General features: G+C 65.2%; 48 protein-coding genes (1 of these 48 running past the window's edge). 25 read left to right on the top strand and 23 right to left on the bottom strand.

Translation table 11 applies throughout. From position 1 onward, the window contains the following. Positions 1–2,811, top strand: the 3' portion of a protein-coding gene (locus QU44_RS04075) for a TonB-dependent receptor domain-containing protein (RefSeq protein ID WP_156140923.1). The gene continues 177 nt to the left of window position 1, outside the view; 2,811 of the gene's 2,988 nt are visible here — the last part of the coding sequence; the start codon falls outside the window, past its left edge; the stop codon is at positions 2,809–2,811. 64 nt (positions 2,812–2,875) lie between these two features. Here QU44_RS04075 and clpB read toward each other — a convergent pair whose 3' ends face one another. From clpB to panC, 3 genes are all read right to left on the bottom strand, one after another. After that, a complete protein-coding gene (gene clpB, locus QU44_RS04070) occupies positions 2,876–5,455 on the bottom strand; it encodes an ATP-dependent chaperone ClpB (protein ID WP_033920279.1) in 2,580 nt (859 codons plus the stop codon). 64 nt (positions 5,456–5,519) lie between these two features. Continuing rightward, positions 5,520–5,816: a hypothetical protein gene (locus QU44_RS04065; protein WP_033920278.1), complete on the bottom strand. Its 297-nt coding sequence runs from the start codon at positions 5,814–5,816 to the stop codon at positions 5,520–5,522. Positions 5,817–5,897: 81 nt separating this feature from the next. Beyond that, positions 5,898–6,746: a pantoate--beta-alanine ligase gene (gene panC, locus QU44_RS04060; RefSeq protein ID WP_033920276.1), complete on the bottom strand. Its 849-nt coding sequence runs from the start codon at positions 6,744–6,746 to the stop codon at positions 5,898–5,900. Between the two features lie 85 nt (positions 6,747–6,831). On the opposite strand from panC, the gene QU44_RS04055 reads away from it, so the two are divergent. The 7 genes from QU44_RS04055 (at position 6,832) to QU44_RS04025 (ending at position 15,127) form a co-directional block, all read left to right on the top strand. Then, positions 6,832–7,656 (top strand): division plane positioning ATPase MipZ, encoded by an 825-nt coding sequence (locus tag QU44_RS04055; RefSeq protein ID WP_033920274.1) that lies wholly within the window; start codon positions 6,832–6,834, stop codon positions 7,654–7,656. Further along, positions 7,656–7,910: a J domain-containing protein gene (locus QU44_RS04050; RefSeq protein WP_033920272.1), complete on the top strand. Its 255-nt coding sequence runs from the start codon at positions 7,656–7,658 to the stop codon at positions 7,908–7,910. Before QU44_RS04055 ends, QU44_RS04050 begins: the two co-directional genes overlap by 1 nt. 114 nt (positions 7,911–8,024) lie before the next feature. Further along, the gene (gene pgmG / locus QU44_RS04045; protein ID WP_033920270.1) at positions 8,025–9,407 is read left to right on the top strand and encodes a phosphoglucomutase/phosphomannomutase PgmG; all 1,383 of its coding nucleotides are present in this window, start codon (positions 8,025–8,027) and stop codon (positions 9,405–9,407) included. 381 nt (positions 9,408–9,788) lie between these two features. Continuing rightward, positions 9,789–10,562, top strand: a complete 774-nt coding sequence (locus tag QU44_RS04040; RefSeq protein WP_033920268.1) for a bacteriorhodopsin-like — start codon at positions 9,789–9,791, stop codon at positions 10,560–10,562. A 51-nt stretch (positions 10,563–10,613) separates the two neighbouring features. Beyond that, positions 10,614–11,540: a Brp/Blh family beta-carotene 15,15'-dioxygenase gene (locus QU44_RS17380; RefSeq protein WP_052134314.1), complete on the top strand. Its 927-nt coding sequence runs from the start codon at positions 10,614–10,616 to the stop codon at positions 11,538–11,540. A gap of 163 nt (positions 11,541–11,703) precedes the next feature. Beyond that, complete coding sequence (acnA, locus tag QU44_RS04030) at positions 11,704–14,382, top strand: aconitate hydratase AcnA (protein ID WP_033920265.1); 2,679 nt, start codon at positions 11,704–11,706, stop codon at positions 14,380–14,382. A gap of 133 nt (positions 14,383–14,515) precedes the next feature. Then, the gene (locus QU44_RS04025; protein WP_033920264.1) at positions 14,516–15,127 is read left to right on the top strand and encodes a hypothetical protein; all 612 of its coding nucleotides are present in this window, start codon (positions 14,516–14,518) and stop codon (positions 15,125–15,127) included. Between the two features lie 210 nt (positions 15,128–15,337). On the opposite strand, the gene QU44_RS04020 is transcribed toward QU44_RS04025, so the two are convergent. Further along, positions 15,338–16,336, bottom strand: a complete 999-nt coding sequence (locus QU44_RS04020; protein WP_033920262.1) for an LLM class flavin-dependent oxidoreductase — start codon at positions 16,334–16,336, stop codon at positions 15,338–15,340. Between the two features lie 220 nt (positions 16,337–16,556). Here QU44_RS04020 and QU44_RS04015 point away from each other — a divergent pair, with 220 nt between their 5' ends. Beyond that, on the top strand, positions 16,557–17,237 hold the full coding sequence (locus QU44_RS04015; RefSeq protein WP_033920261.1) for a pyrimidine 5'-nucleotidase: 681 nt from the start codon (positions 16,557–16,559) through the stop codon (positions 17,235–17,237). After that, positions 17,222–18,031, top strand: a complete 810-nt coding sequence (gene dapD, locus QU44_RS04010; RefSeq protein WP_033920259.1) for a 2,3,4,5-tetrahydropyridine-2,6-dicarboxylate N-succinyltransferase — start codon at positions 17,222–17,224, stop codon at positions 18,029–18,031. The genes QU44_RS04015 and dapD overlap by 16 nt, the downstream gene beginning before the upstream one ends. Before the next feature lie 15 nt (positions 18,032–18,046). Here dapD and QU44_RS04005 read toward each other — a convergent pair whose 3' ends face one another. After that, entirely contained in the window at positions 18,047–18,475 is a 429-nt protein-coding gene (locus tag QU44_RS04005) for a CoA-binding protein (RefSeq protein WP_033920257.1), read from the bottom strand. Between the two features lie 4 nt (positions 18,476–18,479). Continuing rightward, positions 18,480–19,439, bottom strand: coding sequence for an Mrp/NBP35 family ATP-binding protein (locus QU44_RS04000; RefSeq protein WP_033920256.1), 960 nt, complete (start codon positions 19,437–19,439; stop codon positions 18,480–18,482). A 70-nt stretch (positions 19,440–19,509) separates the two neighbouring features. On the opposite strand from QU44_RS04000, the gene hflK reads away from it, so the two are divergent. The 4 genes from hflK to QU44_RS03980 all read left to right on the top strand — a co-directional run bounded on the left by hflK (position 19,510) and on the right by QU44_RS03980 (position 24,871). Beyond that, a complete protein-coding gene (hflK, locus tag QU44_RS03995; RefSeq protein ID WP_033920254.1) occupies positions 19,510–20,652 on the top strand; it encodes a protease modulator HflK in 1,143 nt (380 codons plus the stop codon). A 23-nt stretch (positions 20,653–20,675) separates the two neighbouring features. Then, entirely contained in the window at positions 20,676–21,509 is an 834-nt protein-coding gene (hflC, locus tag QU44_RS03990) for a protease modulator HflC (protein ID WP_081987856.1), read from the top strand. Positions 21,510–21,645: 136 nt separating this feature from the next. After that, positions 21,646–23,178 carry a Do family serine endopeptidase gene (locus QU44_RS03985; RefSeq protein ID WP_033920251.1) on the top strand — a complete coding sequence of 511 codons (1,533 nt, stop codon included), beginning with the start codon at positions 21,646–21,648 and terminating at the stop codon, positions 23,176–23,178. A 67-nt stretch (positions 23,179–23,245) separates the two neighbouring features. Continuing rightward, positions 23,246–24,871 (top strand): helicase HerA-like domain-containing protein, encoded by a 1,626-nt coding sequence (locus QU44_RS03980; protein ID WP_033920250.1) that lies wholly within the window; start codon positions 23,246–23,248, stop codon positions 24,869–24,871. 2 nt (positions 24,872–24,873) lie between these two features. Here the strand turns inward: QU44_RS03980 and QU44_RS03975 are convergent, their stop codons facing one another. Continuing rightward, positions 24,874–25,437 carry a helix-turn-helix domain-containing protein gene (locus QU44_RS03975; protein WP_033920248.1) on the bottom strand — a complete coding sequence of 188 codons (564 nt, stop codon included), beginning with the start codon at positions 25,435–25,437 and terminating at the stop codon, positions 24,874–24,876. A 95-nt stretch (positions 25,438–25,532) separates the two neighbouring features. Here QU44_RS03975 and QU44_RS17695 point away from each other — a divergent pair, with 95 nt between their 5' ends. Then, entirely contained in the window at positions 25,533–26,066 is a 534-nt protein-coding gene (locus QU44_RS17695) for a DUF6456 domain-containing protein (RefSeq protein ID WP_443018070.1), read from the top strand. Here the strand turns inward: QU44_RS17695 and QU44_RS03965 are convergent. Further along, a complete protein-coding gene (locus QU44_RS03965; RefSeq protein ID WP_156140921.1) occupies positions 25,963–28,386 on the bottom strand; it encodes a DUF2339 domain-containing protein in 2,424 nt (807 codons plus the stop codon). The two genes, QU44_RS17695 and QU44_RS03965, sit on opposite strands and share 104 nt — an antisense overlap. 116 nt (positions 28,387–28,502) lie before the next feature. On the opposite strand from QU44_RS03965, the gene dapF reads away from it, so the two are divergent. Together dapF and QU44_RS17375 are read left to right on the top strand one after the other, a co-directional pair. After that, a complete protein-coding gene (gene dapF, locus QU44_RS03960) occupies positions 28,503–29,438 on the top strand; it encodes a diaminopimelate epimerase (protein ID WP_033920328.1) in 936 nt (311 codons plus the stop codon). Between the two features lie 62 nt (positions 29,439–29,500). After that, positions 29,501–31,294, top strand: a complete 1,794-nt coding sequence (locus QU44_RS17375; RefSeq protein WP_081987855.1) for a sensor domain-containing diguanylate cyclase — start codon at positions 29,501–29,503, stop codon at positions 31,292–31,294. On the opposite strand, the gene QU44_RS03950 is transcribed toward QU44_RS17375, so the two are convergent. From QU44_RS03950 to QU44_RS03935, 4 genes are all read right to left on the bottom strand, one after another. Continuing rightward, positions 31,295–31,693: an acyl-CoA thioesterase gene (locus tag QU44_RS03950; RefSeq protein WP_033920244.1), complete on the bottom strand. Its 399-nt coding sequence runs from the start codon at positions 31,691–31,693 to the stop codon at positions 31,295–31,297. Beyond that, a complete protein-coding gene (locus QU44_RS17370) occupies positions 31,690–32,571 on the bottom strand; it encodes an MliC family protein (protein ID WP_197054235.1) in 882 nt (293 codons plus the stop codon). Before QU44_RS17370 ends, QU44_RS03950 begins: the two co-directional genes overlap by 4 nt. Before the next feature lie 72 nt (positions 32,572–32,643). Next, positions 32,644–32,976 carry a hypothetical protein gene (locus QU44_RS03940; protein ID WP_033920242.1) on the bottom strand — a complete coding sequence of 111 codons (333 nt, stop codon included), beginning with the start codon at positions 32,974–32,976 and terminating at the stop codon, positions 32,644–32,646. Positions 32,977–33,074: 98 nt separating this feature from the next. After that, positions 33,075–34,304, bottom strand: coding sequence for a multidrug effflux MFS transporter (locus tag QU44_RS03935; RefSeq protein WP_052134310.1), 1,230 nt, complete (start codon positions 34,302–34,304; stop codon positions 33,075–33,077). A 185-nt stretch (positions 34,305–34,489) separates the two neighbouring features. Between QU44_RS03935 and QU44_RS03930 the strand changes: the two genes are divergently transcribed. Both QU44_RS03930 and QU44_RS03925 read left to right on the top strand, forming a co-directional pair. After that, the gene (locus tag QU44_RS03930) at positions 34,490–35,443 is read left to right on the top strand and encodes an isopenicillin N synthase family dioxygenase (protein WP_033920238.1); all 954 of its coding nucleotides are present in this window, start codon (positions 34,490–34,492) and stop codon (positions 35,441–35,443) included. A gap of 162 nt (positions 35,444–35,605) precedes the next feature. Then, on the top strand, positions 35,606–36,895 hold the full coding sequence (locus QU44_RS03925; RefSeq protein ID WP_033920237.1) for a homoserine dehydrogenase: 1,290 nt from the start codon (positions 35,606–35,608) through the stop codon (positions 36,893–36,895). A gap of 37 nt (positions 36,896–36,932) precedes the next feature. Here the strand turns inward: QU44_RS03925 and QU44_RS03920 are convergent, their stop codons facing one another. Next, positions 36,933–37,289 carry a hypothetical protein gene (locus QU44_RS03920; RefSeq protein ID WP_052134309.1) on the bottom strand — a complete coding sequence of 119 codons (357 nt, stop codon included), beginning with the start codon at positions 37,287–37,289 and terminating at the stop codon, positions 36,933–36,935. A 132-nt stretch (positions 37,290–37,421) separates the two neighbouring features. Between QU44_RS03920 and glpX the strand changes: the two genes are divergently transcribed. Beyond that, positions 37,422–38,390 carry a class II fructose-bisphosphatase gene (gene glpX, locus QU44_RS03915; protein WP_033920323.1) on the top strand — a complete coding sequence of 323 codons (969 nt, stop codon included), beginning with the start codon at positions 37,422–37,424 and terminating at the stop codon, positions 38,388–38,390. A gap of 48 nt (positions 38,391–38,438) precedes the next feature. On the opposite strand, the gene QU44_RS03910 is transcribed toward glpX, so the two are convergent. The 6 genes from QU44_RS03910 to QU44_RS03885 all read right to left on the bottom strand — a co-directional run bounded on the left by QU44_RS03910 (position 38,439) and on the right by QU44_RS03885 (position 44,881). Beyond that, on the bottom strand, positions 38,439–38,867 hold the full coding sequence (locus QU44_RS03910; RefSeq protein ID WP_033920235.1) for a DUF3035 domain-containing protein: 429 nt from the start codon (positions 38,865–38,867) through the stop codon (positions 38,439–38,441). After that, positions 38,860–39,402, bottom strand: coding sequence for a signal peptidase II (lspA, locus tag QU44_RS03905; protein WP_033920233.1), 543 nt, complete (start codon positions 39,400–39,402; stop codon positions 38,860–38,862). The genes QU44_RS03910 and lspA overlap by 8 nt, the downstream gene beginning before the upstream one ends. Further along, positions 39,395–42,427, bottom strand: a complete 3,033-nt coding sequence (gene ileS, locus QU44_RS03900) for an isoleucine--tRNA ligase (protein ID WP_033920231.1) — start codon at positions 42,425–42,427, stop codon at positions 39,395–39,397. The genes lspA and ileS overlap by 8 nt, the downstream gene beginning before the upstream one ends. Before the next feature lie 178 nt (positions 42,428–42,605). Next, positions 42,606–43,535 carry a bifunctional riboflavin kinase/FAD synthetase gene (locus QU44_RS03895; protein WP_033920229.1) on the bottom strand — a complete coding sequence of 310 codons (930 nt, stop codon included), beginning with the start codon at positions 43,533–43,535 and terminating at the stop codon, positions 42,606–42,608. 7 nt (positions 43,536–43,542) lie between these two features. Further along, complete coding sequence (locus tag QU44_RS03890) at positions 43,543–44,076, bottom strand: dihydrofolate reductase (protein WP_052134308.1); 534 nt, start codon at positions 44,074–44,076, stop codon at positions 43,543–43,545. Positions 44,077–44,086: 10 nt separating this feature from the next. After that, positions 44,087–44,881 (bottom strand): thymidylate synthase, encoded by a 795-nt coding sequence (locus QU44_RS03885; RefSeq protein WP_033920228.1) that lies wholly within the window; start codon positions 44,879–44,881, stop codon positions 44,087–44,089. A gap of 105 nt (positions 44,882–44,986) precedes the next feature. On the opposite strand from QU44_RS03885, the gene QU44_RS03880 reads away from it, so the two are divergent. After that, a complete protein-coding gene (locus QU44_RS03880; protein ID WP_033920226.1) occupies positions 44,987–45,373 on the top strand; it encodes a JAB domain-containing protein in 387 nt (128 codons plus the stop codon). Positions 45,374–45,380: 7 nt separating this feature from the next. On the opposite strand, the gene QU44_RS03875 is transcribed toward QU44_RS03880, so the two are convergent. The 4 genes from QU44_RS03875 to QU44_RS03860 form a co-directional block, all read right to left on the bottom strand. Further along, the gene (locus QU44_RS03875) at positions 45,381–46,145 is read right to left on the bottom strand and encodes a class I SAM-dependent methyltransferase (protein WP_033920224.1); all 765 of its coding nucleotides are present in this window, start codon (positions 46,143–46,145) and stop codon (positions 45,381–45,383) included. A gap of 17 nt (positions 46,146–46,162) precedes the next feature. Further along, a complete protein-coding gene (gene prfB / locus QU44_RS03870; protein WP_033920222.1) occupies positions 46,163–47,290 on the bottom strand; it encodes a peptide chain release factor 2 in 1,128 nt (375 codons plus the stop codon). A 117-nt stretch (positions 47,291–47,407) separates the two neighbouring features. Next, entirely contained in the window at positions 47,408–49,942 is a 2,535-nt protein-coding gene (locus tag QU44_RS03865) for a penicillin-binding protein 1A (RefSeq protein ID WP_033920220.1), read from the bottom strand. Between the two features lie 92 nt (positions 49,943–50,034). Next, the gene (locus QU44_RS03860; protein ID WP_081987854.1) at positions 50,035–51,009 is read right to left on the bottom strand and encodes an N-acetylmuramoyl-L-alanine amidase family protein; all 975 of its coding nucleotides are present in this window, start codon (positions 51,007–51,009) and stop codon (positions 50,035–50,037) included. Between the two features lie 480 nt (positions 51,010–51,489). Between QU44_RS03860 and QU44_RS03855 the strand changes: the two genes are divergently transcribed. The 4 genes from QU44_RS03855 to QU44_RS17365 all read left to right on the top strand — a co-directional run bounded on the left by QU44_RS03855 (position 51,490) and on the right by QU44_RS17365 (position 57,340). Next, positions 51,490–54,297 (top strand): Rne/Rng family ribonuclease, encoded by a 2,808-nt coding sequence (locus QU44_RS03855; protein WP_443018069.1) that lies wholly within the window; start codon positions 51,490–51,492, stop codon positions 54,295–54,297. A 95-nt stretch (positions 54,298–54,392) separates the two neighbouring features. Continuing rightward, positions 54,393–55,739: a M48 family metalloprotease gene (locus QU44_RS03850; RefSeq protein ID WP_033920217.1), complete on the top strand. Its 1,347-nt coding sequence runs from the start codon at positions 54,393–54,395 to the stop codon at positions 55,737–55,739. Continuing rightward, positions 55,736–56,476 carry a DsbA family protein gene (locus QU44_RS03845; RefSeq protein WP_052134307.1) on the top strand — a complete coding sequence of 247 codons (741 nt, stop codon included), beginning with the start codon at positions 55,736–55,738 and terminating at the stop codon, positions 56,474–56,476. The genes QU44_RS03850 and QU44_RS03845 overlap by 4 nt, the downstream gene beginning before the upstream one ends. A gap of 147 nt (positions 56,477–56,623) precedes the next feature. Beyond that, positions 56,624–57,340 (top strand): hypothetical protein, encoded by a 717-nt coding sequence (locus QU44_RS17365; protein WP_052134306.1) that lies wholly within the window; start codon positions 56,624–56,626, stop codon positions 57,338–57,340. The last annotated feature ends 331 nt before the right edge of the window (positions 57,341–57,671 follow it).

Genomic DNA, 57,671 nt, shown 5'->3' with positions numbered 1-57,671 from the left:
GTCGTAACCGGTTCGCGCATTTCGTCGCCGAACATCACCTCGATCGCACCGATTCAGTCGGTCACGTCGGCGCAGATTACCGATTCGGGCGTCATCAACGTTCAGGAGCTGTTGCAGGAAAACCCCGTGTTCGGATCGCCGACGCTGTCGCGCACCAACACCGCGTTCCTGACCTCGGGTACCGGTGTCGCCTCGATCGAGTTGCGTAACCTTGGCACCGCGCGGACGCTGGTCCTGATCAACGGTCGGCGCGTCGTGTCGGGTGTTCCCGGTGCGGCCACGGTCGACACCAATGTCATTCCGACCCAGTTCTTGCAGAGCGTCGATACGCTGACCGGCGGTTCGTCGTCGCTCTACGGTTCGGACGCGGTCGCGGGCGTCGTGAACTTCATTTACAAGGACAATTTCGAGGGCGTCGAGGCGAACGCGCAATACGGCATCACCGAGCGCGGCGATGATCCCCGCTATCAGGCCAACATCACCGCCGGCGGCAATTTTGCCGAAGGCCGCGGGAACATGATGGTCCATTTCGGCTATTCGAAGGAAGAGGGCCTGTTGTCGCGCCAGCGTGCGAACACGCGGGTCGACGATGTCGACAGCTTCTTCTTCGAGACCTTCGACCCGGCCGATTACGGCATCCCCTCGGAGCCCGCATTGTCGGGCTTCGCGCCGCAGGGTCGGTTTACCGCAGGCGGCCGCACCTTCACGTACAGCCCGACGGGCGCGTTGCAGGAGGGCTTCTCCAGCGCGGTCAACGGTTTCAACCGCCAGCAATTCCGCACCATCGCGGTGCCGGTCGAGCGTTACCTGTTCGCGACCCGTGGCCATTTCGATATGACGGACAACGTCCGCCTGATTACCGAAGGCACCTATGCCAGCACCCGTTCATCGCGTGAGATCGAGCCGTTCGCGCTTCAGTCGAATGAAACCGGCGGCGTATTCCCGGGCGTCGGTGGTGCAATGCCGCTGCAAACCAATGTCAACGGCGTGCTTGTCCGCAATCCGTTCGTTCCCGATGCGATCTTCAACGCGGCGACCGACACCAATGGCGACGGCATCCGCGACATCCAGTTCGCCCGCCGCATCAGCGAATTCGGCACGCGCAACGGCTCGACCAACCGCGATTTCTATCGCTTTGTGGTCGGTCTGGAAGGCAAGATCGCCCAGAATCTGAACTGGGACGTCAGCTATAATTTCGGCCGGACGTCGGAATCGCAGCAGTCGAACGGTCAGGTCAACGTCCTCAATTTCCGCAACGCGCTGAACGCGGTTACCGACAGCAGCGGCGCGATTGTCTGCGCCGATTCCAGTGCGCGGGCACAGGGCTGCGTCCCGGTCAACATCTATGGCGCGGGCAGCATCTCGCCGGCAGCGGTCAGCTACATCGCCGCCGACCAGACGTTGCAGACTCGCATCACCCAGCAGCAGGTTCAGGCCAATCTGTCGGGATCGTTCATCGAGCTGCCGGCAGGCCCGCTGGGCTTCGCGGTGGGCGGCGAATATCGTCGTGAATCGAGCAGCGAGAATAACGACGCGCTGACCAATGCCGGCCTGAATGGCGGCAACGCGCTGCCCGATACGTCGGGGTCGTTCGACGTTCGCGAGGTCTATGGCGAAGTCAATATTCCGCTGCTGTCGGACACGCCGTTCTTCGAATCGCTGAACGCGCGTGCTTCGGGTCGTATCTCGGACTATTCGACCGTCGGCACGATCTACACCTGGAATGCAGGCGGTGACTGGGCTCCGGTCAACGGTCTGCGCTTTCGCGGGTCATATTCGCGGTCGGTGCGTGCGCCGAACATCGGCGAATTGTTCCAGGGGCCGGCACAGACCTTCCCCACGGGCATTTCCGATCCGTGCGTCGGCGTGACGCTGACCAGCACGACTGCGGTATCGGCTGCGTGCCGCGCGGCACCGGGCGTGTTGACGAATATCGCTGCCAATAATGGTGCGTTCGCGGCGACGCAGCTCGACATTCAGGGGATCAGCGGCTTCAACAGCGGCAACCCGAACCTGAACGAGGAAAAGTCTGCTTCGTGGACGATCGGCGGCGTGTTGACCGCCGGCGATTTCGGCGTAACCGGCCTGTTCTCGCGGCTCAGCCTGTCGGTCGATTATTTCAACATCGACGTCGACAACACGATCACCGATCAGCCGCGCGCGTTCACGCTGAACCAGTGCTACCAGTTGGCAAACCAGGCATCGTGCGCGCTGATTCAGCGTCGTTCGGTCGCAACGTCGGTCAACAGTGCGGGTTCGCTCGAGTTCATCGACGCCCCGCAAGTCAACGGCGGCACGCTGATGACCGACGGTATCGATGCGGTGCTGACGCTGAATGCGCCGGTGAATTTCGCAGGCGGCGGCAATGTCGGCATGCGCGTTGCCTACACGCACACCTTCCGTGGCTATGAAGTGCCGCTGCCGGGTGCGGCTCGCGACAATTTCGCGGGTGAAATCGGTACGCCCAAGGATCGGTTCACTTCGTCGGTGTTCTTCACGAACGATGATTTCCGCTTCAACCTGACGGGTACGTGGCTGGGCAAGTCATATGAGGACGATCTGTCGCTGGCGGCATATGAAGTCGACCGGTTCAGCGTTTCGGTGCCGTCGCGTTTCTACATGGACACGCAGTTGACGTTCCGTGCGGCGCGCGAGTTCGAAATGTTCGTTGGTGCAGACAATCTGCTCGACACCAAGGCACCGAACATCCTGACCGGTTCGCCGTTCAACACGACCGGCACCGATACGGCCGCCAATGTGTACGACGTGTTCGGACGCCGCTTCTATTCGGGTGCGCGCCTGCGCTTCTGATCCAAGCTGGTCCTTCAAGGAACGGGAAAGGGGATGGCCAACAGCCATCCCCTTTTTTGTGGGTTCATCCCACCGTCAACGCCAGCGCGCCATCACCCTCATCGACCGCGACCGTCGACCCTTCGCGCACGTCGCCGCGCAGGATCAGGTCGGCCAGCGGGTCTTGTAGATAGCGCTGCACCGCGCGTTTGAGCGGCCGTGCGCCATAGACCGGGTCATAGCCCACCCGGCCCAGCCAAGCGCGCGCGGCGTCGGTCAGCGTGATCGTGATCTTGCGATCGGCCAGCAGCTTGCCCACCCGCGCCACCTGGATGTCGACGATCGGCCCCATGTGATCGGCGCCAAGCCGGTGGAACAGGATGATCTCGTCGAGCCGGTTGAGGAATTCGGGCCGGAAATGCGCGCGCACCACGTCCATCACCTGCGGCTCGACATCCTCGACCGACTGGCCATCGGCCAGATTGGTCAGATGCTGGCTGCCAAGGTTCGACGTCAGGATGATGATCGTGTTCGAAAAATCGACGGTGCGGCCCTGGCCGTCGGTCAGCCTGCCGTCGTCGAGCACTTGCAGCAGGATGTTGAAGACATCGCCATGTGCCTTTTCGACCTCGTCGAACAGGATCACCTGATAGGGCCTGCGCCGCACCGCCTCGGTCAACACGCCGCCTTCCTCATAGCCGACATAGCCCGGGGGGGCGCCGATCAGCCGCGCGACCGAATGTTTCTCCATGAATTCGCTCATGTCGATCCGCACCATCGCGTTTGAATCGTCGAACAGGAATTCGGCGAGCGTCTTGGTCAGTTCGGTCTTGCCGACGCCGGTCGGTCCCAGGAACAGGAAGCTGCCCAGCGGCCGGTTGGGGTCTTGCAGCCCGGCGCGGCTGCGGCGGACGGCGGTTGCCACCGCGCGCACCGCCTGTGGCTGGCCGATCACGCGCTTGCCCAGCGCCTCTTCCATGTTGAGCAGTTTCGCGCGCTCGCCCTCCAGCATCCGGTCGACCGGGATTCCGGTCCAGCGGCTGACGATCGCGGCGATGTCGTCGGCGGTGACTTCCTCGCGCAGCATCGCGCCCTCGGTCGCGCCCTGCGCTGCCACCACCTGTTTTTCGAGCGTGGGGATGGTGCCATAGGTCAGCTCGGACATGCGCGCGAGATCGCCCTCGCGCTGCGCCTGTTCGAGCAGCGTCCGCGCGGCATCGAGCTGTTCCTTCAGCTTGGCCTCAGAATTAATCTTCACCTTTTCGGCCTGCCAGCGCTCGGTCAGCACCGCCGATTGCGCCTCCAGATCGGCAAGCTCGGCGGTCAGCCGTTCGAGCCGGTCGCGCGATCCGGCGTCGCTTTCCTTCTTGAGCGCTTCGGCCTCGATCTTGAGCTGGATGATCCGGCGGTCGAGCCCCTCAATCTCCTCGGGCTTGCTCTCGACCTCCATCCGCAGCCGACTGGCGGCTTCGTCCATCAGGTCGATCGCCTTGTCGGGCAGAAAGCGGTCGGTGATGTAGCGGTTTGCCAGCGTGGCGGCGGCGACGATCGCGGCGTCGGTGATCCGCACGCCGTGATGCAGTTCGTAGCGGTCCTTCAGCCCGCGCAGGATCGACACCGAATCCTCGACCGTGGGTTCGCCGACGAACACCGGCTGGAAGCGGCGTTGCAGCGCGGGGTCTTTCTCGACATGTTTGCGATATTCATCGAGCGTGGTCGCGCCGATGCAGTGGAGTTCGCCGCGCGCCAATGCGGGTTTCAGCAGGTTCGACGCATCCATCGCGCCTTCGGATTTGCCCGCGCCGATCAGCGTGTGCATCTCGTCGATGAACAGCACGACTTCGCCCTCGGCGTCTTTTACCTCGTCGAGCACGCCCTTAAGCCGTTCCTCGAACTCGCCGCGATATTTCGCGCCGGCGATCAGGCTGCCCATGTCGAGCGCCATCAGCCGGCGATCCTTGAGCGTATCGGGCACGTCGCCATTGGCGATTCGCAGCGCGAGGCCTTCGGCGATCGCGGTCTTGCCGACGCCGGGTTCGCCGATCAGGACGGGGTTGTTCTTGGTCCGGCGGGCGAGGATCTGGATGGTGCGGCGGATTTCCTCGTCGCGGCCGATCACCGGATCGAGCTTGCCGTCGCGCGCCGCCTGGGTCAGGTCGCGCGCGAATTTCTTGAGCGCGTCATAACGGCCCTCGGCCCCGGCGGTATCGGCGGCGCGTCCGCTGCGCAATTGGTTGATCGCGGCGTTCAGCGGCTCGGCCTTCACCCCTGCGGCAGCTAGCGCCTTGCCCGCCGCGGTGGTGGGCGACAGCACCAATGCCAGCAGCAGCCGCTCGACGGTGACGAAGCTGTCGCCCGCCTTGATCGCGACCTGTTCGGCCTGGTCGAGCACGCGCACCGCATCGTTATCGAGGCCCGGCGTCGTTTGCGCGCCCGATCCCGATACTGCGGGCAGCTTGGCCAGCGCCGCGTCGGTCTCGGTCAGCGCACGCTTGGATTCACCCCCCGCCGCCCCAATCAACCCGGCGGCCATGCCTTGCTCGTCGTCGAGCAGACTTTTGAGCAGATGCTCTGGCGTGATCCGCTGGTGGTTCAGCCGGATCGCGATCGTCTGCGCCGCCTGCAAAAAGCCCTTGGCGCGGTCAGTGAATTTTTCGAGGTTCATGTTCGCCACCCATCTGTGATGGAACGAACATAGTGTTGCCCGATTGCAACACAAGCGCCCTTGATCAGGCTGCCTGTGCGATGCTCGCGGCACGCCAGGCGCGCGCCGCCTTTTGCGCGGTCGCGATTTCGCGCGCGGTCATTTCACCGGCGATTTCGGCACGCGAACGCTGCGCCTGTTCGCTGCCCGACTGGGCGGCGATGTTGAACCATTTATGCGCCTCGATCAGGTCGACGATCGCGTCCAGCGCGCCGCTGGCATAGATCATGCCCAATTCATAACAGGCATCGGCATCGCCACGCGCCGCTTGCGTCAGCCGCCGCTCGACCAGATTCCCTACATTCTTCAGACTGCTGCCCATCGGTCCAAACCCCGGTTTGTCGTGCCTCCCCCGGCACTGGAGGGAGACTGACGCAAGGTTTTCAACAATTGGTTAACGCGGTTAACCTTCGTCGACGGGGGCGACGGCGATGTTATCGATCAACCGCGTCGTGCCGAGCTTCGCCGCTGCCAGCAGCCGCATCGGCCGGGCGGGGGAGGGCACGCCCAGCGTTTCGGCATCGACGAGTTCGACATAGTCGACGACGAATCCGGCGTTGGTCAATGTCGTGCGCGCCTGGGCCAGCGCCGCTGCGGCATCGCCGCCGCGCTCGATCGTCGCCGCTGCCACCCCCAACGCGCGCGGAAGGGCAACCGCCGCCTGCCGCTCTTCAGGGAGGAGGTAGATGTTGCGCGATGACAGTGCCAGACCATCATCGTCGCGCTGGGTGCCGATGCCGACAATCTCGATGTCGAGGTTGAGATCGCTGGTCAGCCGCCGGATCACCGCCAATTGCTGATAATCCTTTTCCCCGAACAGCGCGACGTCGGGCGCGACCTGGTGAAATAGCTTGGCGACCACCGTCGCCACCCCATCGAAATGGCCGGGACGTGCCGCGCCATCCAGCCCTTCGCTCACCCCGGCCACCGAAATCGTGGTGGCGAAGCCCGCCGGGTACATCGTCTCGACATCGGGCAGCCACAGCGCATCGACCCCGGCGGCGGTCAGCATCCGTGTATCGGCGGCCTCGCGCCGGGGATAGCGCGCCAGATCCTCGCCCGCGCCGAACTGCATGGGGTTGACGAAGATCGACACCATCACCCGTGCCGCCTGCCGCCGCGCCGCTTCGACCAGTGCCATATGCCCGTCATGCAGCGCGCCCATTGTCGGCACCAACGCGATTCGTTCGCCCGCGCCGCGCCAGCTTGCGATGGTCTCGCGCAGCATGCTTAATTCTCTGATGGTTTGCACGATGGACGCCTTGCGATAGAGAACGGGAGTGAGCGCAGCCTCCTATGGAAGCGTGCAGGGGCAATCAACATGGGAAAATCGCGTTTTGGGTAGTGGTGCCAACGGGCTGCACGTCATCGTCTTCGCCAATGAAAAGGGCGGGACCGGCAAATCGACGACGGCGGTGCATACCGCGATCGCGCTGGCGGCGCGTGGCGCGCGAGTCGCCGCGTTCGACCTGGACCATCGCCAGCGCACGCTGGGCCGCTATCTCGACAATCGCGCCGCGACGATCAAGCGCACCGGGCGCAGCTTGCCGATGCCGCGCCACGAGACGCATGACGGCACCACGATCGCGCATTTTCAGCAAGCGCTCGAGCGGTTGAGCGAAGGCAGTGACTATCTGGTGATCGACACGCCGGGCCGCGATGATAAATTCGCCCGGATCGCGGTGACCAATGCCGACACGCTGGTCACGCCGATGAACGACAGCTTCGTCGATTTCGACCTGATCGGGCAGGTCGATCCCGATACGTTTCAGGTGACCCGGCCAAGCTTTTATTCCGAACTGATCTGGGAATCGCGCAAAAGCCGCGCCAAGGCCGATGGATCGACGATCGATTGGGTGGTGCTGCGAAACCGGCTTCAGCATATCGAGGCGCGCAACATGCGCCGCGTGTCCGAGGCCATCACCCAATTGTCGCGCCGCGTCGGCTTTCGCGTCATTTCGGGGCTGTCGGAGCGCGTGATCTATCGCGAGTTGTTCCCGCAAGGGCTGACGATGCTCGATTCTCGCGAATTTGGTGAAATGGGCCTGGGGCATGTCGCCGCGCGCCAGGAATTGCGCGAGATGATGGCCGGGCTGGCGCTGCCCGATCACGCGGCGGCACCCAAGCAGGTACAGCCCGATCCGACGACGGCCACCGCCTGATGGGCAAATTGCTGTTCGCCGCTGCCTTGATGGCGGTGATCTGGTGGCTGTTCTTCGCCCGCAAGGGCCGCCCCCGGCTGCGCGAGGACGAAGCGCGGCAAGTGCTGGGGGTCAGCGCCGATGCCGATGCCGGCGCCATTCGCGCCGCGCATCGCCGGCTGGTGACCGCTGTTCATCCCGACAAGGGCGGCTCGGTCGATCTGACCAAGCGGATCAACGCGGCCCGCGATGTTTTGCTGAAACGGCTGCAATGATCGATCTGCCGGGTGGTGCGTTGCGGTAAAGTATCGCTTTGCCGCGTCGAGTGTCATTGCACTTTCGCGCAATCGCGCCAAAGAACGCCCGCAGACTTTCAGGAGGCCAATTGCATGACGCACCGTTTCGACCCCACGTCGCTTCGCGAATATGACATTCGCGGTATCGTCGGCAAGACGCTCGGCACCGCCGACGCCGACGCGATCGGGCGCGGCTTTGGCACGTTGGTGCGGCGCGCCGGCGGCACCCGCGTGGCGGTTGGCCGCGATGGCCGCCATTCCTCGCCCGAGATGGAGGCGGCACTGGTCGCCGGTCTCACCGGCGCGGGGGTCGATGTGGTGCGGGTTGGCCTCGGCCCCACGCCGATGCTGTATTATGCCGAAGCCACGCTAGAGGTCGATGGCGGCATTCAGATAACCGGCAGCCATAATCCCGCCGAGTATAATGGCTTCAAGATGGTGCTTCAGCATCGTCCGTTCTTTGGTGCCGACATCCAGACGCTGGGCGTCATGGCTGCCGAGGGGGACTGGGAAATCGGTGAAGGCGTCGTCACCGATGTCGATATCATGGACGACTATGTCGGGCGGTTGATGGCCGGCTATAGCGGCGGCACCTATCGCATCGGTTGGGATGCCGGCAACGGCGTCTCTGGCCCGGTCATCGAGAAGCTGGTCAAGCTCCTGCCAGGTGAGCATCATTTGCTCTTTACCGATGTAGACGGCGATTTTCCCAACCATCATCCTGACCCCACTGACGAAGCCAACCTCACCGCGCTCAAGGCACTTGTCGCGGAGAAGAACCTCGATTTCGGACTGGCGTTCGATGGCGATGGCGACCGGATCGGCGCGATTGACGGGGAAGGCCGCGTAATCTGGGGCGATCAGCTTTTGTCCATTTTGGCTGAACCTGTGCTGCGGGAGCTGCCCGGCGCGACGATCATCGCCGATGTGAAGGCAAGCCAGGCGCTGTACGACCGGATCGAAGAGCTGGGCGGCAAGCCGTTGATGTGGAAGACCGGCCACAGCCTGATCAAGATGAAGATGAAGGAAACCGGTTCGCCGCTGGCAGGCGAAATGAGCGGCCACGTCTTCTTCGCGCATGAATATTATGGTTTCGACGACGCGCAATATGCCGCCGTCCGGCTGATCCGCGCCGCGCACCTGATCGGCAAGTCGATCACCCAGTTGCGCAGCGAAATGCCCGCGATGATCAACACCCCCGAAATGCGCTTCCAGGTCGATGAAAGCCGCAAATTCGCGGTGATCGACGAAGTGCTTGAACGGCTGAAGGCCGAGGGCGCCGACATCAACAACACCGATGGTGCCCGCGTGAACACCCCCGATGGCTGGTGGCTGTTGCGCGCCTCGAACACCCAGGACGTGCTGGTCGCGCGCGCCGAGGCAAAGGATCAGGCGGGTCTCGACCGTTTGATGGCGATGCTCGACGCGCAACTCGCCGCCAGCGGCCTCCAGCGCGGCCCGCAAGCCGCGCATTAAGACGATCTACTATCGGCAATCTCCTCTGCCTGCACGGGAAGGGGAGATTGCCGTACCTTATGGGCAGCATCTGGTGATGATGGCTGCCGGCCAGGATCCGCTTCGGCGTTTGTATCCGCGCGCCCCCTCCGCTCCGCAACCGCGTCGAGCCTGATCCGCAAGAGTCCGCAGGCATCTTTGCTGCACCTTGGTTGCTGCGCCGTTGGCGGCTGCCGACGCTTGCCTGCTGCGATGGCAACCCCTTCGGCTACCAACTTTATACCTACGATAGAAAGTCTAGCTATAATCGCCAAAGACTGTGGTAGATACGCTCCGCACACTGATAATAAACTCAGCCGCCACCGGTTGGGTGTTGTATTCGTTGCACAAAAGGATTTGCAAATGGAGACGGTTACTGTTGGTCAGTACTTCCTGATATATAATGCGTTTTCATTGACATTTGCGACAATGTCGGCCGCTGCACTTTTCCTTTGGTTTGGGCGTAGTCAAGTAACTGCACCTTATAAGACCGCATTGGTGATCTCTGGGTTGGTCTGCGCCATCGCCGCCTATCACTACCTGCGGATTTTCGAGAGCTGGGCCGGTGCCTATGAAGTGCGCGGCGCGGTGATTACGTCGACCGGCTACGCCTTCAATGATGCCTATCGTTACGTCGACTGGTTGTTGACCGTGCCATTGTTGCTGATCGAGCTGGTATTGGTGATGCGTCTGTCCGAGTCGGAGACCGTGTCGAAGTCTGTTCGTCTCGGCTTCGCCGCTGCACTGATGATCGCTCTGGGCTATCCGGGCGAGATCGCTGCCGATAACGGCACACGCGCGCTGTGGGGTACGCTGTCGACGATCCCGTTCTTGTACATCGTATGGGAACTGTTCCGCGGCCTGGGCGACTCGATCAATCGCCAGCCTGAGTCGGTGCGTCCGCTGATCCGCAAGGCGCGGCTGCTGACGTTCGCATCATGGGGCTTCTATCCGATCGTCTACATGGCGCCTTTCGCCAACATCTCGGGCGCAGCCGCCGAAACGACGATCCAGATCGGCTACACGCTGGCCGACATCCTTGCCAAGGCAGGCGTCGGCGTGATGATCTACATGATCGCGGTCCGCAAGTCGGCGATCGAGCGCGAAACCGCCGGTCACGGCGCGACGGTAGCGTAATGCGAAGCGGCGATTTCTCAAGATGGATGCTCCGTTGACCGGGGCAGCCACATGACGATCGCCGCACAGGGCCGGGAGCGCATTGCGCCCCCGGCCGATCTGCATTCGCATCGAATGGGTTTGGCCGATGCCCCGTTCGCCATCATGGCGAGCCTGTTGATCGCCGCGAAGCTTGCCGGCGTTCCGCTTAACGGCCCAATCGCCTCGCTTGGCGCAGCGCTTGTTTTCCTGCTCGGCGGCCTGCCGCATGGCGCTTTCGATCTCGCCGTCGCGCGGCGGTTTGCCCGAAGCGGGCTTGCCTCTTACGCGCATTCGGCGGCGCTCTATGCGCTGGTGCTCGGCATCGCCGCGACCGCGTGGACGCTGGCACCGCACATCGCTTTGCCGATTTTCCTGGTGCTCGCCGCGCTGCATTTTGCCGCCGACTGGTCGATGATCGGCGAACGCTTCATCGAAACCGGGGTAGGGGTGGCGCTGGTTGCGCTGCCGATCGCCGCGCATCCGGCGGCGGTTTTGGATATTTTTACCGCGATGGGCGGTGCCGATATGGCCGCGACGATCGGTCGCGGCGGCATGGTGGTCGCGCCGGTCGCCTCGCTGGTCGCGCTGATCGGCGCGACGATCCTGGTCGAGCGTGGCCGGTCGGTGGAGGCGGCGCAGCTTGTCGGATCGCTCCTTGCGATGCTGGTGCTGCCGCCGCTCTGGGGCTTTGCGCTGTACTTCACCTGCGTCCATTCGGTCCGCCATTTCCGTGAGATAGGTGAGGCGATGCCAGGGCTTGGGCGGGCGGCCTGGCTGCGTACCGGTGCCGGCCTGACGCTCGCGGCGCTGGCGCTTGGCTATGCGCTGTTGCCCGCGATGCGGCATCTCGATGCGCCGGGCTTCGTGCCGGCCGCCTTCGTACTGCTCGCGATCCTGTTCATGCCGCATCTGGTGTTGTCGGCGCGGATCGATTCGTTGCGGCGCGCTGCCCGCTGACGGCGAGCGGCGGCGTGCATCTTCAACTTTCGTCCACCCTTCCCCCGGGCGCACCCCCTTGCTACAGCCGCCGAGAAAACTTGAATCCATCAGCTCGCCGGCAAGCGTGCGCGCGGCTTCCCGCCGCCTCCCCGCCGCTTCCCCGCATTCGGAAAGGCACGCCATGACTGCCATCGGCAACGATACCCTGGGCACCCGCGACACGCTCGACGTGGGCGGCACCACCTATCATTATTACAGCCTGGTCAAGGCCGCCGCGAAGCTGGGCGATGTCAGCCGTCTGCCTTTCTCGATGAAGGTGCTGCTCGAAAACATGCTGCGCTTCGAGGACGGCACCACCGTCACCACCGAAGACGCGCAGGCGATCGTCGATTGGCAGAAGGATGCCTGCTCGAACCGCGAGATCCAGTATCGCCCCGCGCGCGTGCTGATGCAGGATTTCACCGGCGTGCCTTGCGTCGTCGACCTCGCTGCGATGCGCGACGCGATCACCGGGCTGGGCGGCGATCCTGCCAAGATCAACCCGCAGGTGCCGGTGCATCTGGTCATCGATCACTCAGTGATGGTCGATGAATTCGGCACGCCCAAGGCGTTCGAGAACAATGTCGCGCTGGAATATGAGCGTAATTCGGAGCGCTATGAGTTCCTGAAATGGGGATCCAAGGCGCTCGACAATTTCAAGGTGGTGCCGCCGGGCACCGGCATCTGCCACCAGGTGAACCTTGAATATGTCAGCCAGGCGGTGTGGTCGTCAAAGGTGACGGGCAGCAACGGCGGCGACATGATCGCCTATCCCGACACGTTGGTCGGCACCGATAGCCACACCACGATGGTCAACGGCCTGGGCGTGCTCGGCTGGGGCGTCGGCGGGATCGAGGCTGAGGCGGCGATGCTCGGCCAGCCCGTCTCGATGCTGATCCCCGAAGTCGTCGGCTTCAAGCTGATCGGCGCGCTGAAGGAGGGCATCACCGCCACCGATCTGGTGCTCACCGTCACGCAGATGCTGCGCGCCAAGGGCGTGGTGGGTCGCTTCGTCGAATTCTATGGCCCTGGCCTTGCCAGCATGAGCCTGGCCGATCGCGCGACGATCGCCAACATGGCCCCCGAATATGGCGCGACCTGCGGCTTCTTCCCGATCGACGACAAGACGCTCGATTACATGCGCCTCACCGGGCGTGACGACGCGACCGTCGCGCTGGTCGAGGCCTATGCCAAGGCGCAGGGCATGTGGCGGTTGGACGACGTCGCCGATCCGATCTTCACCGACACGCTCGAACTCGACATGGCCAGCGTCGAGCCCAGCCTTGCCGGCCCCAAGCGCCCGCAGGACCGCGTTTCGCTCGGGCATGTCGACGACACCTTCAACAGCGATCTCGCGACGGTGTATAAGAAGGCGGGCGCAGTGCGCGTGCCGGTCGAGGGCGCGGCGCATGACATCGGCGATGGCGACGTCGTGATTGCCGCGATCACTTCGTGCACCAACACGTCGAACCCCAGCGTGTTGATCGCCGCCGGCCTGGTCGCGCGCAAGGCACGCGCCGCTGGCCTTACCCCGAAGCCCTGGGTGAAGACCTCGCTCGCGCCGGGCAGCCAGGTGGTGACCGATTATCTCGACAAGGCGGGCCTGACCGAAGACCTCAACGCGATGGGCTTCAACCTGGTCGGCTATGGCTGCACCACCTGCATCGGCAATTCAGGGCCGCTCGCCGAGCCGATTTCGGCGGCGATCAACGGCAACGACATCGTCGCTGCATCGGTGCTGTCGGGCAACCGCAACTTCGAAGGCCGGGTATCGGCCGATGTGCGGGCCAATTTCCTCGCCTCGCCGCCGCTGGTGGTCGCCTATGCGCTCAAGGGCACGGTGACCGAGGATATGTACGACACCCCGCTGGGCGAGGGCACCAATGGTCCGGTGTTCCTGAAGGACATCTGGCCGACCAACGAAGAGGTCGCCTCGACGATGGCGGCCAATATCGACGACGGCATGTTCCGCGCGCGCTATGGCAACGTCTATGCCGGTGACCAGCATTGGGCTGGCATTCAGGTCGAAGGGTCGGACACCTATCGCTGGCCCGCGGCATCGACCTACATCGCCAACCCGCCCTATTTCGAAGGGCTGACGATGACCCCCGCGCCGGTCGCCGACATTATCGAAGCCAAGCCGCTGGCGATCCTGGGCGATTCGATCACCACCGATCACATCTCGCCTGCCGGCAGCATCAAGGCCGATTCGCCCGCCGGCAGCTTCCTGCAAGAGCATCAGGTCAACAAGAAGGACTTCAACAGCTACGGCGCGCGCCGCGGCAATCATGACGTGATGATGCGCGGCACCTTTGCCAACATCCGCATCAAGAACGAGATGGTCCCCGGCGTCGAGGGCGGCATGAGCCGGTATGAAGGCGAGACGATGCCGATCTATGACGCAGCGATGCGCCACAAGGCCGACGGCACGCCGCTGGTGGTGATCGCGGGCAAGGAATATGGCACCGGATCATCGCGCGATTGGGCGGCCAAGGGCACCAATCTGCTCGGCGTTCGCGCGGTGATCACCGAAAGCTTCGAGCGTATCCACCGTTCGAACCTGGTTGGCATGGGCGTGTTGCCGCTTCAGTTCGCCGAAGGCGTCACGCGCCAGACGCTGGGGCTGACCGGCGACGAGACCTTCACGATCACCGGCGTCGCCGGTCTTCGCCCGCGTCAGGAAGTCGAAGTGCAACTGGTCCGTGCCGATGGCTCGACCGAAAGCTTCATGACCAAGTGCCGGATCGATACCGTCAACGAACTGGAATATTTCCTGAACGGCGGCATCCTGCACTACGTCCTGCGCAAGCTGGCGGCATAAGGCTTGTGCCCTCCCCCCTGGCGGGGGAGGGCCGGCTACCCCGTTCGGGCGGGGGGCACGAATAGTGGATGCACGGTTAACTATCTGACGGTACAGCGCTCCTTTCGTCGGTCGACGAGCGGGAGGGCAAGCGTTGAAGAAACCGATGACGGTGGCGCAGTTGACCGAACTGGGTCGGGTGCAGCTATCGCCGCATTTTTACCTGCGCGATTTCCTGTATTCGGACATCGCGGCGATCCACGGGCTGTCGAACATTCCCGACCATCCCGACTTGGCAATCGAAGCCGGGTCGCGGCTGTGCAACGAATTGCTCGAACCGTTGCAGGACGCCTTTGGCCGAATCGCGATCCGATCGGCCTATCGCTCGGCCGAAGTGAACGCGCTCGGCAACGCCAAAAGCTATAATTGCGCGTCGAACGACCGCAACGCCGCCCGCCACATCTGGGACATGCGCGATAGCGCCGGCCGGATGGGCGCGACCGCGTGCATCGTCGTGCCGGGCTTTGCCAACCGCTTCGACCAGCCGGGCGACTGGAAGCGGCTGGCATGGTGGATCCACGATCACCTCCCCTATGCGATGATCGAGGCATTCCCGGTGCGCTGGGCGATGAACCTGTCTTGGCATGAGGTGCCGTCGCGGATGATCTTCAGCCACGTCCCCGATGCGCGGGGGTATCTGACCAAGCCGGGCATGGCGAACCATGAGGGCGGGCACGAGAGCGAGTGGTCGGGGATTTTGCCGTAATATGTTCCCTCTCCCGCGAGCGGGAGAGGGTTGCGCAGACTTGGTCGTGCTCCTTCAGCACGGCCTAGTCGTAGCTGGGTGAGGGTGCTGCGCTTGCGCTCGCAAGCGCGCGGCGCGAGAGCGCCGCACCACCCTCATCCAACCTGCGCTAGGCCGCTTCGCGACCAAGCTTCGGTATCCTTCTCCCGCCGGCGGGAGAAGGTTTGGGCGTTAGGCCGCGAGCCGCAATCCCTGCACTGCTTCGGCCGTCAGCGCGATGCTGCGTAGCCGCGCCTCGGGGTCATAGGTCGCCCCCGCGATCATCAGTTCATCGACGCCGGTGCGCTCGACGAATGCCGCGATCTGCCGCGCCACCGTGGCGGGCGAGCCGATCGCCGAGCAGGACAGCACCTGTTCGAGCATTGCCGCCCCCTGCGGCCCAAGGCTTGCGCGATAATCGCGCACCGGCGGCTGCATCTTGCCCGGATTGCCGGTGCGAAGCGCGACGAAGGATTGCTCCATCGAACTCGCCAGATAGCGCGCCTCCTCATCGGTATCGGCGGCGAACACGTTGAATCCGGCCATCACATGCGGCCGCTCAAGCGCTGCCGAGGGGCGGAAGTCGCGGCGGTAGATCGCGATTGCCTGGTCTAGCGCATCGGGCGCGAAGTGCGAGGCAAAGGCATAGGGTAGCCCCAGCATCGCAGCGAGCTGCGCGCCGAACAGGCTCGACCCCAAAATCCAGATCGCGACATCGGCTCCGGCCCCCGGCGTCGCGCGGATGCCCGTCTGCCCGTCATCGGCGAAGTAGCTTTGCAGCTCCATCACATCGTTGGGAAAGCCATTGGGATCGCTTTCGAGCGACCGGCGAAGCGCGCGGGCGGTGCGCTGGTCCGATCCGGGCGCGCGGCCAAGGCCAAGGTCGATCCGGCCCGGAAATAAGGCATCGAGCGTGCCGAACTGTTCGGCCACCACCAATGGCGCATGATTGGGCAGCATGATGCCGCCGGCGCCGACGCGGATGCTGCTGGTCGCGGCGGCGACATGGCCGATGACGACCGAGGTAGCGCCGCCGGCAATGCCCGGCATGCCGTGATGCTCGGCGATCCAGTAGCGCGAATAGCCATAGGCTTCGGCCTGGCGCGCATAAGTGGCGGTATCGGCGAGCGCGGTGGCAACGGTGCCGCCTTCGCGGACGGGGACGAGATCGTGGATCGAATATTGGGTCATGTGAGGGACATGGGGTGTGGGAGCGCAATCTGCCATCATAGGTTCGCTTTGCGGCGGGTAAGCTGCGCTGTGCTCTCCATCGTCATTCCCGCGCAGGCGGGAATCCATAGCCGTGTCGATCATCTATATGCCGAACGTTAGCCGTTATGGATCCCCGCCTGCGCGGGGATGACGAAAGGGTGGTTTGAACTCCCCCAAAATCCATCCTACACGATCGCCCATGCTCGCTTCGCTATCGCACGTCCGCACCTGGGTCTTTGACCTCGACAATACGCTGTATCCGGCAAGCGCCGGGCTGTTTCCGCAGATCGACGCGCGGATGACGCAATACATCTGCGACATGGATGGTTGTGACCGCGACACCGCGCTCGAAATCCAGAAGCGCCATTTCCACGCGCACGGCACGACCCTGTCGGGGCTGCTCGCCGATCGCGACATCGACCCGCACCATTTCCTCGATTATGTCCACGACGTCGACATGAGCGTGCTCGATGCCGACCATGCGCTGGCGGCGGCGATCGAACGGCTGCCGGGGCGCAAGCTGATCTTTACCAACGGCGATGCCCCCTATGCCCGGCGGGTGCTCGACGCGATCGGGCTGGCCGATTGTTTCGAGGGTATTCACGACATCCACGCCACCGGCTATCTGCCAAAGCCGCACGCCGCCGCTTATGCCGGGCTGTGCGATGCCTTTGCCATCGACCCCACTACTGCGTTGTTCGCCGAAGACATGGCGCGCAACCTGGCGCCCGCCAAGGTGATCGGCATGGCGACGTTGTGGGTCGACAATGGCTCCGAACAACATGGCTGCGGAAGCCGCGATTACGTTGATTTCACCACGCCGGACCTTAGCGCGTGGCTGCACGATATTCTGGAGGGAACACCATGCGCGACCAACTGAGCACGATCATCGACACCGCATGGGATGATCGCACGAGCATTTCCACCGCCACCACCGGCGAGGTCCGCGACGCGGTCGATCAGGCGCTGGCACTGCTCGATTCGGGCGAGGCGCGCGTTGCCGAGCCTGATGGCGCTGGCGGCTGGCAGGTGAATCAGTGGCTCAAGAAAGCGGTGCTGCTGTCGTTCCGGCTAAACGACAATGCGGTGATGCCCGGCGGTTTCGACAAGGTGCCGTCGAAATTCGCCAATTGGGACGACGCCCGTTTCCGCGCCGCCGGCTTTCGCGCGGTGCCCGGCAGCGTGGTGCGGCAGGGCGCGTTCATCGGCAAAGGCGCGGTGCTGATGCCGAGCTTCGTCAACATCGGTGCCTATGTCGGCGAAGGCACGATGGTCGATACCTGGGCGACGGTGGGAAGCTGCGCGCAGATCGGCCGCAATGTGCATCTGTCGGGCGGCGCGGGGATCGGCGGCGTGCTCGAACCGCTGCAGGCTAACCCGGTGGTGATCGAGGACGGTGCGTTCATCGGTGCGCGTGCTGAGGTGGCCGAGGGCGTGATCGTGCGCGAGGGCGCGGTGCTGTCGATGGGGGTGTATCTGGGCGCATCGACCAAGATCATCGACCGCGCGACCGGCGAAGTCCGCACCGGCGAAGTCCCGCCCTATGCAGTGGTGGTCCCCGGCACGATCGGCGGCGGCGAGGGTAAGCCGGCGCTGTATTGCGCGGTGATCATCAAGCAGGTCGACGAGCGCACGCGGAGCAAGACCAGCATCAACGAGTTGCTGCGCGACTGAGGCCGGGGAGGGGGCTCAGGCGACCGGCGCCACCCCCAACCGGGCAATTTCGATCTTGGGGCAGCGGTCCATCACCACTTGCAGCCCCGCCGCCTCCGCCCGCGCGGCGGCGGCGTCATCGACCACGCCAAGCTGCATCCACACCGCCTTCGCGCCGATCGCGATCGCCTGATCGACCGCCGCGCCGGCATCGGCCGATCGGCGGAAAATGTCGACGATGTCGATCGGGTCGCCCAATTGGCTAAGCTCGCGGAACACGAATTCGCCGTGGATATGCTCGCCGGTGATCTGCGGATTGACCGGGATCACGCGATAGCCATGACCTTGCAGCGCCGCCATCACCTGATTCGACGCCCGATCGGGGCGGTCGGACGCGCCGACCAGCGCGATGGTCCGCGCGCCTTCTAGCAGCGCCTTGATGTCCTCGTCGCGGTCCAGCGGCATCGGGTCAGCCCTTTCGGTCGAGCCACGCATCGATTCGCGCGGCAAGATCATGGAACGCCGCTGCTTCGGCCCCGTTCCCAGCCGCCGGCGGCACCCCTGCGTCCGATGCGGTGCGAATCGCGATCGCCAGCGGGATGCGCCCCAGGAAGGGAACGCCGAGCGCCGCCGCCGCCGCCTCCGCGCCGCCCGATCCGAACGGGTCGGACACTTCGCCGCAATGCGGGCAGGCATAGCCCGCCATATTCTCGACGATGCCGATCACCGGCACCCCGGTCTGGCCGAACAGGTCGATCGCGCGCCGTGCGTCGATCAGCGCCAGATCCTGCGGGGTCGATACGATCACCACCCCTTCGGGCTTATGCTTCTGGATCATCGTCAACTGAACGTCGCCGGTGCCCGGCGGCATGTCGACCACCAGAATATCGGCCTGCCACGCGCCATCGACCAACTGGGTGAGCGCGTTGGTCGCCATCGGGCCGCGCCAGGCGAGCGCTTTTTCGGGGCCGACCAACTGGCCGACCGACAGCACCGGCACGCCATAAGCGGTGGGCACCGGCACCAGTTTCTTGTCGCGCGCCTCGGGCTTGGTTCCGACGACGCCGAGCAAGGTCGGTTGCGACGGGCCATAAATATCGGCGTCGATCATCCCCACCGTGCGCCCCCGCGCCGCCAGTGCGATCGCCAGATTGGCCGACACGGTCGATTTGCCGACCCCGCCCTTGCCGCTGGCCACCGCGATCAGCCGGCGGCGGGTGCGCTGGCTGGTCTGCCCGATGCGTACCGATTCGACGCCCGGAACCGACGCGGTCGCTGCCTCTACCTCTGCCGCCAGCGCATCGCGGGTGGTTTCGGCCAAGCCGCTGACGTCGAGAATCACGCTGGCGCGCGCGCCATCGGTGCGGACAGTGGCGCGCCCGGCGGCGAGCGGGGCGAGGATTGCTTCAATAGCTGCCTGTAGGGTCATGGACGCGATCTATACCTGCAAAGGGAACACGGCACTGTAATTCGCCGCGCGCGGCCTTATAAAGAAGGACATGTGGAACCTAAACGGGTGGATCGCACGCGCTGGCGTGCTTCGTAGCGACAATCCGAAAGGCCCTTGGGGCGGCGGTGGAGCGGGTGGTAATGGATCGGGCGGCGGCGATAGCGGCGGCCCGCGCAACCCCTGGGCATTCCCCCCGGAAGGACGGCGGGCCAAGCCCGGCACCGCGACCTCGCTCGACGAATTCCTGAAACGCGCCAAGCGTGGCGGCGGCGGCGGCGGCTTCGGCGGCGGCAATTTCCAGATGCCCGGCGGCCGATCGATCTGGTTCCTGGGGCTCGGGCTGCTCGCCCTGCTGTGGATCGCGTTTACGTCTGTTCACCCCATCGGCCCGCAGGAGCGCGGCGTGGTGTCGCTGTTCGGCAAATATTCGACGACCCTGTCACCGGGAATCAACTTCACCTTGCCCGCGCCGATCGCGAAGGTCGACGTGGTCGATGTGCAGGAAATCCGCACCGACGATTTCCCGCAGGGCAGCACCGAAAACCTGGTGCTGACCGGCGACCAGAACATCATCGATCTTGCCTATTCGGTCCGCTGGGACATCAAGAACGCCGAAGATTTCGTGTTTGAGTTCGCCAATCCACGCGACACCGTTCGCGCGGTTGCCGAAAGCGCGATGCGCGAAGCGGTGGCGGGCACGACGCTCGACCAGGCGATCGGCGCTGGCCGTACTGCCGTCGAGGGCGATGTGGCGATCCGCATGCAGAATATTCTCGATCAATATGGTTCGGGTGTGCGGGTACAGGGTGTTGCGATCAAGCAGGCGGTCGCCCCGCAAGCGGTCGACGAGGATTTCAAGGCGGTGAGCGCCGCGCAGCAAAAGGCGCAGGCCGACATCAACCAAGCACGCGCCTATGCCCAGCAGATACTGGCGCGCGCGCAGGGTGAAGCCGCCAGCTTCGACAAGATTTACGAGCAATATCGCCAGGCTCCCGAAGTGACCCGCCGCCGTCTGTATTACGAGACGATGGAGGCGGTGCTGGCCAATTCGAACAAGACGATCGTCGAAGCGCCGGGCGTCACCCCGTATCTGCCGCTGCCCGATGCTGCCGGTCGCCGCTCGCCGCCAGCACAAGTCGCGCCGCAGACCCCCGATGCGCCTGCCGCAGCAACCCAGGGAAATCAGCCGTGAACGCCAGCCTTTTCCGCAATCCGATGGCGATCGGCATCCTGTTGCTGGCGCTGGTGGTGCTGCTCGCCAACACGTTGGTGATCGTTCCCGAAACCCGGCAGGCGGTGATCCTGCGGTTCCAGCAGCCGATCGGCACCGTCAACGCCTGGCGTCCAAACCAGGCATTCGGCAACACCGGGGCGGGCATGATCGCCAAGCTCCCGTTCGTCGATCGCGTGGTATGGGTCGACAAGCGGGTGCTCGACATCGAGCTGGATAACCAGCCGGTGCTTTCGACCGACCAGCTTCGGTTGCAGGTCGATGCCTTTGCGCGTTTCCGCGTCGTCAATCCGCTGCAAATGGTGGTAACCGCCGGTTCCGAAGCGCGCGTGGCCGATCAGCTTCGGCCGATCCTCGGCTCGGCGCTTCGCAACGAGCTTGGCAAGCGCGAGTTCGCCGCCTTGCTCAGCCCCGAGCGCGGGCAGGTGATGGACAATATCCAGATCGGCCTCGATCGCGTCGCGCGTCAATATGGCGTCGAGATCGTCGATGTCCGTATTCGCCAGGCCGACCTGCCCACCGGCACGCCGCTCGATTCGGCACTTCGCCGGATGGGCACCGCGCGCCGCCAGGAAGCGTTGACGATCGAGGCGCAGGGCATGCGCCAGGCGCAGATCATCCGCGCCGATGCCGATGCCCAGGCAGCGCGCGTCTATGCCGAAAGCTTCAACAAGGACGCGCAATTCTACGATTTCTATCGTGCGATGCAGTCTTATCGCTACAGCTTCGGCGCCGATGGCGACGAGAAGCGCGGCGGTACGTCGATCATCATGTCGCCACAAACGAATGATTATCTGCGCGAGTTCAAGGGGCGATAAGCTCGGGTAAGAAAACAGGGTAGGGACGACGATAAGGGAACGAGCGACCGTCGCTGGCGGTTCGTTCACATTCAATCGCAGTTCAGCATCGGTGTAGCATCTGTGCGCCACACCGGATATTGAGAGGAAACGACGAGTGCGTTACGCCTACGCCATTACTTCCGCCCTGTTGCTGGGCGGTACCGCAGTTACTCTGGCGAGCCAGCCGAGCATCATGGCGGCGCAGACCGCGCAGAATGAACCCGGCGCGATCAACGCTGATGCCGCCCCGCGCATCGGCGCGCCGATGAGTTTTGCCGACATGGTCGCAAAGCTTCAGCCGGCGGTGGTCAATATCTCGACCAAGCAGCGGATCGCCGCCGCCAATGCCCCCAATCCGTTCGCGGGCACGCCATTCGAGCAGTTCTTCAACAATCAGCAAGGCGGCGGTGGGCGTCCGCGTGAGGGATCGTCGCTCGGGTCAGGCTTCCTGATTTCGGCGGACGGCTATGTCGTCACCAACAACCACGTGATCGCCGCCGGCGCACCCAACGCCACCGTCGAATCGGTGACGGTGACCTTGGCCGATCAAAAGGAATATGTGGCTCGCGTCGTCGGCCGCGATGCCGCGTCGGACCTTGCGGTGCTCAAGATCGAAGGGCGCAACCTGCCCTTCGTGCGCTTCGGCGATTCGCGGCAGGCACGGGTCGGCGACTGGGTCGTCGCGATCGGCAATCCCTTCGGGCTGGGCGGATCGGTCACTGCGGGGATCATCTCCGCGGTCAACCGCGTGACAGGTAATCCTGGCCAGCAGGCGGCGTTCGATCGCTTCATCCAGACCGATGCCTCGATCAATCGCGGCAATTCGGGTGGCCCGATGTTCGACATGCAGGGCAATGTCATCGGCATCAATTCGCAGATATTGTCGCCCACCGGCGGCAATGTCGGCATTGGCCTGGCCATCCCCGCCGAACAGGCAAAGCCGATCGTCGAAACCTTGATGAAGGGCCAGACGCCGCAGCGCGGCTATCTGGGCGTCGGCCTCCAGCCAATCGACGAGGATCTGGCCACCGCGCTTGGTGTCGAGCGCAACCAGGGCGAATTGATCCGGTCGGTCGAACCCGGCAAGCCCGCTGCGGCTGCCGGTATCCGGCAGGGCGATGTGGTGATGCGAGTCAACAATCAGGACGTGACGCCGCAGAATAACCTGAGCTTCATCGTCTCGAACACGCCGCCGGGCACGCGAATCCCGGTCGAAGTGCTGCGCGATGGCCGTCGTCAAACGCTTCAGGTCACCGTCGGCACTCGCCCTAGCGATGAAGAGCTTGCCGGTTTCCAGATGGATGAAGAGGGGCAGACTGACCCCGACGCGATGGTGAAGCCGCAGGAAAATGCGCCTGCTGGCGTCACCGTGCAGCCGCTGACCCCGGTGATTGCGCGGACGTTGGGCTTCGAGGCCGCGACTCGCGGTGTCGTCGTGGCGGCGACCGATCCCAATAGCGATGCCGCGACCAAGGGGCTTCGCCGCGGAGTGGTGATCGTTTCGGTCAATCGCCAGCCGGTGACGACCGCCGCGGAATTCGCCGCGCAGATCGCCGCCGCGCGCAAGGCGGGTCGCCCGTCGGTGCTGCTCTATGTGATGGTCCCGCGCCAGCCCGTTGGCACGTACATCGCGATCAACCTAGACTGACCTGCGGCCTGCTGACGCGGGCTGCACACTCGCCTATGCCTGTTCCCCGGTAACGGGGAGCAGGCGGATGGCGGAACTATTCATCGGTTCGGGCGGCGGGCAGCGGCAATCGCTGGTCCTCAAGCGCGCCAATCGCCACGGGCTGATCGCGGGCGCCACCGGCACCGGCAAGACCGTGACGCTGCAGGGCCTTGCCGAGGGCTTCTCCGCCGCTGGGGTGCCGGTGTTCGTCTCCGACGTGAAGGGCGACCTGGCGGGGCTCGCAATGGCGGGATCGCCCAACGCCAAGACGCATGCGATCTTCGCCGCACGCGCTACCGAAATCGGTGATACCGACTGGGCCTATGCCGAAACCCCGGTGCAATTCTGGGATTTGTTCGGGCAGCAGGGACATCCCGTCCGCACGACCATCTCCGAAATGGGGCCGCTGCTGCTTGCGCGGCTGATGGGGCTGAACGAAACGCAGGAGGGGGTGCTCGCCATCGCCTTCCACCTGGCCGATGAGGAAGGGCTGTTGCTGCTCGACCTCGACGATCTCCAGGCGATGCTGGCCGACATCGCCGATCGCGCCGCCGACATTTCAGTCACCTATGGCAATGTCAGCAAGGCGAGCGTGGGGGCGATCCAGCGCCAGTTGCTGCAATTGCGCGGGCAGGGGGCTGAGCAGTTCTTCGGCGAGCCGGCGCTCGACATCGCCGATTTCATGGGGGTCGACGATCGCGGGCGTGGGATCGTCAATATCCTCGCCGCCGACAAGCTGATGGCCTCGCCGCGCCTCTACGCCACCTTTCTGCTGTGGCTGCTGTCCGAACTGTTCGAAACATTGCCCGAAGTCGGCGATCCCGACCGGCCCAAGCTCGTCTTCTTCTTCGACGAGGCGCATTTGCTGTTCGACGAAGCTCCCGCCGCCTTGCTCGACAAGGTTGAACAGGTCGTGCGGCTGATCCGGTCGAAGGGCGTCGGCGTCTATTTCGTCACGCAAAACCCGATCGACATTCCCGAGGGGGTCGCCGGGCAGCTCGGCAACCGGGTGCAGCATGCGCTGCGCGCCTTCACCCCGCGCGACCAGCGCGGCGTGCGCGCCGCCGCCGAAACCTTCCGCAGCAATCCCGCGGTCGATGTCGAAACCGCGATCACCGAATTGAAGGTCGGCGAGGCGCTGGTGTCGATGTTGCAGCCCGATGGTGCCCCCGCGCCGGTCGAGCGCACATTGGTGCGTCCGCCGCGCTCGCGGGTGGGGCCGGTGACCCCGGTCGAGCGCGGGGTGCTGATCGCGACCGATGCGATCGGCGACCGTTACGACACCCCGATCGACCGCGAATCGGCGCATGAGTTGCTCACCGCCAAACGCGCCGAGGCGCAGGCCGCCGCCGCCGAAGCACAGGCCGATGCGGCGCAGGCCCGGGCCGACGCGCACGCCGCCAAGGAACAGGCACGCGCCGCCAAGCAAGCCGAACGCGACCGGATCGCCGCGCAGCGCGAGGCCGACCGCACCGCGCGCGAACAGGCGCGCGCCGAAGCGGCTTCGCCCTGGAACCGTGCCGTCACCTCGGCAACGCGCTCGGCTTCGTCGAGTGTCGGCCGCACCGTCGCCAACGAAGTCACCAAGGCGGTGTTCGGATCGAAGCGCGGCGCGGGCGGCATCGGCGCGAAGATACTGCGCGGCGTGCTGGGCGGGATGTTTCGCGGCTGAGCCTATAGCGTCCGCACCAATTGCACCGCCATCGCCATCCAGGGCGGATCGGTGACCACCTGCTGACGGCTGTTCGCGCCCAGCGGCAGCAGGTGCAGCCTGCCGCCGTCGCGGTCGATCAGCCGTCCGAACACGAACCGACCCGCCGGGCGCGGGACCAGCACGTCGCGATTGACCCCGCGCACAAATGCTTCGGGGGCGAGGCGACGGCACCACACCACATCGCCCGCGCGATAGTCGCCGATGCTCGCGGCAACGGTGACCGCAACCAGATCGGGCTCCGCGCGCGGCGGCACCACCGTTGCGGGCCGGCCGGGGGCATGAGCGCCGCCCGCGTCGAGCAGCGCGGCAACCGCGATGTCGGGGCGATCGGGCAGGGTCACCAGGTCCGATGCCTCTACGCCCAGCGCGGTGGCGATCCGGTTTAGCCAGGTCACCGATACCGTGCGGGTGCCGGTTTCGAGCCGCCCGATCGTTTGCGCGGTGGTCGGCGGCTGGCAGCGGCGGGCGACGTCGTCGAGCGTCATCTGCTTGGCGCGGCGGACCTCGCGGATCGCGGTGATCATGGCATTGCTCCGTGTGGCGAACCGTATGGGTTTCTTCTGTGTCCTACAACCATGCAGTTATGGCAAGCCTCCGCCGCATCGATAGTGGAGGGATTATGCGCGAACTGGTCGAACGGGGATTTGAAGACGGCATGCCGACCAATGGCAAGGCGCGGGCGGGGCGGCGATCGGTACAGGTCAACATCGCCGAATCGCCCTTGTCGTGGCTGCGCGCGCGCGGGCTGATCGACGAGCGGCACTATGCGGCGGGTGAGCGGCTGCGCGGCGATTACGAAACCGCGTCGCTGGGGCCGCGGGTCACCATGCGATGGGGCGAGTCACCCACGGGCAGTGGCCGGCGCGCGGCACCGCAAGCGATCGACCCGACATTGGCGCAGATCGCCGCCAAGCGCCGGTTCGAGGCGGCGGTGGCGGCGGCGGGGCCGGGGTTGAGCGACATATTGTGGCGGGTGATCTGCGCCGATGAGCGCCTGCCCGATGCCGAAAAGGCGCTGGGCTGGCCCGCGCGCGCCGGGCGGCTGGTGCTCACGCTGGCGCTGGATCGGCTGGCAGTTCATTATCGGTTGGCGCGACCGGCGCACCCCGAGCGAGGAAGCGGGTGTAGATCCAGCCGATCGCGATCAGCGTAACGCCGATGCCCAGGAACGACACGACGCGAAGCAGCCCTTCGAGTGCGATGTCAATCGTGAATACTTTCAGCGATACGATCAGCACCAGCCCCAGGCCGGCAAAGCGCAGGTCACGCGCACCGCCGACAATTCCGCGCCACAGCCAGACGATCGACACCAGCAGCATGGCGGCCGAATAGCCCCAGTTTTCGGGCGTGCCGACCGGGCCGGGGAGCAGGCTGCCATGCGCGATCTGCCGTACTGCCACCAATGCGGCGGCCAAGGTCATCGCCAGCGCGGCGATACGGATCGCCGGGCGCGGCGCGGGCCAGTACCATAGCAATGCCGCGCCGAACGCTGCGTGCAGCGTGGCGGCGTTGAGCAGTGGAACCGCGCCGACCGCCTGGGGGACCGCGACCGGGTTCAACAGGATCAGGTCGAACCACGCGATCCGAAACAGCGCGAGCAACAGCAACGCATCGGCCAGGCGCGGTACCCGGCGGCTGCGCGCGATCAGCCAGCCGGCGACCAGCATCGCCTGCGTGATGCAGGCGCGCTCGACAAAGCCGAAGGATGCGAACGTCATCTCCTGCGCGATCGCCAGCGGCTGCTTGGCGAGCACGTAGAGGATCGCGACGATCCCTGCTGCCGCCAGCCCCGCCACTGGCCGCCGAGCGCGGGCAAATGCGGCGGGATCGACCAGCAGCGCGGCGGCGGCCAGCATCGGCGGCGCAAGATCGCGGAGCATCACGCCGATCGCGGGCAGCCAGCGATAGGGCAGGGGATCGGCGCTGATGCTGCTGGTGGCGGCGATCAGCAACTCGCCGATGGGGCCAAGGGCAGCCAGGATTGCGATGGCAAAGGGCAGGGCAGGGGTGACCGCCAGCGTGCGCGCGCCGGTGCGCCGCGCCCAGAAATACAGCCCCGCCATCGCGGCGGCGAGCAAAGCCGCCAGCGCCTCGCCGCCGATCAGCGTGGCCAGCGCGACGACTGTGGCCAGCGCCGCGCCCAGCGCTCCGCCGACCAGCCCGATGTCGCGGTGATCGGTGCGGTCGCGGTGGTGCCAGCTCAACCAGCCGGCACCGGCGGCGGCGACCAGCTCGGCGATCGCCCACCCGGCAGCGGGCAACAGCGCGGGGTTTGCCGCGTGGAGCATCAGCACCGGGCCGATCAGCCCCAGCAGCGCGGTGAGCGCCCAGGCGGTGTGGGTGCGCGACTTGGCAAGCCCGGCACCCGCCAACAGCGCCGTGGCGACGATCGCGGCCAGCCCAGCGGCCCGGTCAGCCTCGATGCCCAGCAGGAACAACGTCAGCCCCGCCGCTACTACTGGTGCCGGCAATAGCCGCGAATCGCGCCACGCCAAGATCAGCGCGGCACCGACCAGCACCAAATGACAGCTCCAGGCGAACGGCCCGAAATCGAGCTTGGGCGCGAACACCAGCAATTGCAGCAGCCCCGCCGCCAACGGCGCGACGCGAAGCCAGGTGGCGGTGGCCACCGGCAACGCCAGCGTAGCGGCAATCGCGAGGGCCACCACGAACAGGATGACGCTGACGACCTCGCCGTCGCCCAGCACCACGCCCAGGAAATTGGCCCAGCCAAACCCCGCTACCGCCGCCGCGACGGTGAGCCAGGTCCAGCCGCGATGGATGCCCAAACCAAACAATGCGCCGACGAACAGCCCCAGATAGACCAGCAAGGCGCCAAGCCCCGCCGCGTCATACCCTGCGACCAGCGGCGCAGCGAACCCGCCCGCCAGCGCCATGATCGCGGTCGGCGGCCCGTGGCGGATCGCCAGCGCCAGCCCGATGCCGGTGATCGCCACCATGATCGCAAAGGCGGGCAGCGGCGCGATCAGATGATAGGATGCCGCCGCCAGATATAAGGTGCCATAGGCGCTGGCGATCCCGGCGCCGCTCAGCACCTGCGCGATCCGCTGATCGTCGCGCGTCGCGGGCAGCCGCCGCGCCACTTCGCTTGCCACCAGCAACAGCGCGGCAAACACCGCCGCCATCGCGGCGCGAACGCCGGGGCCGAGCAGCCCGGTGTCGATCGCGGCGCGCACCAGGAAAAACCCTGCCAGCACCAGCGCGATCCCGCCGATCCACACCGGCAATTTGCCGCCGATCAGCGTTTCGACATCGGGAATCGCGATCCGCGGTGCCGTGATCGTCGGCCTGCGCCATTTCGGCGCGGTGGGCGTGGCCCAGCGTACCGGCTCGACGCTTGCCGCGATCGGTGCGTCGGTTTGCAACGCGCGTTCGAGCACGCCGATGCGCCGCCGGGCGTCGAACAGCAGTCCGCCCAGAATCAGTACCGCAATCAGAAAGATGCCGTTCATCACGCGGCCGCTGCCCCCGCCGGCGCGGGTGCGGCGGCATATCGGCTCGGTGATAGCCGCGTGCCGGCGTGCCGACAAATCTCGCCAATCCGCGCGCCCCGTCCTATGTGCCGCGCATGCAGATCGATTTCATCAAATGCCAGGGTTCGGGCAACGACTTCCCGCTGATCGACGGTCGCGCACTCGCGCTCGACGATTCGGCATGGGCGAATATCGCCATCGCGCTTGCCGACCGTTCAGGGCCGGTCGGCGGCGACGGGTTGCTGGTGCTGGTCGAGGGCACCGGCGGGGCGGCGTTCGGCCAGCGGATGTGGAACCCCGATGGCAGCGAATCCGAAACCTGTCTCAACGGGCTTCGCTGCGTCGCGCGGCTTGGGTTCGAGGTTACCGGGCTGGCAGCGGCGCAGGTGTCGCTGCCCACCAGCATCGCCGACGCAGCGATCGCCGACCCGATCGCGCCCGGCGTGAGCACGGTCCGCACACTGGTGGGGCCGGTATCGATCCGCACCGCCGATGTCGGGTTGCGGATCGACGTGCCCGAACTGATCGACGCGCCGATCCCCGGCCTGCCCAGTGATCGCCGCTTTACCGCGGTCGCGATGCCCAACCCGCATCTGGTGAGCTTTGTCGATGCGATCGACGAAGCCGAATTGGTGGCGCTGGGCGATTGGTGCGAAGCCGTGCCGGCACTGATCCCCGGCCGCGCCAACGTCAGCTTCGTCACGATCGATGACGGCGCGCTGTTCGTCCGCACCTATGAACGCGGCGTCGGCCTTACCGACAGTTGCGGCAGCGCAATGGGTGCGTCGGTCTATGCCGCCTGCCTGACCGGGCGGGTGCCGTTCGACCAGCGGCTGACTGTTCGCAATCGCGGCGGGCTGGTGCATGCAAGTGCTTCGCAAGAAGCGCGTATTGCCATCGCCGGCAACGCGACTTTTGAGTATGATGCTACGGTATCGATCGATGTTGACCGTGCGCTGGCCGGGCCGGTTGCCATGCATCGCCGCCGCGAAGACGAGGTCGCGGCGTGGCAGACCGCGATCAATACGTAATTCTACGCGATTCGCCGCGGACAGATCAGCGAGGCTTAACTTCGCTGCTATAAACAATAGTCATGTCACGGCTGCGCGTAAGATCCAGTTGCTTTGCCCGTAAGGAGGCCGTCTGGGTCGGCTTGGCCTTCTTGCTCGCTACCGCTGGGCCGATCGCTTTCACCCGCTATGGCGGCGGTGTTGCGTGCCTTTGGCTGGCCACCGCTGTTTTGGGGACGTATCTGTCCCGCCTGCCACTTCGCCGCTGGCCCCTGGTCATGGTGCTGGCTGCGTTGCTCAATGCGGTTATTACCGGCACCTTGGGCATCGGGCCGTGGGCGGCGGTGCCGATGGGTATCATCGGAGCGATCGAGTCGGCGTTGCTGGGGCTGTGCCTTAGAATGTCCAACGCCGATGGCGAAACCACGCTCGCATCGCATAAACAGGTCGTCACCTTGCTGGCTGCCGCGACTGGCGTATCGGTGATCAGCGCCTTTCCGGGAGCATGGGTCGCCGCCTGGGCGTCGGACACGCCTTATTGGGAGGATTGGTTCAACTGGGCGGCGGGCCATATGCTTGGCACGATCACGCTGGCACCAATCATGCTGCTGCTGTTGCGCGGCGATGCCGCCCAATGGCTGCGCGATGCCAATCATGCCGAGCGGATCGAAGCAGGATTTCTGGGCATCGTGATTTGCGCCACGGCTATCACGGCATTTTCACAGCACGCCGCGCCGCTGCTGTATTTGCCGATCTTGCCGGTGATGACCGCAACGGTGCGGGTGGGGCGGATCGGCGCGGCGCTCTCGATCGGCGTGGTGGCGCTGATAGCCACGATTCAGACGTTGCGCGGCGAAGGCCCGATCGCGATGATCGATGCGACCCCCGCGTTCCGCATCCAGTTCCTGCAATTCTATCTGGCGGTGGTCGTGCTGACGGTACTGCCCGCCGCCGCCGATCTGCGCCGTCGCAAGGAAATCCTTGATCGGCTGGCGATCAGCGAGACGCGCTATCGATTGGTTTCCGAAAACACCACCGATGTGGTGATCAGCATCGATTCGGACGGCTTGATCCGACATATTTCGTCGTCTGCCGTTGGATTGGGGGCCGGCTATGAGGCCGAGTATTTGACGGGCACCGATGCGATAGAGCTGATTATCCCCGAAGACCGCGCGCATGTGGAAACGGCCTATCAGGAGGCGACCTCCAGCCCCGGCGTCACGCGCATCGTCGAATATCGCGGGACCGCGCCTGACGGGTCGAACGAGAAATGGTTCGAATCGCGCTTTCGCACCGTCGAAACCCAACAGGGGGTCGAAACGGTCTGCGCGATCCGCGATATTTCAGCGCGCAAGGCGGCTGAGGCCGAATTGATGCTCGCCGCGTCGACCGATCCGCTGACCGGCCTCAACAACCGGCGAATTTTCAACGATGCGCTCGATTCGATCATCGATGCCGCATCGATTCAGGGCAAAACGGCGGCCTGTGTCGCAATTTTCGACATCGATCATTTCAAGGCGATCAACGATGGCTTTGGCCATGACGCCGGCGATCGGATGCTTCAGCGCTTTGCCGAGGTCGCGATGCGGGTCACCCGCGCGCATGACCTGGTCGCCCGAATGGGCGGCGAAGAATTTGCGGTGCTGTTACCCGATACCACCCCGGCACAGGCTGAAATCGTCTGCAACCGGCTGCGGATGGAGTTTGCCCGCAGCGAGGTGGAAGAGGAGGGCGGCGCGGTCATTCGCGCGACCGTGAGCGCCGGGATCGCCTGCGTCACCGCCGATGAAGACCGCGAAACCTCGATGCGCGCAGCCGATGGCGCGTTGTATGAGGCCAAGCGCTCGGGTCGCAACCGGCTGGTGCTGGCCGACTGATCACCCCTGCGCCAGAAACGGTGCCGCCACTTCAGGGGGCACGCGCAGCAGCCTGCCGGTTGCGCGTTCCAGCAACGCCCAGCTGGTCTTTGCCTCCACCTTCACCCGGCCATCGGCACCGGTAAAGCGCATATGCCGATCGAACCGCGCGCCGCGCGGCGGTTCGGCGACCCAGGTTTCGGCGGTCACCGTCTCGCCTGGGGCGACATTGCCGCGATAGTCGATTTCGTGGCGGGTCACGACCCAGATATAGGCGGCGACATGATCGGGCGACGCCACCGCCGCCCAATGCGCGACCGCAACGTCCTGAATCCAGCGGACCCACACCGTATTGTTGACATGCCCCAGTTCGTCGATGTCGCCCGGCATGGCGACGATCGTGCGTGTGAAATTGGTCATGGGCCGGCGGTACACTCCAGGGGTGGGCGATCGGCGAACGTAATTGTCGCGGCGTCGCCCTTGCCGCGCAATGCGATGCCGCCGCCGGCATAATGAATGCCCGAACCGGTGGGTTGCCGGGCAAGCGTGCCGAGCGTCCGTCCACCCCGGCGCAGCGTCAGCGCGCTCGCGACATGATCGAAGCTGGCGACGAAGCTCGATCCGTCAGTGCAGGCGTAACGTGCGGTGATGACCGCATTGGCGTCCGCCAGCGTGGCGGCTGGAGCCTCGGCCCCCGTGGGCAGCAGGTCGGGGCGCGGTTGCATGTCGGTGTTGCTGATCCGCCATTGGCGCTGCGCTGCGGTGGCCCCATCGATCACGCCGGTGCGGTGCAATGTCACCGAACCCGCCATCGCGAACGGCGTCCCGTCGCGCATGGCCCCGCTGATTTCCACCGGTATCGTGACGTGCCGCCCTCCGGCGTCGGCTTCCATCGGGCCGGGGGTGCCGATGGTCGCGCGATAGGCGGCATATTGCTTGAAACCCTGGGTAAAGTCGCGCTGGCTCATCCCCGATGCATCGCCGTCTTCATCCCATAGCTCCCATGCGGCATCGGCCCTGCCGGCGGCGATCCGATCGAAATAGCGGCGAACGACGACTGCCGCGACGGCGGGGCCGGGTTCCTCGGCCATCGTCTGCGCAGGCGTCACCGGATGCTCATGCGGATCGGCCGAAATGCCGGCAATCGCAGCGTCGGGCTGTGGTCCCGGCATCGGCTGTTCCGGCGGCATGTCGGGCAGCACCGCTTCGGCGATATTGGCCACCCCCCCGGTTTCGGGCTCCGGCTGCCCGCCACATGCCGCAACCAATGCCAGCAGCAGATACAGGATCGCGCGCATCATCCACCTCCGTGAGGGTCGGGGGGCAAGTGTTGCAAGCTCCCCGATCACCGTCAACGTCGGGCATCGATGTCAGGGCTCCAGCGCGTCCTTGTCGGCATCGGCCAGGTCATCGTCTTCGCTCAGGTCATCCTCGTCAAAATCGGCCTGAAGCTCGTCTTCTTCCTGATCGTCGGCGTCGGTTTCGGCGTCATCGTCTTCCTCGCCCACTTCGTCGGCGGTCATCGCGAGTTCGTCGTCATCGGCATCGTCGCCAAGATCGGGGGCGATGTCGGTCAGCAGATTGCCGTCGCTGGGTCCGTCGCGGGTAACCTCGAGGATCTCCGCGCGCTGGCTCTCATCATAGCCTTCTTCGTCATACCCGTCGTCATTCGGGCCTTGCTCTGGAATCTGACGGCCGCCCATGCTGCACCTCTTCATCGGGCGGGGCGCGATTGCCCCGGTCCATCATGCGCGAACGGATAGCGGGCGCGCGCGTTCCACGCGATTGCGGCAAGCTGCGTTCAGCGCGCGCGGAACAGCCGCCCGCGCTCGGCCAGAAACACCACGCCCAGCGACGCCAGACCGCACACGAAGAAGCCGCCGTACAGCGGCACCGTGGTGCCATCGAATGCCTGACCGATGAACGCACCGATCAGCGCGCCGACCAGGGTGGAGACGAAACCCTGCAAGCTGGAGGCAAGCCCGGCGATCCGGCCCATATTCTCCATCGCCATCGCCGAGAAGTTCGACGCCGCCAGCCCGAAACAGCCCATCAACAGCGCCTGCAACACCGCGAACACGATCAGGTTTTCCAGCCCGGCCCAGGCGACGCCCAGATGGATCGCGGCGATCACGATCAGCCCCAGCAGCGCCGAATGCGACAGCACCCGCGTGCCGAACCGCATCACCACGCGCGAATTCATGAAATTGGCGACCGCCATCGTGCCGGCGACTGCGGCAAAGACGATCGTCAGCAATTCGGGGCGGCCGAAAATGTCCGCCATGATCTGTTGGATCGAATTGATGAAGCCGAACAGCCCGCCTTGCAGCAATGCCGCCGCGATGGTGTAGCCCACGGCATAGCGGTCCCGCCCGACGATCTGGTATCCCGACCAAAGCTGGGCCGGGTTCAGCGGGCTTTGATCGGCCACCGCCAGCGTCTCGGGCATCCGCAGCCAATACCAGGCCAGGATCACGGCGGCGACCGTGGCGATACCGACGAAGATCCAGCGCCACGGCGCGAACAACAGCACGATCTGGCCAAAGGCCGGGGCAAGCACCGGCGCGGCCATGAACACCACGAACACCAGGCTCATCACCCGCGCCATCGCCCGCCCGGCGAAACAGTCGCGCACCATCGCCACGGTCACCACCCGCGCGCCCGCAACCGCCATGCCCGATGCGAAACGCGCGGCGAGCAGCAATTCGTAATTGCCCGCGACCGCGGCCAGCAGATTGGTGGCGACCGCGATCAGCAGCGCGACGCCGAGCACCGGTCGGCGTCCGAAGCGATCGGCCAGCGGCCCATGCGCCAGCTGCGCCACCGCAAAGCCGATCAGGAACGAGGTGATGACGAACTGGCGGTCATTGGGGTTGGTGACGCCCAGCGAATCGCCGATCGCCGGCAGCGCGGGGAGCATCGAATCGATGCCGAGCGCGGTCAGCGCCATCAGTGCCGCCGCCATCGCCACGAATTCGCCGAAGGGGATGGGTGCGCGGTCGAGCGACACGGGTGGGTTCGACTGGTGCATACTGGTCCCTTGGACGATGAAAAAGCTCCCGTCACCCCGGGATCGGGTTGCGTAGAATGCACCAAGGGCAAACATTGTTGCACTGCAACACAATTCAAGCGGGTCAGCACCACTGGCCCAGCCCCAAGGCAGCGCCTATGTCGGGTCCACTTTGTCTGTTTCCAAGCTCAGTTAGGCTGTTCCCGATGCTCGATACCCCGCTGGACGCCATTCAGGTCGTCTCGCTCGCCGATCAGGCAACTGATCCCGAAGCCTTTGCGCAAAGCTTCGGCGGCTCGTTCCAACGCTATGGCTTTGCCATCGTCCGCGACCACGGCATCGACGAGGCGCTGATCGAGCGCTGCTGGACCGCGACCCGCGAATTATTCGCCCGGGACGAAGCCGCCAAACGGCGTGGCCATATCCCCGGCGGCGGCGGCGCGCGCGGCTATACCCCCTTCGGGATCGAGATCGCCAAGGACGCCAGCGAGAATGATCTGAAAGAGTTTTGGCACATCGGCCGCGACCTGCCCGCCGGGCATCGCTTTGCCGCGATGATGGGGGCCAATGTCTGGCCCGAAGCCCCCGCCGGCTTCCGCGAGACCTTCCTCGAATTATTCGCCGCGTTCGACGCGGCGGGGGAAAAGCTGCTGTCGGCGATCGCGCGCTATCTCGACCTGACACCCGAATGGTTCGTGCCAGCGGTCGCGGACGGCAATTCGGTGCTGCGGCTGCTGCATTATCCCCCGGTATCGGCTGATGCACCGGGCGTTCGCGCCGGGGCGCATGAAGACATCAACCTGATCACGCTGTTGCTGGGGGCTGAGGAGGCCGGGCTCGAGCTGCTCGATCGCGACGGCAACTGGCTGCCGGTGAAGCCGCCTGCCGGCGCGATGGTGGTCAATGTCGGTGACATGCTGCAGCGGCTGACCAATCATGTTCTGCCATCGACCACCCACCGCGTCGTCAACCCGCCGCCCGAGCGGCGCGGTCATTCGCGCTATTCGATGCCGTTCTTCCTGCATCCCGCGCCCGATTTCCTGATCCAGACGCTGCCCGGCTGCATCAGCGACGCACGCCCGAATCAGTATCCCGAACCGATCAGCGCGCATGATTATCTCCACCAGCGGCTGGTCGAGATCGGGCTGATCAAGGTGTAAATCTTCTCCCCTCCCGCTTGCGGGAGGGGTCGGGGGAGGGCGGTATCTACCGAGCGCTTCCTTCGTCGACAGCCCCACCCCTAACCCCTCCCGCAAGCGGGAGGGGGACTTGCCGTCTTCCCCCCGGTTGGTCTAGCGCCCCGCTTCAAAGGGGATTTATCGATGACCGAACCGCTCCGCGTTGCGATCGCAGGCCTTGGTACCGTTGGCGGGGGCGTTATTCGCCTGATCGACGCCAATGGCGACCTGATCGCGCGGCGTGCCGGTCGCCGGATCGAAATCGTCGCGGTATCGGCGCGCGATCGGGTCAAGGATCGCGGCGTCGATATTTCGCGCTTCGAATGGGTCGATGATTCGACCGCGCTCGCCAATCATCCCACCGCCGATGTCGTGGTCGAACTGGTCGGCGGCAGCGACGGGCCGGCGCTGGCGCTGGCGCGCTCGACGCTCAAGGCAGGCAAGAGCTTCGTCACCGCGAACAAGGCGATGATCGCCTATCACGGCCTTGAGCTCGCGCACGCTGCCGAAGCGGCAGGGGTGGCGCTGAAGTTTGAAGCTGCGGTTGCGGGCGGCATCCCGGTCATCAAGGGCCTGCGCGAAGGGGCTGCGGCGAACGAAATCGCGCGCGTCTATGGCATCCTCAACGGCACCTGCAATTTCATCCTGTCACGGATGGAAGCCGAACAGCGCGACTTCGCCGAAGTGCTCGCCGAAGCACAGGCCAAGGGCTTCGCCGAAAGCGATCCCAGCTTCGACATCGACGGCGTCGACGCCGCGCACAAGCTGTCGATCCTTGCCAGCCTCGCCTTCGGCACGCAGCCGGCGTTCGAGGATGTCGCGGTATCGGGCATCCGCCACGTGATCGCCGCCGACATCGCTGAGGCGGCTTCGCTCGGCTATCGCGTGCGGCTGGTCGGCATTGCCGAATCGGACAGCCACGGGCTGTTCCAGCGGGTTCACCCGCACCTGGTGCCGCTCGATCACCCGCTGGCGCACGTCACCGGCGCGACCAACGCGGTGGTGGCCGAAGGCAATTTCGTCGGGCGACTGTTCTTTCAGGGCGCAGGCGCGGGCGACGGCCCCACCGCGAGTGCGGTGGTCGCCGACCTGATCGACATTGCGCGCGGCGAGTTCGGCCCGCCTTATGCGATGCCGGCGAAATCGCTGGCCGACCAGGGCGCAGCCGACACCGGCGAGCGGCGAGGGCGCGCCTATCTTCGCTTCACCGTGGCCGACAAGGTGGGCGTGCTCGCCGAGATTGCGGCGGCGATGCGCGATGCGGGGGTTTCGATCGAAAGCCTGATGCAGCGCGGCGCGATGGCCGATGGCAGCGTGCTGGTGGCGATCGTGACGCATGAAGGCCCCGAACGCTGCGTCGCGCAGGCGCTGGAGAAGCTACGCGGCTCGTCGAGCCTGATCGGCCAGCCGATGTGGATGCATATCTTGCAGTAACTATTCCCTCTCCCCTGCGGGGAGAGGGTTTTCCCGCTTAAGGTGCCGGCGGTCGGGGCTTCTCTACCCCGACGCCGCGCCCATTGCCCGCGGTCATCGACACCCCCGTCATGCCACAGCCGGTCATATTGTAGCGCATTTCCTGGCAGTTATTGGTCTGCGCGATCAGCCGTGACCGCTCGCCGGGGACATCGACGATGTTGGGATCGCCCTCGGTCGGGGTGATATAGGGCACGCGGAAACGATCGGCGTCGCGCGCGGTGCACACCACGATCTCGCGATCATCGGCAGTGGCGTGGCAGGGCACTTCGGCCTGGGTCAGCCGCGCATGGGTGGCCAGCAATTGCTGTGGATCGGCACTGGCCTGAAGCAGCGATAAGAGCAGAACCAACATGACCAGCGCCTCCGTTTCGAGAAAACAACAATAACATCATGCGCCGTCTGCGAAAACATTGCTTTCGGTTGCTCGCGCAATAGCCCTCGCCTATCGCCCCCGAAACGACCTCTTCCCGCAAAGGTGGCTTTCATGCAGGCGCGCAGCCAGGTTCTCGATCGAGTGCTCGTGCTCGAAATGGTCCGCGTGACCGAAGCGGCGGCGATCGCGGCATCGGCCCTGGTGGGGCGCGGCGATGAAAAGGCAGCCGATGCCGCCGCGGTCGAAGCGATGCGCGCCGCGCTCAACGAACTCTATATGGACGGCACGGTCGTCATCGGTGAGGGCGAGCGCGACGAGGCACCGATGCTGTTCATCGGCGAAAAAGTGGGATCGGCCCCCGGCAAAGGCCCGCGAATCGACATCGCGCTCGATCCGCTGGAGGGCACGACGATCACCGCCAAGGCAGGCCCTAACGCATTGGCGGTGCTGGCGATTGCCGAGGAAGGCTGTCTGCTGAACGCGCCCGATGTGTATATGGACAAGATCGCGGTCGGGCCGGGCTATCCGCCGGGGGTGATCGACCTCGAAAAATCACCCACCGAAAATGTCGCGGCGGTGGCGGCGGCCAAGGGGGTGAAGCCTTCGGACATCATCGCCTGTGTGCTCGATCGCCCGCGCCACGAAAAGCTGATCGCCGAATTGCGCGCTTGCGGCTGCGGCATCATGCTGATCGACGATGGCGATGTCGCCGGGGTGATCGCGACCACCGATCCCGACACGACGATCGACATTTATCTGGGCCAGGGCGGCGCACCCGAAGGCGTGCTGGCGGCAGCGGCGCTTCGCTGTGCCGGCGGGCAGTTTCAGGGGCGGCTGTTGTTTCGCAACGAAGATGAACGCTCGCGCGCGCGCAAATGGGGGATCACCGACCTCGACAAAATCTATGACCTGAGCGAGCTGGCGCGCGGTGATTGCATCTTTGCGGCTACCGGCGTGACCGATGGGTCGCTGCTGGAAGGCGTCAAGCGCCGGGGCAAGGTGATGACCACCGAAAGCGTGGTGATGCGCGCCAGTTCGGGCACGGTGCGCTGGGTGAAGGGCGAACACCGCATCGATTGATGCGGTGTCGCCTTCGCCCGATCACCTCCGCGCCGGGTAACCGACAGCTTATTGCTTCGGCGGAGTCGGCGTGCCGGTGACTGCGCGCGCGTCCTGACCGTCACCCTGGGGTGCAGCGACGATGTCGCGCGTCGTCGATCCTTTGTCGATGACGTTGGTCTGCGGATCGCCGGCTTCCGAGCGGACGCCGGGCGTCGCGGTGGTGCTGCCGGCTTCGCGCAGTGCGACGGTCTCGCTGGCGCTGCGTGCTGCCGCGCCGCCGAACAGCGCCTCGAGCCCCTGATTGGCCGCGCCGGTATCCTGCGGGCGCGGTGCGCCAGGCTGCGGCGGGACCAGCGAGAAATCGGGCGGGATTACCAGCGGTGCCTGGCGCGCGACCGCAAATTCGTCGGGACGGTTGCGATCGAGGCCGCTTTTGCCGCAACCGGCCAGCAACAGGGCAGTGCCCAGGGCACCGAAGACGAACAGATTACGCATTCATTTTCTCCACAGGTGCAGGCTTGTCCGCCCCGTTTGACGGATCGTTAGTCGAAGGTTTGTCGCGCACGAACAACGCGCGCAGCAGCAGGATCACCACCCCGATCGTGATCGCGGCATCGGCGATGTTGAACACCAGAAACGGCCGCCATTCGCCGAAATGCAGGTCGGCGAAGTCGACGACATAGCCAAAGCGGATGCGATCGAGGATGTTGCCCAGCGCACCGCCCAGCACCAGCGCCAGCGCCAGCCGATCGTTGCGGTTGGGTTCGCGCGTCATCCACACCCCCACCGCCACCGCGATGCCGCCGGTCAGCACCACCAACGCCCAGCGCATCATCGGGCTTTCGGCGGGCAACAGCCCAAGCGATACGCCGACATTGGGCACGAATCGCAGATCGAAGAACGGCAGCAGTTCGAGCAGCGCCCCCATGTGCGCGATGCCCAGCACATCGGTGACCAGCCATTTGGAAAGCTGATCGATCAGGAAGATCGCCGCCGCCACCACATAGCCGAAATTACGCCCGTCACGCATGCTGCACCACCTCGGCACAGCGGTTGCACAAGCCGCTTCCGCCTGCAACCTCGTCCACCACTTCGGGCAGGTGCCGCCAGCAGCGCCCGCACTTATGCTTTTCGGTGCGGGTGATCGCCAGCGACTCGCCGGGGTGCACTTGGCCTGAGATAAAGATCTCGGCCAGCGCATCGGGCGACAGCGGCAGATCGGGCAGCGTGACTTCGGCCTCGAGGCTCGACCGCACCGTCTTTTCGCGGCGCAGCGGCTCGATCGCTTCGGTCACCTGTTCGCGAAGCGCGCGCACGCCATCCCAATCGGTGCCAAGCTTCAGGTCGGCAGGGATTGCGGGCAGTTCAGGCCATTCGAGGAAATGCACCGATCCGTCGTCGCTGGGGAAGCGCGCCTGCCACACTTCCTCAGCGGTGAAGCACAGGATCGGCGCGGCATAGCGCACCATCGCGTGGAACAGCACGTCGAGCATCGTGCGGTACGACCGCCGCTTGATGCTGTCCGCCGCGTCGCAATACAGGCTGTCCTTGCGGATATCGAAGAAAAACGCCGACAGATCGTCATTGGCGAAATCGGACAGCGCGCGGGTGTAGCGGTTGAATTCAAACGCTTCGGCGGCGGCGCGCAGTTCGGCGTCGAGCTTGCCGAGCTTGCCCAGCACATAGCGTTCAAGCTCTGGCATGTCGGCGACCGCGACTCGCTCGCGCTCGTCAAAGCCTTCGAGCGCGCCGAGCAGATAGCGGAAGGTGTTGCGCAGCTTGCGATAGGTATCGCCGGTGCCCGACAGCACTTCCTTGCCGATGCGGACATCTTCGAAATAATCGGTTTGCGCCACCCATAGCCGCAGGATGTCGGCACCTGATTCACCGATCACCTTCAGCGGATCGACGACATTGCCCAGCGACTTCGACATTTTGCGGCCATTGCCGTCGAGCGCGAAGCCGTGCGTCAGCACCGCGTCATAGGGCGCCCGCCCGCGCGTGCCGCAGCTTTCGAGCAACGACGACTGGAACCAGCCGCGATGCTGATCCGATCCTTCGAGATACAGGTTGGCGCGGACGCCCTCGCCGTAGCGCGCCTCGACGGTGAACACATGCGTGCTGCCCGAATCGAACCACACGTCGAGAATGTCGGTGACGACGGCATAGTCGGCAAGGTCATGCTCTGCCCCAAGCAGCGCCTGGTGATCGGCGGCGAACCACGCATCGGCCCCGCCTTCACGGAAGGCGGCGAGGATGCGGTCGTTCACCGCTTCGTCGCGCAGATAATCGCCGGTCTTGCGGTTCAGATAGATCGGGATCGGCACCCCCCAGGCGCGCTGGCGGCTGATGACCCAATCGGGCCGCCCCTCGACCATCGCGCGGATCCGGTTCTGCGATCGTGCAGGCACCCAGCGGGTGCGCTCGATCGCATCGAGCGCGAGGGCGCGAAGGGTAGGGGCATTGTCCCCTCCTTCCCCCCTCCCGCTTGCGGGAGGGGTCGGGGGAGGGGATGAAGTCTCACCGAGCGCATCGCTCGCCGACACGCCCACCCCTAGCCCCTCCCGCAAGCGGGAGGGGGACAGGTTCGTCGCCCGGTCCATCGGGATGAACCATTGCGGCGTGCAGCGGAAGATCACCTTGGCCTTCGACCGCCAGCTATGCGGATAGCTGTGCGCGAAATCGTCCGACGCCGCGAGCAGCGCGCCCGCCGCGCGCAGGTCAGTGCAGATCGGGCCGGGTTCCTTGAAGTCGCCTCCGGCTCCGGCGGCAACGAACTTCTTGTTGATCACCGATCCCTGGCCGCCGAGCCACGCCCAGTCGGCGCGGTACATCCCGGCATCGTCGACCGCGAACACCGGCTCGAGGCCGTTGGCCTTGCACAGCGCGAAATCGTCCTCGCCATGATCGGGGGCCATGTGAACGAGCCCGGTGCCCGCATCGGCGGTGACGAAATCACCCGCCAGGAACCGGCGCGGCTTGGCGAAAAAGCCGCCGAGATGGTGCATCGGGTGGCGTGCGGTGGCACCGGCGAGCTCACGGCCATTCACTGTGCGAATAACTTTAACCGATGAGATTACTCGTTCCCCACGAGCTCGCTTCGCAAAAGATTCGGCAAGTTCAGCTGCGACAAGGATACGCTTTCCGGCGAATAGGGCAGTCGCTGAATCAAGGCGGGCCAGATCGCGGGCAAGCACTTCGGCTGCAGAAGCGTCGTAACCCATCATCTGTCTGGGATCGATAAAGGCGATTTCGACGATCGCGTACTCAATCTCCTCCCCATAGGCCAAAGCCTGGTTCACCGGGATCGTCCACGGCGTCGTCGTCCAGATCACCGCGTATGCGCCCTTCAACTCCGGCGCATTCGGTGCATCCAAAATCTCAAACGCGACGTCGATCTGGGTCGACACCACGTCCTCATATTCGACCTCGGCTTCGGCCAGCGCGGTCTTTTCGACCGGGGACCACATTACCGGCTTGGCCCCGCGATAGAGCTGGCCCGACATCGCGAATTTCAGCAATTCCCCGGCGATCACCGCTTCGGAGGCGAAGTTCATCGTCAGATACGGGTTGGCCCAATCGCCCATCACGCCCAGCCGCGCGAACTGCGCCGCCTGCACGCCCACCCATTTGGCGGCATAATCGCGGCATTCCTGGCGGAATTCGGTCGGCGGCACTTCGTCCTTCGACTTTTTCTTGGCGCGATAGGCTTCCTCGATCTTCCATTCGATCGGCAGGCCGTGACAGTCCCAGCCGGGCACATAGGGCGCGTCCTTGCCCATCAGGCTCTGGCTGCGAACGACGATGTCCTTGAGCACCTTGTTCATCGCATGGCCCATATGGATGTCGCCATTGGCATAGGGCGGGCCGTCGTGAAGGATGAAACGCTCGCGCCCGGCGCGCTGCTCGCGCAGCCGGTCGTACACGCCGATTTTTGCCCAGCGATCGAGGATCGCGGGTTCCTTGGCGGCAAGGCCGGCCTTCATCGGAAAGTCGGTCTTCGGCAGGAAGACGGTGTCGCGCCAGTCGCGCGGCGGAGGAGGAGTGTCGGTCATGAGTGGCCGGGGATTAGAGGAAGCGGGGCGCGTGGGAAAGGGGGCGTGCGTTGGCTGCCATTCCGCTTCTCCTCCCCTCCCTGGAAGGGAGGGGGCGGGGGTGGGTCGGCCCGTGATGCAGCGCTGCGCCGGCCAACCGGCCTACCCACCCCCAACCCCTCCCTTCCAGGGAGGGGAGTTAGGTTGCGAGTATCGCCCGCGCGCGGTCGCAATCGGCGGCCATCTGGACCTTGAGCGCTTCCAGCCCGTCAAACTTGCCCTCGGGCCGCAGGAACGCGATCAGCTCGACCGCGATCGTCTGGCCATAGAGATCGCCGTCGAAATCAAAGAAATAGGGTTCGAGCAGCTCGACTGGCGCGCCCTCGATCATCGGGCGTATCCCCAGATTCGCAGCACCATTCAGCACCCGCCCGTCGGCCAACCGCCCGCGCACGGCGTAAATGCCATAGCGCGGGCGCAGATACTGGCCCATCGCCACATTGGCGGTGGGATAGCCCAATTGCCGCCCAAGCTTCGCGCCATGTTCCACCACCCCTTCGATCGTGAAGGGGCGGGTCAGCAGCATGGCGGCGGCCTGTGGGTCGCCGGCGCGTAAATGCTCGCGGATGTTGCTCGACGATACCACCGCGCCTTCGTGCAGCACCGGCTGGACGGTGTCGGTGCCAAAGCCCAGTTCCGCCCCCAGCGCCGCCAGCACCGCGACATCGCCGTCGCGGCCCTTGCCAAAGGTGAAGTCGGCCCCGGTCACCACACCGCCGGCACCCACCCGGTCGACCAGCCGCTGCTGGGCAAAGCCGCGGGCCGACAGGCTGGCAAGATCGGCGTCGAAGCCGAACACCAGCATCGCATCGGCCCCCGCCTGGCCGAACAATCGCTCGCGCTGATCGAGCGTCGTCAGGCGGAAGGGCGGCAGTTCGGGGCGGAAATGGCGCACCGGGTGCGGATCGAAGGTGGCGACGATCGCCGGCCTGCCTTGCGCGCGCGCGCGTTCGATCGCCCGGCCCACCACTGCCTGGTGCCCGCGATGGAAACCGTCGAAATTGCCCAGCGCCACGATCGCGCCGCGCAAGGGGGCGGGAACCGTCGCACCGCCGTCTAACCGCTGCATGGCGCGGCTATAGGGGCGGGCGGGGCGGTTGCAAATCCTTCCCTTGCGGGTCGGCGCGGCGCGTGAGGGTGACGAAATCAAATGCCGGGCGCTCGCCATCGGCGCCATGCGCCTCGCGCGCGGTTTCGTGCCAGTCGGCAGCGGCAAAGGGCGCGACCACGGCGTCGCCCTGTGGCGTCAGATGGACCTCGGTCACCTCGATCCGGGTCGCATGCGGCAGCAGCAGTGCATAGATTTCGGCCCCGCCGATCACCGCCACTTCAGGCGCATCGCCCGCCAGCGCCAGCGCGTCCTCCACCGAATGCGCGACTTCGGCCCCCGGCGCGGCCCAGCCGGTGTCGCGAGTCAGCACGATATGCCGCCGGCCGGGAAGCAGGCTGGGGAAACTGTCAAAGGTCTTGCGCCCCATCAGCATCGGCTTGCCCATCGTCATCGCCTTGAAGCGTTTCAGATCGGCGGGCAGCCGCCAGGGCAGCGTGCCGTCCCGGCCGATCACGCCATTATCGGCGCGCGCGAGGTAAAAGACGATGTCGCGGCTCATATGTCGCGGCTCATATCGCCACCGGTGCCTTGATATGCGGCTGCGCGACATAGTCGTTCAGCACGAAATCCTCATATTCATAAGCATCGATCGACGGCGGCCGGCGCAGGATCGTCAGCGTCGGCAGTGGGCCGGGGGTGCGTGTCAGTTGCTCGCGCGCCTGGTCCAGGTGATTTTCGTACAAATGGCAATCGCCGCCGGTCCAGATGAACTCGCCGACCTCAAGGTCGCAGATTTGCGCGAGCATGTGCGTGAGCAGCGCATAGCTTGCGATATTAAACGGCACGCCGAGAAAGATGTCGGCTGAGCGTTGATAGAGTTGCAGCGACAAGCGGCCATTGGCGACATGGGTCTGGAACAGGCAGTGGCACGGAGCGAGCGCCATCGCGTGGAGCTCGCCGGGGTTCCAGGCGGTGACGATCTGCCGGCGCGATGCCGGATTGCCACGAATCGTCGCGATCAGTTCGGCGATTTGGTCGACATGGCCGCCATCGCCAGCCGCCCAATCGCGCCATTGCTTGCCATAGACCGGGCCGAGATCGCCGTTTTCGTCGGCCCATTCGTCCCAGATGCTCACCTTGCGATCACGCAGCCAGCCGACATTGGTGTCACCGCGCAGGAACCACAGCAATTCGACGATGATCGATCGCAGATGCAGTTTCTTGGTGGTGAGGACGGGAAAGCCCTGGGCCAGATCGAAGCGCATCTGATGGCCGAACACGCTGCGCGTGCCGACGCCGGTCCGGTCCATGGTGACGACACCATGATCGAGCGCGCGCCGCATTAAATCTAGATATTGCCGCATCGCGCCTGCCTAGCCGAGCGCGCGGGTGCCGCCAAGCGGGCGTAGTACGTCCGTTTCGGAGCCGTTTCGGTTTCGCGTCGGTGCTTCGAGGTGGGATGACAAGCAATGTCGACCTTTGCACCCCTGATCGACGATGTCACCGCTGCGCACAAGATGTTCGGTGCGATTGCCACTGCGACGAACGAAGTCGCGGTGTTTGCCTATCTCGATCGCGATCGGCGGTTGCTGGCGATGCGGCATGCGCCGTCGGGCGACGTCGGTTCGGTGCGGCTGCCGATCCGGCAGGTGGCTGCCGATGCGCTGGCGTTCGGAGCCTGGGCGCTGGTGATGGCGCATAATCACCCAAGCGGCGATCTGCGCCCCAGCGACGCCGATGTCGCCGCCACCCGCACGCTCGATCGGGCATTGGCCGCGCTCGACGTGCGGCTGCTCGATCACCTGGTCGTCACCCGCTGGGGAGTGACCAGCTTTCGGTTGATGGGATTGCTGTAGCGCGCGGCTAATCGGGCATGTCGTGCTTGGCCTGCGGGGCATTGGCCGGCTGCGGCGAATCATTCTCGACGCGGCAACCACGGATGGCATCGGGGGCAGGGCGCGGACGATCGGCGCGGAACACCGCCATGTACCCGCCCGCCGATCGCGTTTCCTCGATCCGCACCTGGCGATAGCCGACCGCTTCGAATTCGCATTTCAACAGCGCGGGCGGGGTGCCGTGATTCTGCGTCGCGCGATTGGCATCGACGACGACCACTTCGCCGCCCGCGCGAAGCGACGGATGCAGCCGCCAGAGAAACTCATAGGGCGATGCGATCTCGTGATACATATGCACCATCAGCACCCGATCGAAGCTATTGGCGGGCAATTTGGGATCTTGCGGTTCGCCAAGGCGGACGCTGACATTATCCAGGCCGTCGCGCGCCACCCGCTCCGCTAGGGCGTCGCGGACCCCGGGCACGATGTCCTGCGCCAGCACGCGGCCATCCTTGCCCACGCGCGATGCCAGGCGGATCGTATAATAACCCTCGCCCGCGCCGATGTCCGCCACGGTCATGCCGGGCTTGATGCCCGCCAGGTCCATGACGGTTTCGGCCTCGTCCACCCGGTCGCGCGCTTCCTCGGTCGACCAGCGATCGGAAACGATCGTCGCGACGGGACGGTCGGCGGTGGGGAAATCGCCTACTTTTTCCGATCGATCGGCCTGCGGCGCGCGCACCGGCGCTTCACAGCCCGACAGGCACAGCGCCGCCAGAGCGATCGTCAGCATGGCGGCACCATCCTTTCTCAATCGACGTCCTCCACGTCCACCGTCTCGCCGGTCACCCGCTGCGACAATGCCGCCGCCATGAACGGATCGAGCGCGCCGTCTAGCACGTCGGACGGGGCGGTCGATGTCACGCCGGTCCGCAAATCCTTCACCAGCTGATAGGGTTGCAGGACATAGGAACGAATCTGATGCCCCCAGCCGATTTCGGTCTTGGCATTATATTCGCCCATCGCGGCGGCTTCGCGCTTTTGCAGCTCGGCTTCGTACATCCGCGCCTTGAGCATCCCCATCGCGGTCGCCCGGTTCTTGTGCTGCGAACGGTCGTTCTGGCTGGCGACGATGATCCCCGACGGAATATGCGTGATCCGCACCGCCGAATCGGTGGTGTTGACGTGCTGCCCGCCCGCGCCCGACGCGCGATAGGTGTCGATCTTCAGGTCGCCCTCGTTGATCTCGATGTCGATCGAATCGTCGATCACCGGATACACCCACACCGACGAGAAGCTGGTGTGCCGCCGCGCGGCGCTGTCATACGGGCTGATCCGCACCAGCCGATGCACCCCGCTTTCGGTCTTGGCATAGCCATAGGCGTTCTCGCCCTTGAGCAGCAACGTCGCCGATTTGATGCCCGCCTGTTCGCCGCCATGATAATCGACCAGTTCGACCTTCATGCCGCGACGTTCGGCCCAGCGCATATACATACGCTGGAGCATTTCGGCCCAATCCTGGCTTTCGGTGCCGCCGGCGCCGGCATGCACTTCGAGATAGGCGTCGTTGCCATCGGCTTCGCCCGCCAGCAGCGCCTTGACCTTGTCGACCTCGGCGCGCTCCATCAGCGCCTTCAGCGCCTGCGTGCCTTCGTTCGCCATGTCTTCGTCGCCTTCGGCGTCGGCCATGTCGATCAGTTCGGCGGTGTCGGCCAGCTCGCCTTCGATCGCGCGCGTGGCGGCGATCGCGCTGTCGAGCCGCTGGCGCTCGCGCATCACTTCCTGCGCCGCGCGGGGGTTATCCCACAGGCTCTGGTCCTCGACGCGCGCGTTCAGCTCGTCGAGCCGGCGCAGCGCGCGGTCCCAATCGAGGAAGCGGCGCAGCAGTTCGAGTGCTGCGTTGATCTTGTCGGCGTATGCCTGCGCTTCGGCGCGCATGGTGATGCTCCAGTGTTACAACGACACGCCCCACAGGGGCGGGAATCCATATTCTCGATCATAGGAGCGTATGGATCCCCGCTGGTACGGGGATGGCGGAAAGATGTTGATCGCGGGCTAGTAGATTCCGCCCTCTCTTTGCAAGAAATCGCTGTCGCTGGGTCGATTTGCCCGACCAGCGGCTTTTTTCTTCACCTGCGCCGCCGCGGGATCATCGTCTTCGCCGCCGCGCCTTGTCCGGCGCGGCTCGCTCTCGGGCTTGAAGGCTTCCCAGATCACCGGGGCCAGCGGATCGGTGGTTGGCCAGGTGCCATAGACCGGGCGACCGCTGCGACGATCGATACGGACCATGCGAATCCCCGGCGGCGCGCGGAAGGGCAGGACTTCCATCCCCTCATACGCCTTGGTCGCGAACGCCTTGTAAATCGGGGCAGCGATCGTGCCACCCTGGGCATAGCCACCCAGATTGGCCGGCTGGTCATAACCCAGATACAGGCCGGCGATCATTTGCGGCGTGCCGCCGATGAACCACACATCGGTCGGCCCCGACGAGGTGCCGGTCTTGCCCATGATCGGCCGCTTCAGGTCGCGCAGCGTCGTGGCGGTGCCGCGTTCGATCACCCCCTCCATCACATGCGTCATCTGATAGGCGCTCATCGCGTCGACCGCCTGGCGCGCGCGCACAATGGGGCGCGGCATCGCCTTGCCATCCCAATCGGGCGCGTTGCAGCGTTCGCAGGCGCGCCAGTTTTCGGGCCAGATCACCTTGCCGTGACGGTCCTGCACGAAATCGATGACGCTTGGCGTCAGCGCGCGGCCATTATTCGCCAGGATCGAATAGGCGTTGACCATCTTGACCACCGTCGTCTCGCCCGCGCCCAGCGCGAACGACAGATAGGGCGGATATTTGCCGTCGCTGACGCCGATCCGCTGCATCAGCGTCACCACCTTGTCCATGCCGGTGCTGTTCGCCGCCTGCACCGTCATCAGGTTGCGCGACTGTTCCAGGCCCCAGCGCATCGTCCTGGGGCCGGCCCCGCGCGCATTGCCGAAATTGCGAAAGCATTTGTTGCCCAGCCGCGCGCCCTGATAGACGCAGAAAGGGCCATCGACGATGATCGACGCTGGCGTCATCCCGTTTTCCAGCGCTGCGGCATAGACGATCGGCTTGATCGTCGATCCGGGCTGGCGCATCGCCTGGGTCGCGCGGTTGAACGATTGGATGCTGCTGTCAAAGCCGCCCTGCATCGCCAGGATTCGCCCGGTACGCGGCTCTTCGACCACCATGCCGCCCGATACTTTGGGCACCGTGCGCAGGGCATAGCCCGATCCTTCGGGCGCGACCGCGATCACGTCACCCGCCTTGAGTGCGTCAAAGGCGGTGCCGCCCTTCGACCGAACCGGCATTTGCGCGGCGTCGCGCGAAAGCTGCGCGCTCTGGCCGTCGGCAAAGCCGATCCGGGCGGCGTCGCTGTCCTTCGACACCACGACGGCGGCGCGCCAGTCGAGATAATTCAGCCCGACATTGCTGCCCAGCAGCACTTGCTGCCAATTATCGCCGTCGATCTCAATCGTCGCGATCGGTCCCGACCAGCCGCGCCCGCGTTCAAAGCGGATCAGCCCCTGGCGCAGCGCATCGGCGGCAAATCCCTGCAACCGATTGTCGAGCGACGTGCGAACCCACAGGCCACCGGCATAAACGCTGTGCGGTCCGGCCTCGGCCTTTTCGCCGAAACGGTCGATCAATTGGCGGCGGACTTCCTCGACGAAATAGCCCGCTTCGGATTGCAGGATCGAATTACGTTGGCGCACCAGCCCCAGCGGCTGGTCCATCGCCTCGCGATACAGCCGCTGGGTGATGAAGCGGTTGCGGAGCATCTCGCCCAGGACATAGCCGCGCCGCTCCATCGCGCGATCGGCATTGGCGGCGCGGCCATAGGATTCGGGCGCCTTGGGCAAGGTCGCCAGAAACGCCATTTCGTGCAGCTGCAGGTCGACGACGTCCTTATCGAAATAGGCGCGCGCCGCCGCCTGCACGCCAAAGCTGCGGCGGCCCATCGGAATGCCGTTGAGATACAGTTCGAGGATCTCGGCCTTCGACAGCGCCTGTTCGATGCGATAGGCAAGGATCGCCTCCCGCACCTTGCGCGTCGGTGAATATTCGTTGCCGATCAGCAGGTTCTTGGCGACCTGCTGCGTGATGGTCGAGCCGCCGCGCGCGCGCTCGCCGGTCCCCATCTTCGAAACATAGTCGAAAATCGCGCCGGCAAAGCCCGGAATGTCGATGCCCGAATGTTCGAAAAACGTGCGATCCTCGGCGGCTAGGAAGGCCCGGACCAGCATCGGCGGATATTCGGTGAAGTCCAGCTCGACCCGTCGCTCGCGCTCATAGGTGTGGACCGGGGTGCCATCGATACCGCGCACATTGCTCGGCAGATCGGGTTCATAGGCACGCAGCGCGTCGACCGAAGGCAGATCGCGCGCGAAGATCGCCCAAAAGGCGATGACGCCAAGGCCGGCGAACAGCGCGAGCACCGCCAGGACGCGAAACCACCAACGACGGCGCGTGCGCGACAGCCCCTGACGGAACGCGGCCCAACGTCCACGCGGTTCGCGTTGCGGGGTGGTGCTGGTATCGGTGGTTTCCGCCATGGTCGGCGCGGTTTAGCCCAAGCACCGGGGGATGGAAATGGGGTGCCGGGCGGCAAGCCCGGTGCCAGCCCCGATGGCGGCGTGATGCGCGGTCAGCGCGTAGCCATCCGCCGGGCAAAGAAAATCTCGGTCGCGCGGGTGACGCTTTCGGCGATTTTCTCGCGGCCTTCGCGCGAGTTGATGAAGTCGGCATCGCGCTGGTTCGACAGATACCCGGTTTCGAACAGCACCGACGGCATGTCGGGGGCCTTGAGCACCATCAGCGACGCCATGCGATGAAAGCCCGGTTTTACCGGGATCAGCGCTTCGGCCTCGCGCCCCAAAAGCCGCGCGAAACTGGCCGATCGGTTCATCGTTTCGCGCTGCGCCAGGTCGATCAGCAGCGACGAGATGTCGGTGCTGGTATCGCCAAGGTCGATGCCGGCCAGAATATCGGCGCGGTTTTCGCGCGCCGCCAGCCGCGCCGCCTCTTTATCCGACGCGACTTCGGACAAGGTATAGGCGGTGGCCCCGGCCGCCAGCGGGTTGCCGGCGCTGTCGCAATGCACCGAAATGAACAGGCTCGCCCCCAGCCGCCGCGCAATGCCATAGCGTTCCTGCAGGATCAGGAACTTGTCGGTCTCGCGGGTCAGCGCCACGCGGACGCGGCCCGATTTGAGCAGGCGGTCCTTGATCGCCAGCACGGTCTTGAGCGTCAGGTCTTTTTCGCGAAGGCCCGTCTCGCTCGAAATCGCGCCCGGATCATGGCCGCCATGCCCGGCGTCGATCACCACCAGCGGTCGGGTGGCGTCGTCGCCATAGATGCGCGGCAGCGGCGGCGCCTTGCGCGCGGCGGGGACTCGCATCGACACTTTATTGGCGTCGGGGCGCTCGGGGCGGCGGGCAAAGTCAAAGGTCATTTGCCCCGCGCCCGCTTCCTGCGCGGCGCGGTCGCGCTTTACCCCGGCGGCGCGCACGTCGCCCGCCCAGGCGGGCATGCCGCCGAACCAGCCTAACAGAAGCGCAAAGAATAAACCCACGCAGCGATTATGCCGTGCCCGATATGCGGAGGTCCAGCGTAAAACCATAAGCGCAGCTTGTTCCCGATCCCTGGGTCAGCGGCGTAGGCCAATGCGCTTTGCCCCATGATGAAGCAGTTCGGTCAAGGCGGTGGTAAGCATGTTGTTGTCGCCGCTTGCCAAGTCGCTGCCAGTTGATGCGCAAGCGATGCAATGCTAGACCATATACCAACCGCAAGGATGTTTCACGTTTGTGACCGTCCAGACCGGTATCCTTGCCCGTCCCCGGTTGTTTTGAGGGGCGCGGCATATCCAGGTTGACGCTGCAAATGAGGCACTTTTCGCATCCGACGCATCCCCTCGCCGCGCACAGCGGCGGGTGCGTGACCGGCGCGAAGTATCCGGGCCATGTGCTCGGACGTGTCTGCGCAGCAGAGGCACTTCATCCAAACCGCGCGGCTTGGTCAGGGAAAGACCCTGAAGCCGCCTATCACGATCGCGCGCCACTGCCGGCCGCCAGGCCCGCGCGGCGCGCGCGGAGACACATCAATGACCACGCGTATGCTGATCGACGCACGCCACCGGGAGGAAACCCGCGTTGCCGTCGTCAAGGGAAACCGGATCGAGGAGTTTGATTTCGAGAGTGCCGAGCGCAAGCAGCTCAAGGGCAATATCTATCTCGCCAAGGTAACCCGTGTCGAACCGTCGCTACAGGCGGCTTTTGTCGATTACGGCGGCAATCGCCACGGATTTCTGGCGTTCAGCGAAATCCATCCCGATTATTATCAGATCCCCAAGGAAGACCGCGACGCGCTGTTGCGCGAAGAGGCCGAGCACGCCGCCGAAGAGGCTGCGTTGCGCGCCGACGATGATGACGATGATGATGGCGATCATGACGACGATCATGGCGATGTCGAAATGGTCGAGGCGCGATCGGATGATGACGACGATCATCATGACGATGAAGATGCCGAGGCGTCCGAAGGCGAAGGCGAAGGCGATGGCGATGGTCAGCCGCGCCGCCGCAAAAAGGGCGGTAGCGAGGATCCAGCGGTCGAGGCATTGCGCCAGCGCCGGCTGAACCTGCGCCGCCGCTACAAGATCCAGGACGTCATCCGCCGCCGTCAGGTGCTGCTGGTACAGGTCGTCAAGGAAGAACGCGGCAACAAGGGCGCTGCGCTGACGAGCTATTTGTCGCTCGCCGGGCGCTATTGTGTGCTGATGCCTAACACCGCGCATGGCGGCGGGATCAGCCGCAAGATCAGCAATGCCGGCGATCGCAAGCGGCTGAAGTCGATCATGGCCGATCTGCAATTGCCGTCGACGATGGGTTGCATCGTCCGCACCGCCGGGCTGCAGCGTACCAAGGTCGAGATCAAGCGCGACTTCGACTATCTCGCGCGGCTGTGGGACGGGATTCGCGAGGAGACGCTGAAGTCGTCGGCTCCTGCGCTCGTCTATGGCGACAGCGATCTGATGAAGCGCGCGATCCGCGACATCTATAACAAGGACATCGACGAGGTGATCGTCGAGGGGCCGGAGGGCTATCGCCAGGCCAGGGAGTTCATGAAGCTGCTGATGCCGTCGCATGCGCGGCGGGTGCAGCATTATTCGGACGCGGTGCCGCTGTTCCAACGCCATCAGGTCGAGGATCAGCTGGCGGCGATGTACCATCCGGTGGTGCAGCTCAAATCGGGCGGCTATCTGGTCATCAACCCGACCGAGGCGTTGGTGTCGATCGACATCAACTCCGGTCGCTCGACTCGCGAGCATAATATCGAGCAGACCGCGACCGCGACCAATTTGGAAGCAGCCGCCGAAATTGCGCGCCAGTTGCGGCTGCGCGACATGGCGGGTCTGGTCGTCATCGACTTTATCGACATGGATCACGGATCGAACGTCCGTAAGGTCGAAAAGGCGATGAAAGAGGCGCTGAAGAACGATCGTGCGCGAATCCAGGTCGGTCGCATCAGCTCGTTCGGGCTGATGGAAATGAGCCGCCAGCGGCTTCGCACCGGCGTGCTCGAAGCATCGACCCGCCAATGTCCGCATTGCGAGGGCACCGGCTTGGTGCGGACCGCATCGTCGGCTGGCCTGTCGGCGCTGCGGATGATCGAGGACGAAGCGGCACGCGGTCGCGGCAGCCAGTTGTTGCTGCGCGCGAGCCAGGAAGCGGCCTTTTATGTGCTCAACAAGAAGCGCGGCGACATTGCCGAGATCGAGGAACGCTATGGCGTGACCGTCGAGGTGACGTCGGACGGCGAGATCGAGGGCGCGCGCATGACGGTGGAGGCGGGCGGCCCGCCGCCGGCCTATGCTCCGCGCTTCGATCCGGTGGTCGAGGAGCCCGAAGACGATTTTGAGATCGAGGAAGAAGAAGACGAGATCGAGGAGGAGGTCGAGGCCGAAGTGGTCGAGCCGCGCCGTCCGCGCGAGCGCAAGGCCGCCGAAGGCGAGGCCGAGGGTGAAGGCGAGGGGGATGGCGCACGTCGTCGCCGCCGTCGCCGTCGCGGGCGGCGTGGCCGGGCCAGGGACGATCAGGGGGGTGTCGAAGGCGAGACTGTCACCGATGCCGAAACCGATGCCGATGGCGACGCCGATGCCGGCGAAGCCGATCAGGCCGATGCCGCCGTGTCGGAGGATGATCTGGACGAGGATCGCGCCGTTTACGGTCCGGCAGATGGCGATTCGCCACGCGCTGAACCCGAACCCGAAGACGGCGGCGAGCGGCGCGGTAAGCGGCGTCGGCGTGGCCGTCGCGGCGGTCGTCGCGATGCGGGTGAGACGACCGGCGGCGAGGCACAGGCTGTCGACGACGAGCCGCTGGTGATCGAAGCTGGCGACGCAGCGCCCTTCGCGATGCCGGTGGTCGAGCCCGAGGCCGACACGCCCGAGGCCGAAGCCGCCCCGACAAAGCCACGGCGTACCCGCCGCCGCAAGGCAAGCGCGCTCGACGTGCCGGTAGAGGCTGAAGCGGAAGAAGCGGTGGCCGAACCGGTCGTCGAGGCCGAGCCGGTGGTGGAAGCACCTGCCGACGAGGTTGCGCCCAAGCCGCGCCGCGCACGCCGCAAAAAGGCCGATGCGGCAGCGGTGGAGGCCGAGCCGGCACCCGTCGTCGCCGAGCCGGTAGCCGAAAAGCCAAAGCGCACTCGCCGCAAAAAGGCGGTCGAAGACGCACCGGCAGCGGTGGACGCCCCGGTCGAGGCCGAAGCAGCGTCGCGGGTTGCCGCTGTGGCCGATGACGCCCCGGCTGCTCCTGCCAGCGCCGGCAGTGACGCCGATGACGCCGATGGCGACGAAGAAGGCGGCAGCGGCTCGCCGCGTCGCGGCTGGTGGCAGCGCACCTTCGGGGCCTGAGGCAGGAACGGGGGGCCGCGCGCACTATGGCGTGTGGCTCCCCTTTCGCCGCATGGCCGTTGATCCGCGCGGCGAAAGCACCGATATATCGACCCATGAAGCGCCTGTTCCCCGTTATCGCGCTTGCCTCTCTGCTGGCCGCGCAGTCCGCTGCGGCGCAATCGATCCTTCGCGACGCCGAGACGGAGGCGCTGCTGAACGACATGTCGCGCCCGATCATCGAGGCCGCCGACCTGAACCCGCGCAACGTGCGGATGGTGTTGATCAACGATGGTTCGATCAATGCCTTCGTCGCGGGCGGGCAGGCGGTGTATATCCATTCGGGCCTGATCAACGCGGCCGACAACGCCAATGAAGTGCAGGGCGTCATCGCGCACGAGCTTGGCCATGTCACCGGCGGGCATGTGCCGTTGCAGGGCCAGATGATGCAGGAGGCGATGGGGATGACGATCCTCAGCCTGGTGCTGGGCGTCGCTGCGATCGCGGCGGGCGCTGGCGAAGCGGGTGCCGGCATTCTGGCGGCGGGGCAACAGGCGGCGATGGGCAGCTTCCTGGCCTTTTCACGAGGGCAGGAATCTGCGGCGGATGCTGCCGGTGCGCGCTATCTGAATACCGCCAAGATCAGCGGGCGCGGGATGCTCGATTTCTTCAAGAAGCTCCAGAATCAAGAGTTCCGCCTCGCGATCCCGCAGAATAACGGCTATCAGCGCACCCATCCGCTGTCGGGCCAGCGCATCGCCAACCTGACCGGCGACTTGTCGGCAGCGCCCGCGTTCAACGCGCCGATCGACGCCGATCTACAGGCGCGGTTCAAGCGGGTGCAGGCCAAGCTTCGCGGCTATGTCAACGATGCGCCGGCGACGCTGCGCGCCTATCCGGTCACCGACAATTCGATCCCCGCGCACTATGCCCGCGCCTATGCCTATCACCGCACCGGCTATCCGGCCAAGGCGGCGGCGGAGGCGGCGGCGCTGGTGCAGTTCGCGCCGACCGACCCCTATTTCCTGGAACTACAGGGCCAGATCCTGCTCGAATCGGGCAAGCCCGCCGAGGCGCTGGCCCCGCTGCGCGAGGCGACGACGCGGACTCGTTTCCAGCCGCTGATCGCCACCACCTTCGGCCACGCGCTGATCGCGACCGAAGACCCGCAGCATCTGACCGAGGCCGAACAGGTGCTGCGCCAGGCGGTGGCGCGCGACGATCGCAACCCGTTTGCCTGGTATCAATTGGGCGTGGTGTATGAGCGCAAGGGCGACGGCCCGCGCACCGCGCTTGCCGCTGCCGAACAGGCGAGCCTGTCGAATGATCCGATGCGCGCGCTGATCAGCGCGCGCGCGGCGATGGCGGGGTTGCCGCCCGATACCCCCGACTATATCCGCGCCCAGGATATTCAGATGACCGCCGAATTCGCGGTGCAAAACCAAAAGGGCCGCCGTCGATGATCGAACGTTTGTTGCGAAGCCCGGTGTTGCTGGCGGTCGCCTTCATCTTTGCCGGGCTGGTCGGCGCTGCGGTCTATGCATCGGTTCGGCCCGCTGCCGGCGGTGCCGATCGCACCGGGGTCGAGGCGACGGTGCGCGATTATATTCTGGCGAACCCCGAAATCATCCCGCAGGCGATGGACCGGCTGCGCGACCGCGAGACCGGCAAGGTAGTCCAGGCCAACCGCGCCGGCATCGTCGATCCGTTCGGTAATGCGTGGAAGGGGGCCAGGAACCCCGACGTCACCGTGGTCGCCTATATGGACTATGCCTGTGGCTATTGCCGCGCCAGCCTGCCCGCACTCGACCGGCTGATCGCCGCCGATCCCAAGGTGCGCGTGGTGTTCCGCGAACTGCCGATCCTGAGCGCGCAAAGCCGAACCGCCTCCGAATGGAGCCTGGCCGCCGCCAAGCAGGGCAAGTTCGCCGCCTATCACGACGCGCTGTTCGCCGCCGGCCGCCTGACCCCGCAATCGATCGACGCCGCGATTGCTCGCGCCGGACTCGACCGCGCGGCGGGCCAGGCCTTCGCGCGATCGAAGGGCGCGACCGATGAATTGTCGAAGAACCTGTCACTCGCGGGACAATTGGGCATGACCGGCACCCCCGCCTGGGTCATCGGCAACCGCGTGCTGGCCGGCGCGATCCCGCTCGAACAGATGCAGGCGGCGGTGGCAGCGGCAAGGGCGGCGAAGTAGGGGGCTGTTTCGCCCACTGGTGGACGTTCAGGGCCTTCAATCTGTCGGCCTCTTAAACGCGCCACCTTACTTTATTGTGTCGCCGAGGGCCGCGCTTGTTGCAGTGGAGCGTATTTTCCCCATCAGGGAAGCTTGAGGATAACGAGCATGGCGACAAGAGCTTCTCGATGGCTCATCTGGCTTCATCGGCTAGGCTATCTGACGACCGCCATTATCGTAATCGAACTTGTCATCGTCGGCTCTATCCTCGGGCGGGAGTGGCTCCAAAGCCGCGAGCTGGATGCCAAGCTGATCGACAATAGCCGCACGCAGGCGACTCCAGTTCGTGAGGATGGCGATCCGTATGTGCGCGGTTCCGCCGTCAAATTGTTTGCAAAGCTGCCGCCGTTGCGAGATCTCCACGGCGACGGCCTGCGCTTTGTCGCCATGCCGTCGTTCGGCACGAGTGACTATGCCCTCGCAGTCTCGCTACCCTCGGCAGCGCCATACGCCAGCGGCACGCTGATCGTGATCGACAAGACAAACAATAGCGGGACCGTTTCCACTCGTAAGTTTCGTGTTCCGTCCGCCGCATACCAACGACTGGTGGCTGAGCTCGACCGCCTTACTGATGGTTGGCCGGGGGATGACGATCAATGTCTGGACGGTACCCCAGCCGCCTTCGAGCGGGTGCGTGGCGCGCGTGTCACCTCTGTTATCGGGAACTGTAGCCCACACTATAATCGCGTGAAGCTGCTGGTGCTGAACGCGATCCGGCGTTTCGCTCCCGGACCTGATCTGCCTACCGAAGACGACTGGCACCGATTTGAGCCAGAGCAACGGGCGAAGCGTTCAGCCTTGACTGTGCCCCCACCCGGGCGCTGAAAGCCTGCTTTCCTCCAATTCCAACCATTACCGCGACCAACGGGCACGATCCCGACGACGCTCACCAAAGCTCGCTGTCCTACAAGTCCCCGTTTTGATACGCATGCCACATGAACACCCCTCGCTCATTCTCCACCGCGGCGCATTTCGTTTCGCGGAAAAGGGGAATCCAGGGGGTACGTAGTGTAGCTTTTGTAGCTTTCCGGACGCCAGGAACCACCAACACCGGGCATCGGTCACCCTCCCGCCAAACGCCGTTTCCGCCACCGCCATCCGCTGCCCCGCCTTGCCCAACCCCGCCGCGCGCCCTAGTGGATTGATTTTGACATTT

The sequence above is a fragment of the Sphingomonas sp. 37zxx genome (assembly GCF_000786205.1).
In the GTDB taxonomy this organism is placed as follows: Bacteria; Pseudomonadota; Alphaproteobacteria; order Sphingomonadales; family Sphingomonadaceae; genus Sphingomonas.
The sequence above is the reverse complement of the archived record's forward strand: the minus strand, read 5'-3'. Positions and strand labels throughout refer to the sequence as shown.

Bases quoted from the DNA above. Each gene is read 5' to 3' on its own strand.
- ileS (WP_033920231.1), bottom strand. From the start codon at position 42,427: ATGACCGACACTCCTCCTCCGCCGCGCGACTGGCGCGACACCGTCTTC.
- QU44_RS03975 (WP_033920248.1), bottom strand. From the start codon at position 25,437: ATGATCACCGCGATCCGCGAGGTCCGCCGCGCCAAGCAGATGACGCTC.
- QU44_RS03965 (WP_156140921.1), bottom strand. From the start codon at position 28,386: ATGAACGGCATCTTTCTGATTGCGGTACTGATTCTGGGCGGACTGCTG.
- QU44_RS03920 (WP_052134309.1), bottom strand. From the start codon at position 37,289: ATGTTGGTTCTGCTCTTATCGCTGCTTCAGGCCAGTGCCGATCCACAG.
- QU44_RS03930 (WP_033920238.1), top strand. From the start codon at position 34,490: ATGCTCGATACCCCGCTGGACGCCATTCAGGTCGTCTCGCTCGCCGAT.
- QU44_RS17365 (WP_052134306.1), top strand. From the start codon at position 56,624: ATGGCGACAAGAGCTTCTCGATGGCTCATCTGGCTTCATCGGCTAGGC.
- QU44_RS03980 (WP_033920250.1), top strand. From the start codon at position 23,246: ATGGCGGAACTATTCATCGGTTCGGGCGGCGGGCAGCGGCAATCGCTG.
- QU44_RS04065 (WP_033920278.1), bottom strand. From the start codon at position 5,816: ATGGGCAGCAGTCTGAAGAATGTAGGGAATCTGGTCGAGCGGCGGCTG.
- dapD (WP_033920259.1), top strand. From the start codon at position 17,222: ATGCGCGACCAACTGAGCACGATCATCGACACCGCATGGGATGATCGC.
- dapF (WP_033920328.1), top strand. From the start codon at position 28,503: ATGCAGATCGATTTCATCAAATGCCAGGGTTCGGGCAACGACTTCCCG.
- QU44_RS03935 (WP_052134310.1), bottom strand. From the start codon at position 34,304: ATGCACCAGTCGAACCCACCCGTGTCGCTCGACCGCGCACCCATCCCC.
- QU44_RS03845 (WP_052134307.1), top strand. From the start codon at position 55,736: ATGATCGAACGTTTGTTGCGAAGCCCGGTGTTGCTGGCGGTCGCCTTC.
- QU44_RS17375 (WP_081987855.1), top strand. From the start codon at position 29,501: ATGTCACGGCTGCGCGTAAGATCCAGTTGCTTTGCCCGTAAGGAGGCC.
- QU44_RS04000 (WP_033920256.1), bottom strand. From the start codon at position 19,439: ATGACCCTACAGGCAGCTATTGAAGCAATCCTCGCCCCGCTCGCCGCC.
- QU44_RS03950 (WP_033920244.1), bottom strand. From the start codon at position 31,693: ATGACCAATTTCACACGCACGATCGTCGCCATGCCGGGCGACATCGAC.
- QU44_RS03855 (WP_443018069.1), top strand. From the start codon at position 51,490: ATGACCACGCGTATGCTGATCGACGCACGCCACCGGGAGGAAACCCGC.
- QU44_RS04040 (WP_033920268.1), top strand. From the start codon at position 9,789: ATGGAGACGGTTACTGTTGGTCAGTACTTCCTGATATATAATGCGTTT.
- QU44_RS03860 (WP_081987854.1), bottom strand. From the start codon at position 51,009: ATGGTTTTACGCTGGACCTCCGCATATCGGGCACGGCATAATCGCTGC.
- QU44_RS17380 (WP_052134314.1), top strand. From the start codon at position 10,614: ATGACGATCGCCGCACAGGGCCGGGAGCGCATTGCGCCCCCGGCCGAT.
- hflC (WP_081987856.1), top strand. From the start codon at position 20,676: ATGGCGATCGGCATCCTGTTGCTGGCGCTGGTGGTGCTGCTCGCCAAC.
- glpX (WP_033920323.1), top strand. From the start codon at position 37,422: ATGCAGGCGCGCAGCCAGGTTCTCGATCGAGTGCTCGTGCTCGAAATG.
- QU44_RS04050 (WP_033920272.1), top strand. From the start codon at position 7,656: ATGGGCAAATTGCTGTTCGCCGCTGCCTTGATGGCGGTGATCTGGTGG.
- QU44_RS03910 (WP_033920235.1), bottom strand. From the start codon at position 38,867: ATGCGTAATCTGTTCGTCTTCGGTGCCCTGGGCACTGCCCTGTTGCTG.
- QU44_RS03875 (WP_033920224.1), bottom strand. From the start codon at position 46,145: ATGCTGACGATCGCTCTGGCGGCGCTGTGCCTGTCGGGCTGTGAAGCG.
- QU44_RS03925 (WP_033920237.1), top strand. From the start codon at position 35,606: ATGACCGAACCGCTCCGCGTTGCGATCGCAGGCCTTGGTACCGTTGGC.
- QU44_RS03880 (WP_033920226.1), top strand. From the start codon at position 44,987: ATGTCGACCTTTGCACCCCTGATCGACGATGTCACCGCTGCGCACAAG.
- QU44_RS04005 (WP_033920257.1), bottom strand. From the start codon at position 18,475: ATGCCGCTGGACCGCGACGAGGACATCAAGGCGCTGCTAGAAGGCGCG.
- acnA (WP_033920265.1), top strand. From the start codon at position 11,704: ATGACTGCCATCGGCAACGATACCCTGGGCACCCGCGACACGCTCGAC.
- QU44_RS03885 (WP_033920228.1), bottom strand. From the start codon at position 44,881: ATGCGGCAATATCTAGATTTAATGCGGCGCGCGCTCGATCATGGTGTC.
- lspA (WP_033920233.1), bottom strand. From the start codon at position 39,402: ATGCGTGACGGGCGTAATTTCGGCTATGTGGTGGCGGCGGCGATCTTC.
- pgmG (WP_033920270.1), top strand. From the start codon at position 8,025: ATGACGCACCGTTTCGACCCCACGTCGCTTCGCGAATATGACATTCGC.
- QU44_RS04015 (WP_033920261.1), top strand. From the start codon at position 16,557: ATGCTCGCTTCGCTATCGCACGTCCGCACCTGGGTCTTTGACCTCGAC.
- QU44_RS03895 (WP_033920229.1), bottom strand. From the start codon at position 43,535: ATGCAGCGGTTAGACGGCGGTGCGACGGTTCCCGCCCCCTTGCGCGGC.
- hflK (WP_033920254.1), top strand. From the start codon at position 19,510: ATGTGGAACCTAAACGGGTGGATCGCACGCGCTGGCGTGCTTCGTAGC.
- QU44_RS17370 (WP_197054235.1), bottom strand. From the start codon at position 32,571: ATGCGCGCGATCCTGTATCTGCTGCTGGCATTGGTTGCGGCATGTGGC.
- prfB (WP_033920222.1), bottom strand. From the start codon at position 47,290: ATGCGCGCCGAAGCGCAGGCATACGCCGACAAGATCAACGCAGCACTC.
- clpB (WP_033920279.1), bottom strand. From the start codon at position 5,455: ATGAACCTCGAAAAATTCACTGACCGCGCCAAGGGCTTTTTGCAGGCG.
- QU44_RS03850 (WP_033920217.1), top strand. From the start codon at position 54,393: ATGAAGCGCCTGTTCCCCGTTATCGCGCTTGCCTCTCTGCTGGCCGCG.
- QU44_RS03865 (WP_033920220.1), bottom strand. From the start codon at position 49,942: ATGGCGGAAACCACCGATACCAGCACCACCCCGCAACGCGAACCGCGT.
- QU44_RS17695 (WP_443018070.1), top strand. From the start codon at position 25,533: ATGCGCGAACTGGTCGAACGGGGATTTGAAGACGGCATGCCGACCAAT.
- QU44_RS03940 (WP_033920242.1), bottom strand. From the start codon at position 32,976: ATGGGCGGCCGTCAGATTCCAGAGCAAGGCCCGAATGACGACGGGTAT.
- QU44_RS04020 (WP_033920262.1), bottom strand. From the start codon at position 16,336: ATGACCCAATATTCGATCCACGATCTCGTCCCCGTCCGCGAAGGCGGC.
- QU44_RS03890 (WP_052134308.1), bottom strand. From the start codon at position 44,076: ATGAGCCGCGACATCGTCTTTTACCTCGCGCGCGCCGATAATGGCGTG.